Annotated in this window: 59 protein-coding genes, 2 pseudogenes and 1 riboswitch (2 of these 62 running past the window's edge); of the genes and pseudogenes, 7 read left to right on the forward strand and 54 right to left on the reverse strand. The window is 41.4% G+C overall.

All coding sequences use genetic code 11. The features are described 5' to 3' along the window. A protein-coding gene (gene rplK, locus O3602_RS01940; protein WP_003005369.1) for a 50S ribosomal protein L11 crosses the window boundary here: on the reverse strand, positions 1-79 show its 5' end (the start). The gene continues 347 nt to the left of window position 1, outside the view; only the first 79 of its 426 coding nucleotides appear in the window; it begins with the start codon at positions 77-79; its stop codon lies beyond the left edge, outside the window. A 160-nt stretch (positions 80-239) separates the two neighbouring features. Between rplK and O3602_RS01945 the strand changes: the two genes are divergently transcribed. Then, positions 240-584 carry a DUF3397 family protein gene (locus O3602_RS01945; protein ID WP_003013304.1) on the forward strand — a complete coding sequence of 115 codons (345 nt, stop codon included), beginning with the start codon at positions 240-242 and terminating at the stop codon, positions 582-584. A 41-nt stretch (positions 585-625) separates the two neighbouring features. Here the strand turns inward: O3602_RS01945 and O3602_RS01950 are convergent, their stop codons facing one another. From O3602_RS01950 to O3602_RS01975, 6 genes and pseudogenes are all read right to left on the reverse strand, one after another. Beyond that, positions 626-2,944, reverse strand: a complete 2,319-nt coding sequence (locus O3602_RS01950) for an HAD-IC family P-type ATPase (protein WP_155172291.1) — start codon at positions 2,942-2,944, stop codon at positions 626-628. A gap of 8 nt (positions 2,945-2,952) precedes the next feature. Then, on the reverse strand, positions 2,953-3,339 hold the full coding sequence (locus tag O3602_RS01955) for a VOC family protein (protein WP_371611042.1): 387 nt from the start codon (positions 3,337-3,339) through the stop codon (positions 2,953-2,955). A 67-nt stretch (positions 3,340-3,406) separates the two neighbouring features. Then, positions 3,407-4,858: pseudogene (locus tag O3602_RS01960) on the reverse strand (DNA translocase FtsK); the annotation flags it as partial. Between the two features lie 153 nt (positions 4,859-5,011). Next, positions 5,012-5,764 (reverse strand): annotated as a pseudogene (locus tag O3602_RS01965) (DNA translocase FtsK); the annotation flags it as partial. 794 nt (positions 5,765-6,558) lie between these two features. Continuing rightward, on the reverse strand, positions 6,559-7,104 hold the full coding sequence (locus O3602_RS01970) for a hypothetical protein (RefSeq protein ID WP_155172301.1): 546 nt from the start codon (positions 7,102-7,104) through the stop codon (positions 6,559-6,561). Positions 7,105-7,337: 233 nt separating this feature from the next. Further along, complete coding sequence (locus O3602_RS01975; protein ID WP_151378651.1) at positions 7,338-8,258, reverse strand: multidrug resistance efflux transporter family protein; 921 nt, start codon at positions 8,256-8,258, stop codon at positions 7,338-7,340. Positions 8,259-8,432: 174 nt separating this feature from the next. On the opposite strand from O3602_RS01975, the gene O3602_RS01980 reads away from it, so the two are divergent. Then, positions 8,433-9,278 carry a peptidylprolyl isomerase gene (locus O3602_RS01980; RefSeq protein ID WP_151378652.1) on the forward strand — a complete coding sequence of 282 codons (846 nt, stop codon included), beginning with the start codon at positions 8,433-8,435 and terminating at the stop codon, positions 9,276-9,278. Between the two features lie 475 nt (positions 9,279-9,753). Here the strand turns inward: O3602_RS01980 and O3602_RS01985 are convergent, their stop codons facing one another. From O3602_RS01985 to tmk, 8 genes are all read right to left on the reverse strand, one after another. Continuing rightward, on the reverse strand, positions 9,754-11,295 hold the full coding sequence (locus O3602_RS01985) for an ABC-F family ATP-binding cassette domain-containing protein (protein ID WP_371611043.1): 1,542 nt from the start codon (positions 11,293-11,295) through the stop codon (positions 9,754-9,756). Between the two features lie 363 nt (positions 11,296-11,658). Beyond that, positions 11,659-12,012, reverse strand: a complete 354-nt coding sequence (locus tag O3602_RS01990) for an arsenate reductase family protein (RefSeq protein ID WP_003013024.1) — start codon at positions 12,010-12,012, stop codon at positions 11,659-11,661. 5 nt (positions 12,013-12,017) lie between these two features. Continuing rightward, positions 12,018-12,509, reverse strand: coding sequence for a methylated-DNA--[protein]-cysteine S-methyltransferase (locus tag O3602_RS01995; protein WP_371611044.1), 492 nt, complete (start codon positions 12,507-12,509; stop codon positions 12,018-12,020). Continuing rightward, entirely contained in the window at positions 12,493-13,074 is a 582-nt protein-coding gene (locus O3602_RS02000) for a GNAT family N-acetyltransferase (protein ID WP_003008260.1), read from the reverse strand. Before O3602_RS02000 ends, O3602_RS01995 begins: the two co-directional genes overlap by 17 nt. A 17-nt stretch (positions 13,075-13,091) precedes the next feature. Continuing rightward, entirely contained in the window at positions 13,092-13,949 is an 858-nt protein-coding gene (rsmI, locus tag O3602_RS02005) for a 16S rRNA (cytidine(1402)-2'-O)-methyltransferase (RefSeq protein WP_371611045.1), read from the reverse strand. A 2-nt stretch (positions 13,950-13,951) separates the two neighbouring features. Next, the gene (yabA, locus tag O3602_RS02010; protein WP_003005416.1) at positions 13,952-14,272 is read right to left on the reverse strand and encodes a DNA replication initiation control protein YabA; all 321 of its coding nucleotides are present in this window, start codon (positions 14,270-14,272) and stop codon (positions 13,952-13,954) included. 9 nt (positions 14,273-14,281) lie between these two features. Next, the gene (locus tag O3602_RS02015; protein WP_371611046.1) at positions 14,282-15,175 is read right to left on the reverse strand and encodes a DNA polymerase III subunit delta'; all 894 of its coding nucleotides are present in this window, start codon (positions 15,173-15,175) and stop codon (positions 14,282-14,284) included. Then, a complete protein-coding gene (gene tmk / locus O3602_RS02020; protein ID WP_003004942.1) occupies positions 15,172-15,810 on the reverse strand; it encodes a dTMP kinase in 639 nt (212 codons plus the stop codon). Before tmk ends, O3602_RS02015 begins: the two co-directional genes overlap by 4 nt. 149 nt (positions 15,811-15,959) lie before the next feature. On the opposite strand from tmk, the gene O3602_RS02025 reads away from it, so the two are divergent. After that, on the forward strand, positions 15,960-16,847 hold the full coding sequence (locus O3602_RS02025; protein WP_371611047.1) for a YitT family protein: 888 nt from the start codon (positions 15,960-15,962) through the stop codon (positions 16,845-16,847). A 287-nt stretch (positions 16,848-17,134) separates the two neighbouring features. Here the strand turns inward: O3602_RS02025 and O3602_RS02030 are convergent, their stop codons facing one another. The 13 genes from O3602_RS02030 to O3602_RS02090 form a co-directional block, all read right to left on the reverse strand. Next, the gene (locus O3602_RS02030; protein ID WP_371611048.1) at positions 17,135-17,791 is read right to left on the reverse strand and encodes a CBS domain-containing protein; all 657 of its coding nucleotides are present in this window, start codon (positions 17,789-17,791) and stop codon (positions 17,135-17,137) included. 167 nt (positions 17,792-17,958) lie between these two features. Beyond that, positions 17,959-18,669, reverse strand: coding sequence for an ABC transporter ATP-binding protein (locus tag O3602_RS02035; RefSeq protein WP_003013180.1), 711 nt, complete (start codon positions 18,667-18,669; stop codon positions 17,959-17,961). Continuing rightward, on the reverse strand, positions 18,669-19,433 hold the full coding sequence (locus tag O3602_RS02040) for an ABC transporter ATP-binding protein (RefSeq protein ID WP_003013488.1): 765 nt from the start codon (positions 19,431-19,433) through the stop codon (positions 18,669-18,671). Before O3602_RS02040 ends, O3602_RS02035 begins: the two co-directional genes overlap by 1 nt. Further along, positions 19,433-20,380: a branched-chain amino acid ABC transporter permease gene (locus O3602_RS02045; protein ID WP_371611049.1), complete on the reverse strand. Its 948-nt coding sequence runs from the start codon at positions 20,378-20,380 to the stop codon at positions 19,433-19,435. The genes O3602_RS02040 and O3602_RS02045 overlap by 1 nt, the downstream gene beginning before the upstream one ends. A gap of 3 nt (positions 20,381-20,383) precedes the next feature. Then, a complete protein-coding gene (locus O3602_RS02050) occupies positions 20,384-21,253 on the reverse strand; it encodes a branched-chain amino acid ABC transporter permease (protein ID WP_021153669.1) in 870 nt (289 codons plus the stop codon). Between the two features lie 81 nt (positions 21,254-21,334). Then, a complete protein-coding gene (locus O3602_RS02055) occupies positions 21,335-22,492 on the reverse strand; it encodes an ABC transporter substrate-binding protein (protein ID WP_003013214.1) in 1,158 nt (385 codons plus the stop codon). A 108-nt stretch (positions 22,493-22,600) separates the two neighbouring features. Then, complete coding sequence (locus O3602_RS02060) at positions 22,601-22,879, reverse strand: DUF2129 domain-containing protein (protein WP_003013098.1); 279 nt, start codon at positions 22,877-22,879, stop codon at positions 22,601-22,603. 277 nt (positions 22,880-23,156) lie between these two features. Further along, positions 23,157-23,747, reverse strand: a complete 591-nt coding sequence (gene clpP / locus O3602_RS02065) for an ATP-dependent Clp protease proteolytic subunit ClpP (protein ID WP_003013000.1) — start codon at positions 23,745-23,747, stop codon at positions 23,157-23,159. A 129-nt stretch (positions 23,748-23,876) separates the two neighbouring features. Continuing rightward, the gene (upp, locus tag O3602_RS02070) at positions 23,877-24,506 is read right to left on the reverse strand and encodes a uracil phosphoribosyltransferase (RefSeq protein ID WP_003005574.1); all 630 of its coding nucleotides are present in this window, start codon (positions 24,504-24,506) and stop codon (positions 23,877-23,879) included. Positions 24,507-24,726: 220 nt separating this feature from the next. Further along, complete coding sequence (gene mgtA / locus O3602_RS02075) at positions 24,727-27,387, reverse strand: magnesium-translocating P-type ATPase (RefSeq protein ID WP_003013109.1); 2,661 nt, start codon at positions 27,385-27,387, stop codon at positions 24,727-24,729. 207 nt (positions 27,388-27,594) lie between these two features. After that, positions 27,595-27,752: riboswitch (M-box (ykoK) riboswitch) on the reverse strand. A 35-nt stretch (positions 27,753-27,787) separates the two neighbouring features. Further along, positions 27,788-28,951, reverse strand: coding sequence for a MalY/PatB family protein (locus tag O3602_RS02080; protein WP_371611050.1), 1,164 nt, complete (start codon positions 28,949-28,951; stop codon positions 27,788-27,790). Position 28,952: 1 nt separating this feature from the next. Continuing rightward, the gene (locus O3602_RS02085) at positions 28,953-30,050 is read right to left on the reverse strand and encodes a cystathionine gamma-synthase (RefSeq protein WP_371611051.1); all 1,098 of its coding nucleotides are present in this window, start codon (positions 30,048-30,050) and stop codon (positions 28,953-28,955) included. A 139-nt stretch (positions 30,051-30,189) separates the two neighbouring features. Further along, positions 30,190-31,818 carry an oligosaccharide flippase family protein gene (locus O3602_RS02090; RefSeq protein ID WP_371611052.1) on the reverse strand — a complete coding sequence of 543 codons (1,629 nt, stop codon included), beginning with the start codon at positions 31,816-31,818 and terminating at the stop codon, positions 30,190-30,192. 87 nt (positions 31,819-31,905) lie between these two features. On the opposite strand from O3602_RS02090, the gene O3602_RS02095 reads away from it, so the two are divergent. Then, the gene (locus tag O3602_RS02095) at positions 31,906-33,351 is read left to right on the forward strand and encodes a UDP-N-acetylmuramoyl-L-alanyl-D-glutamate--L-lysine ligase (protein ID WP_371611053.1); all 1,446 of its coding nucleotides are present in this window, start codon (positions 31,906-31,908) and stop codon (positions 33,349-33,351) included. 314 nt (positions 33,352-33,665) lie between these two features. Here O3602_RS02095 and O3602_RS02100 read toward each other — a convergent pair whose 3' ends face one another. The 22 genes from O3602_RS02100 to O3602_RS02205 all read right to left on the reverse strand — a co-directional run bounded on the left by O3602_RS02100 (position 33,666) and on the right by O3602_RS02205 (position 51,009). Continuing rightward, positions 33,666-34,316: a DUF1803 domain-containing protein gene (locus O3602_RS02100; RefSeq protein ID WP_371611054.1), complete on the reverse strand. Its 651-nt coding sequence runs from the start codon at positions 34,314-34,316 to the stop codon at positions 33,666-33,668. Beyond that, positions 34,300-34,812 (reverse strand): YiiX/YebB-like N1pC/P60 family cysteine hydrolase, encoded by a 513-nt coding sequence (locus O3602_RS02105; protein WP_371611055.1) that lies wholly within the window; start codon positions 34,810-34,812, stop codon positions 34,300-34,302. Before O3602_RS02105 ends, O3602_RS02100 begins: the two co-directional genes overlap by 17 nt. Positions 34,813-34,874: 62 nt before the next feature. Then, complete coding sequence (locus O3602_RS02110) at positions 34,875-35,810, reverse strand: manganese-dependent inorganic pyrophosphatase (RefSeq protein WP_048689738.1); 936 nt, start codon at positions 35,808-35,810, stop codon at positions 34,875-34,877. Between the two features lie 124 nt (positions 35,811-35,934). After that, positions 35,935-36,729 carry a pyruvate formate-lyase-activating protein gene (gene pflA / locus O3602_RS02115; protein WP_003005017.1) on the reverse strand — a complete coding sequence of 265 codons (795 nt, stop codon included), beginning with the start codon at positions 36,727-36,729 and terminating at the stop codon, positions 35,935-35,937. 744 nt (positions 36,730-37,473) lie between these two features. Further along, positions 37,474-38,277, reverse strand: a complete 804-nt coding sequence (locus O3602_RS02120; protein ID WP_003005034.1) for an ABC transporter ATP-binding protein — start codon at positions 38,275-38,277, stop codon at positions 37,474-37,476. 9 nt (positions 38,278-38,286) lie between these two features. Next, positions 38,287-39,180 (reverse strand): ABC transporter permease, encoded by an 894-nt coding sequence (locus tag O3602_RS02125; RefSeq protein ID WP_003005682.1) that lies wholly within the window; start codon positions 39,178-39,180, stop codon positions 38,287-38,289. Between the two features lie 10 nt (positions 39,181-39,190). After that, positions 39,191-40,168 carry an ABC transporter substrate-binding protein gene (locus O3602_RS02130; RefSeq protein WP_151190831.1) on the reverse strand — a complete coding sequence of 326 codons (978 nt, stop codon included), beginning with the start codon at positions 40,166-40,168 and terminating at the stop codon, positions 39,191-39,193. Positions 40,169-40,574: 406 nt separating this feature from the next. Then, on the reverse strand, positions 40,575-41,924 hold the full coding sequence (locus O3602_RS02135) for a hemolysin family protein (RefSeq protein WP_371611056.1): 1,350 nt from the start codon (positions 41,922-41,924) through the stop codon (positions 40,575-40,577). 115 nt (positions 41,925-42,039) lie between these two features. Further along, positions 42,040-43,521 carry a M protein trans-acting positive regulator PRD domain-containing protein gene (locus O3602_RS02140; RefSeq protein WP_003005647.1) on the reverse strand — a complete coding sequence of 494 codons (1,482 nt, stop codon included), beginning with the start codon at positions 43,519-43,521 and terminating at the stop codon, positions 42,040-42,042. A 126-nt stretch (positions 43,522-43,647) separates the two neighbouring features. Beyond that, on the reverse strand, positions 43,648-44,775 hold the full coding sequence (locus O3602_RS02145; RefSeq protein ID WP_371611057.1) for an AI-2E family transporter: 1,128 nt from the start codon (positions 44,773-44,775) through the stop codon (positions 43,648-43,650). Positions 44,776-45,127: 352 nt separating this feature from the next. Further along, positions 45,128-45,484, reverse strand: coding sequence for a hypothetical protein (locus tag O3602_RS02150; protein WP_371611058.1), 357 nt, complete (start codon positions 45,482-45,484; stop codon positions 45,128-45,130). 37 nt (positions 45,485-45,521) lie between these two features. Continuing rightward, the gene (locus tag O3602_RS02155; RefSeq protein ID WP_371611059.1) at positions 45,522-45,914 is read right to left on the reverse strand and encodes a hypothetical protein; all 393 of its coding nucleotides are present in this window, start codon (positions 45,912-45,914) and stop codon (positions 45,522-45,524) included. A 2-nt stretch (positions 45,915-45,916) separates the two neighbouring features. Then, the gene (locus tag O3602_RS02160) at positions 45,917-46,297 is read right to left on the reverse strand and encodes a replication protein (RefSeq protein ID WP_371611060.1); all 381 of its coding nucleotides are present in this window, start codon (positions 46,295-46,297) and stop codon (positions 45,917-45,919) included. Between the two features lie 47 nt (positions 46,298-46,344). Further along, positions 46,345-46,953 carry a hypothetical protein gene (locus O3602_RS02165; RefSeq protein WP_371611061.1) on the reverse strand — a complete coding sequence of 203 codons (609 nt, stop codon included), beginning with the start codon at positions 46,951-46,953 and terminating at the stop codon, positions 46,345-46,347. 103 nt (positions 46,954-47,056) lie between these two features. Next, entirely contained in the window at positions 47,057-47,218 is a 162-nt protein-coding gene (locus tag O3602_RS02170; protein ID WP_003013161.1) for a DUF2292 domain-containing protein, read from the reverse strand. A 354-nt stretch (positions 47,219-47,572) separates the two neighbouring features. Further along, positions 47,573-49,036 carry a VapE domain-containing protein gene (locus tag O3602_RS02175; RefSeq protein WP_371611062.1) on the reverse strand — a complete coding sequence of 488 codons (1,464 nt, stop codon included), beginning with the start codon at positions 49,034-49,036 and terminating at the stop codon, positions 47,573-47,575. Then, positions 49,033-49,545 carry a hypothetical protein gene (locus O3602_RS02180; protein ID WP_340279940.1) on the reverse strand — a complete coding sequence of 171 codons (513 nt, stop codon included), beginning with the start codon at positions 49,543-49,545 and terminating at the stop codon, positions 49,033-49,035. The genes O3602_RS02175 and O3602_RS02180 overlap by 4 nt, the downstream gene beginning before the upstream one ends. Further along, positions 49,542-49,814: a hypothetical protein gene (locus O3602_RS02185; protein WP_003013252.1), complete on the reverse strand. Its 273-nt coding sequence runs from the start codon at positions 49,812-49,814 to the stop codon at positions 49,542-49,544. The genes O3602_RS02180 and O3602_RS02185 overlap by 4 nt, the downstream gene beginning before the upstream one ends. 112 nt (positions 49,815-49,926) lie before the next feature. Next, positions 49,927-50,199 carry a hypothetical protein gene (locus tag O3602_RS02190; RefSeq protein WP_371611063.1) on the reverse strand — a complete coding sequence of 91 codons (273 nt, stop codon included), beginning with the start codon at positions 50,197-50,199 and terminating at the stop codon, positions 49,927-49,929. Then, positions 50,199-50,369 carry a hypothetical protein gene (locus O3602_RS02195; RefSeq protein ID WP_247926491.1) on the reverse strand — a complete coding sequence of 57 codons (171 nt, stop codon included), beginning with the start codon at positions 50,367-50,369 and terminating at the stop codon, positions 50,199-50,201. The genes O3602_RS02190 and O3602_RS02195 overlap by 1 nt, the downstream gene beginning before the upstream one ends. Before the next feature lie 11 nt (positions 50,370-50,380). Next, entirely contained in the window at positions 50,381-50,632 is a 252-nt protein-coding gene (locus O3602_RS02200) for a hypothetical protein (protein WP_371611064.1), read from the reverse strand. A 176-nt stretch (positions 50,633-50,808) separates the two neighbouring features. Then, positions 50,809-51,009 carry a helix-turn-helix domain-containing protein gene (locus tag O3602_RS02205; protein WP_340279948.1) on the reverse strand — a complete coding sequence of 67 codons (201 nt, stop codon included), beginning with the start codon at positions 51,007-51,009 and terminating at the stop codon, positions 50,809-50,811. A gap of 194 nt (positions 51,010-51,203) precedes the next feature. Between O3602_RS02205 and O3602_RS02210 the strand changes: the two genes are divergently transcribed. From O3602_RS02210 to O3602_RS02220, 3 genes are all read left to right on the forward strand, one after another. Continuing rightward, entirely contained in the window at positions 51,204-51,710 is a 507-nt protein-coding gene (locus O3602_RS02210) for a helix-turn-helix domain-containing protein (protein WP_340279950.1), read from the forward strand. Positions 51,711-51,800: 90 nt separating this feature from the next. Continuing rightward, entirely contained in the window at positions 51,801-52,967 is a 1,167-nt protein-coding gene (locus O3602_RS02215) for a tyrosine-type recombinase/integrase (protein WP_371611065.1), read from the forward strand. 145 nt (positions 52,968-53,112) lie between these two features. Continuing rightward, positions 53,113-53,904 carry an ABC transporter ATP-binding protein gene (locus tag O3602_RS02220; protein WP_270299292.1) on the forward strand — a complete coding sequence of 264 codons (792 nt, stop codon included), beginning with the start codon at positions 53,113-53,115 and terminating at the stop codon, positions 53,902-53,904. Positions 53,905-54,243: 339 nt separating this feature from the next. Here the strand turns inward: O3602_RS02220 and O3602_RS02225 are convergent, their stop codons facing one another. The 4 genes in view from O3602_RS02225 to O3602_RS02240 are tightly spaced (at most 12 nt apart) and all read right to left on the reverse strand, a layout consistent with a single transcriptional unit that may run on beyond the window. Beyond that, complete coding sequence (locus tag O3602_RS02225) at positions 54,244-56,298, reverse strand: sodium:proton antiporter (protein WP_003013027.1); 2,055 nt, start codon at positions 56,296-56,298, stop codon at positions 54,244-54,246. A gap of 12 nt (positions 56,299-56,310) precedes the next feature. Further along, positions 56,311-56,565 (reverse strand): hypothetical protein, encoded by a 255-nt coding sequence (locus tag O3602_RS02230; RefSeq protein ID WP_023918874.1) that lies wholly within the window; start codon positions 56,563-56,565, stop codon positions 56,311-56,313. Further along, entirely contained in the window at positions 56,558-57,115 is a 558-nt protein-coding gene (locus O3602_RS02235; RefSeq protein ID WP_003013293.1) for a class I SAM-dependent methyltransferase, read from the reverse strand. The genes O3602_RS02230 and O3602_RS02235 overlap by 8 nt, the downstream gene beginning before the upstream one ends. After that, positions 57,099-57,447, reverse strand: the 3' end of a protein-coding gene (locus O3602_RS02240) for a TIGR01212 family radical SAM protein (RefSeq protein WP_141561991.1). The gene runs 611 nt beyond the window's last position; the window shows 349 of its 960 coding nt (coding positions 612-960); its start codon lies beyond the right edge, outside the window; it ends in the stop codon at positions 57,099-57,101. The genes O3602_RS02235 and O3602_RS02240 overlap by 17 nt, the downstream gene beginning before the upstream one ends.

A 57,447-nucleotide genomic window follows, 5' to 3' on the forward strand; every position in this document is an offset into this window, starting at 1 on the left:
CTGGACCAACCGGTGGAGCTGGAGTAGCTTTACCAGCAGGGATTTGCAATTTTACAAGTTTTTCGACTTTTTTAGCCATTTCTTAAATCCTCCTTTGTGGTTTTGGCGGTAATTACAGATTTTTACCTCCCACAAGTATGCTTTGTGCATACCTTTCTATTATACACGATTTCTCTTTTTTTGCAAGAAAAAATTAAAATATAGTAAACTTTTTTTTCGTTTTATGATAGAATGAAGCTATGTTAATCAAAGTTGCTTCTGTATTATTTATTTTTTTAACGCTGATTCTGAGCGGCATCATTGTTCACCTCTTTAAACTCCAAAAAAGAGGATGGCGATCCACCGATATTGCCTTTCCTTTATTTGCATTGGAGTACTACCTGATCTCAGACAGTGCCTTTTACCACAGCCTCTTACCACTGCTAGCCTTGAGCCTTTCGCTTTTGGCCTTGGGGCTAACGATTTATTTCTTAAAAAAGAAAAAGAGTTTTTATTATCCTAAATTTATCAAATACTTCTGGCGCGCTGGATTTCTGGTCACCTTCTTGCTCTATCTGATCTTAACCGTTAGTTTGTTTATCTAATACTGAAAAAGACAACTCTATCTTTGGAGTTGCCTTTTCTTTTATTTCTTCCGATGAAAGAACCAGCCCACTAGTTTCTTGAATACTTGAATCAAGAAGAGAGCAAGAACTGCCATGATAGCGCAGATAACCAGCGTTTGAAGCCTCAAGGGGCTCATGTTAAAGAATTTCCCTAGGATACTACTTGATACCAGAAAAGCTAGGATATTTCCTAGAAGAACCAGTCTCTTGTAGTGATTGAGAGGCTGGGATTCTTGGTAGATGATGGTAAAGCCAACGAAGGCCATCAAGCAGATAGCTGCACTTGAGAGCTCTTCCGACCTCATGCCAAATGTAGAAGACAGCAAGACCAGACTAAAAATCAGTATAAAATCCGTCAAGGCAGCAGGTAGTGCATTTTTAAAGACCGTTTCGATAAAACGCCCTTTGATGCGCTCGCTATTGGGCTCAAGCGCTAGAAAGAATCCTGGAATCCCAATCGTAAAACCACTGATCAAAGACATCTGCGACGGCATGATGGGATAGGTAAAGGCTAAGAGCGTCACTGAGATAGCCAACAAAATAGAAAAGATATTCTTGATCAAAAAGAGACTGGCTGATCGTTGAATATTATTGACCACCCGCCGACCTTCTGCCACGATGGACGGCATCTTCCCAAAGTCAGAATCTAGCAAGACCACTTGCGCCATCTTTTTGGTTGCATCATTTCCAGATTCCATTGCAATACTACAATCCGCTGTTTTGAGAGCCAGAATATCGTTTACTCCATCTCCAGTCATGGCGACTTTATGCCCCTTTGCCTGCAAGCCTTCTATAAGGCTTTTCTTTTGCTCTGGTGTCACCCGACCAAAGACCGTATATTGGCTCGCCGCTTGGTGCAAGTCTTCTTCCGTCAGTAAGGTTCTGGCATCGATTAACCCCTCTGCTCCTTCAATGCCTGCTTTTTGTGCTATAGCTGAGACCGTAGCTGGGTTGTCCCCCGAAATGACCTTAATAGTCACTCCTTGTTCTTTAAAGTAGGCGAAGGTTTCCTTGGCATTTTTTCTCAAAGGATTGGAGAGAATGATCCAGGCCACCAAGTCTACAGGAGCCTCTAAAGTCTCTCCCAGGTGATCTCCCCGATATTTCCCAAAGGCCAAGACCCGATTCCCTGCCTGAGTAGCAGGAATTATCTCCTCTTCAACCTCAGAGAAGCCCTCTCGTAAAACAAATTCTGGTGCCCCCAATACATAGATCCCAGATTCAAAGGCAATCGCCCCATACTTTTTCTTAGACGTAAAGGGCTGAATGTCGAGAGCCTTCCAAGGCTGGCTGACTGGTGTCTTATGAAATTTTTGGATGGCATCCATGGTATCGTTTTGATCCATACTAGCCTCTACATACTGAGCTAGAGCTTCCAAGTCTTGAGTGTCTTTAACTGGACGAATCTCTGTTACTTCCATACCCGGCTCTGTAATAGTCCCTGTCTTATCGACACAAAGGACATCCACGCGCGATAAGGTCTCAATCCCCTTCATGCTATTGAGCAGGACCTTTTCCTTGGCTAATCTGACAGCGCCTAGAGCCAGTGCCAAGGTCATCAAGAGATACAAGCCTTCTGGGATCATCCCGATCAAGGCTCCGACTGTTGAAGTCACACTAAGCTTGAGACTATCGCCTAGGCTGATATAGCTGCGAAGAAAAAGGAGGGAACCTAGCGGAATGATAAGGAGACCAATGATCCCCACGATTTGGTTGACCGCATGGACCATGTCAGACTCCTCATGAGACTTGACCTGCTTGGCTTCCAGGCTCAATTGGTTGATGTAGGAGTCGTTCCCAACTTTTTCCAATCGCGCTAGTCCTTGACCAGCGATCACAAAACTACCTGACATGAGCGCGTCTTGTGCTCCTTTTTTGACCTCATCAGCTTCACCTGTCAATTGCGACTCATCGACTTTTAGATCGCCCTCCAGCAAGACCCCATCCGCATAGATCTGGTCTCCAGCTTGAAAGCGAACTAGATCGCCCTCCACCAGCTGATCGATAGGTAGAGCGACTTCTTTTCCTTCACGAAGAACGATCGCCTCACTCATATGCAGAAATTGCATCTGACGCAAGATCCGTCGAGAGCGGACTTCCTGCACAATTCCTACCAAGGAGTTGACTACGACGACCGGGACAAACAAGAGATTGTTCCAAGACTTCACTGCTACAAGCAGGACCGCTAAGACCAAGAAAATCAGATTAAAGTAGGTAAAGACATTGTCTCGAATGATCTGCCCTACACTTTTTTCTGTCTTGATCGTGACCTTATTTTGCTTGCCCTCGTGGATCTTTTTCGCTACTTCTTCCTGACTGAGTCCTTCTAATCTATTCATTTCTTTCCTCACTCATGTATTTCCAAGGGCAATCCTTCTGGATCAAAGAAAAATGCCATCTTCTTACCATCAAAGTCATCATGGCGAAGGCCTGTATTCTCAATACCTAGCTGATCAAATTTAGCTAGATACTTCTCTACATCGTCCACTTTAAAGGCCAGATGACGCAGTCCCGCATGCTCAGGCAAGGGGAACTTCGGACGTTCTGGGGCCGTCGATTTGATAAAGAGTTCTAAAGTCAGCTGGCCCTGACGGAGATTGATCAAGATATCTCCGCGTTCGGGACGGTCATACTCACTGACAATCGCAAAGCCCAACTGGTCCACATAAAAATGCAACATAGCATCGCGATCCCGTCCAATGATGGCAATATGATGAATCGTGTCTAACTTCATCTGGTCCTACTTTCTATTTTCTATAAAAAGAAAAGGGAGTGGGGCAAGTGCCCTCTTCCCCCTAAACTTATTGTTGCAATACTTTTCGAGGCTTGGTCCCTTCAGCTGGTCCAATCACACCCGCTGCTTCCAACTCTTCCATGAGGCGAGTCGCCCGGTTAAAACCAACCGATAAGCGACGCTGGATCATCGAAGCACTGGCTTTTTGGGTCTCGATGACGAGCGCTTTGGCCTCTTCAAAGAGAGGATCGCCTTCATCTGAGCCACCCATACCTCCATCAAAGTCTGACTCCGATACATCTCCTGGATCAAAGGCATCATCATAATCGGCTTCTGCCTGCTCTTTGACAAAGTTGACAATCCGCTCCACATCGTCATCTGAGATAAAGGATCCTTGTAGACGGATTGGATGATTTTCATCAATCGGTTTAAAGAGCATGTCTCCGCGACCGAGTAATTTCTCAGCTCCATTTTCATCCAAGATGGTCCGTGAGTCGGTCCCAGATGATACCGCAAAAGCGACACGGGAAGGCACATTGGCCTTGATCAAACCTGAGATAACGTCAACCGATGGCCGTTGGGTCGCCAAGATCATGTGGATCCCCGCCGCACGCGCCTTCTGTCCAAGGCGAATAATGGCATCTTCCACTTCTTTACTTGCGACCATCATCAAGTCTGCTAACTCATCGACAATGACCACGATCAAAGGGAGGGGCACTTGCTTCATCTCAGACTGGGCATTGTACTCAGCCACCTTGGCATTAAAGCCAGCAATATTGCGAGCGCCTACTTTCGAGAAGAGCTCGTAGCGATTTTCCATCTCATCGACAACCTTTTGCAGGGCCCGACTGGCCTTACGTGGGTTGGTCACCACTGGAATCAAGAGGTGAGGAATATCATTGTAGACAGAAAGCTCCACCATCTTTGGATCGACCATCATAAACTTGACTTCGTCCGGACGGGCCTTCATCAAGATACTCGAAATAATGCCATTGACCGCTACTGACTTACCAGATCCGGTAGACCCCGCTACCAAGAGGTGGGGCATCCGAGCCAAATCAAAGGTTCGAGCTGAACCATCTACGGCCTTTCCAAGAGGAATTTCAAGGAGTTTAGCCGGATCTGTTTTAGACTGCTCCCACAATTCACGGAAGGAAACCGTTGCAATCTCTGAGTTGGGCACTTCAATCCCTACCAGAGATTTCCCTGGAATCGGCGCTTCAATCCGCACATCCTTTGCTGCTAGGGCCAAGGCCAAATCATCTGCTAGATTGGAGATGCGATTGACCCGCACACCGACAGCTGGCTTGACTTCATATTTGGTAACAGAAGGACCGATTTCCGCCCGCTCCACTGTCGCCTTGATATTGAAGCTTGCAAAGGTTTCTTCCAAAATGCGGATGTTCTGGCGAACGATGTTTTTCTCTTTGGATTGATTTTTCGGCTTGTCAGGCGCGAAGAGATCAATGGTTGGAAGCTTGTACTGGAGGAGTTCCTTCGGTGTGAAATCCACTTGAACCTCTTCCCCATCGTCCTCGAATTCTTCGGCTACTGGAAGCTCTTCGTATGCTTCAGGCTCTTCAGGCCACTCTTCATCTGGCAGGTAGATCTCTGGTGGTGTTGGTGCGACAATTTCGGCTTCTGGGAAGTGCTCTGTGAACGGCTCCTCCGCCAACACTTCTCCTGTTTCAGGATCTACAGGATGCCCTTCCATTGAAAGCGGAGTTGGAAGAACCGCACTTGCTTCTTCTTGCTCTCTTTCAGCTGCCGCAGCTTCCTCAGCAACTCTCGCTTCCTTTTCAAGGAACTTCTGCTCGCGACGTTCTTTGCGTTTTTCCATAGAAGCGTGGAAGGCTTCCGATCCCTTTTCAAACAAATCATAGATGGAGTAAGGACTCATCAAGAGGATCCCCAATCCGATAAAGAGAAGGCCAATAAAATAAGAGCCAATATTTGAAAACAGGAAGGAAATCGGAGCATAAAGAAGGGCACCGATCATACCACCACCGGCAAAACTCTCCACTCGCAGATGAATCAAGTCTGCCATGATTCTTGAAAAGGTGACCTTGATTCCATTATTGTCTAAATGAAGGGAGGATACAAAGAAGGCCTGAAACATCAAGAGCACCCCAGCAAAGAAGCTTAGGAATCCTGAAATAACCCCTTCGTGTTTGTCCAGCCATTTAAAGGCATAGAGGTAGAAAAAGGTCGCTAAAATAGCCAAATAGGCCAAACTCCCAACAAACAGTCGGATTAAGTTGTAGGCCAAGACCCCTACTGCTCCCAATTTCAAGGCCGCAAAGACTAAAACCAGACTAATCAGAATGGTCACAATCATGCGGTGAATTGCTTTTTTTCTTTCTAATTCTGCTTTGGACAGTCGTCTCGTCGACCGTGTTTTTTTTGATTGATTATTGTTTGCCATAACCTTTATTATATCACATTTCTAAGCCAGTTCTCTAGTAAAATCATTTCCAAACATGTACAGAATAAAACTGAAAAAAATAAAGCTAGAAACCAGTCCTAGCCCCATTTTGATCGGTAGGTATTGTAAGCGAAGATCGGGAAAATTTTTATGAAGCAAATAGACCCAGAATGATTTCCAAAAGATAAACATCCCTAGCTGTTTGAAAAACGCTTATGGTAAGTCTACGAACGTCTTTAAAACCGAATGACGAGCAAGAAAATAAAGACTATCGTGAGGAAGCTCTGCCCATTCCCCAGTATCTGATTGATCTATAAAAAATTGACTTTGTTTAGCTGATGATTCATTCTTCCGATGGAACTTTATCCACGCTACAAACTCATCATAAGAATAAATTTGTGTTTTATCCCCTCTTGTTTCGTCTGTAACATAAAGTTCCATATTTTCTTGACCTTTCAGCGCAAACTAATGAGTGATTTTATCACACCATTTGCGTTCATTGTATTGTTTGGACGGAAACAAATTTGATTTAAATAGTTTATATCTTTTCTACTTCAGGATATAATTTAGCAACCTTAGAATCAGAAATATTTATTTGAAACGGCTTCTAATTCATTAGAACAATTAAATTTTCGCTTCTTGAAAGATTATGCTTTTATTCATATCTGGTTCATCATCCTTGATTCTTGCTGATTGATAAAGTGTCAACCTTCTCCCCTTTAACAAGTAAAACTAAATCTTTCCCACTCTTTAATTCATATGAAGTCAGCACATCTTAAGTACAAATCTGGTCCTTATCTACGCAATTGTTTTGTTAGCTCTTTAAAGATCTTCATCTGAGATAGAATATGGGATTGACCTAAGCAGAGATAGACTCCATAGAACATCATCAGACTCATACCATAGCTTCCTGGAAGATTGGCCATGATGTAATGAACTGCATGAAAGATGCTGGCATACAGAAAGGCCAGTCCAATCCACAGTTTACGATATAGCTTTGATTTCATTCTTAAAAGAAACTCCGCTCGCTTGTCCAGCGTCTCAATATGAAACTCTTCAAAATTTGGATCTTGCTCCATGGTCATCATACGTCTGATCAGTGTAGCAACCAACAACCAGCCCAATCCAAGCAAGATAGTTTTGTAAACTACAGAAATGGAATGGACCCAATGGGGAACTAGAATGAAAAAGCCAATGATAGCTCCTAGACCAAAAGTCCATCGATCAAATCGGACAGACTTTTTTTGATGGTTCACATAAAGTCTCATTCTTATCTTATCTAGGTAATACTCTTTACCAGCAAAACGCATCATATAAATCAAACTCTTATTTCTTTCCATTTTATACCTCTCTTAATGTTCATCTGTGGCTCCCCATTCATGATACGATTTTTGAGGGAATTCGTTCATATCCCACCAAATCAACTTATCTCCCATCATACCGAATTTTCCATCTCTACGCAACTTTCTTCTTAATTAGTGATTAAATCCAAAAAGAAAACACCCTTGTGGGCGTTAGCATTGATAGACTGAACCGCAATATCATCTTTTAAGTTCTACTCTTCTAGCACTATCTAGTCTGAAGAAGTCATCAGACTATTTCCCACTATACCGATGATCACAATGAAGACCCCTAAAAATCCTAGTGGGGTTGGGATCTGATCTCCTAGAAAAAGACAGCCTCCAAATAGGGTGAAGAGGACCTCGCCGGCCTGGGTAGCTTCAACAACAGCTAACTGCTGATGGTTGTGTTTCACCAAGTTGGTTGCTTCAAAGAAGAGCATGGTCGCGATAACTCCTGAAAATACAGCTACGATCAAGGATTGGAGCATTTGCCCACCTGATGGTAAGCCTGCATCTACTCCTGCAAAGACGGCTAAGAGCAACCAAAAGGGAACACTCATTAAGGTCATCCCAAAGGCCCGTTGGGTCGTTGATAATTGTTCTTCTTTACAATGAACTAGCATCTTGCGATTTCCCAATGGATAGGAAAAAGCAGCGATCAAAATTAAGATACTAGCTCTCACCACACCTTCTCCGAGACCTCGTCCAAAATATGGAATTTGAATCAATACGATTCCTAACAAAATCAGCAAAGTCATTCCAAACTGTTTTCCTGGAATCTTTTGCCCAAAAAGTGGGGTCAGAAAGAGACCAGCTAAAATCGTAATCTGCCAGGTCGCAGCCACAAACCATGATTCTCCATAGATAGAAGCCATCGATAAAGGCGCATAAAAGAGACCAAAGCCGACCGTACTCCAGAGCAACCAAGTCCACGGAGCTCGTGCAATTGCTGATAGGACACCCTTCAACTCACCTTTCTGCCAGACTAAAACAGCCATCATAGGCAAACTAAAAAGGTAACGCAAACTAGCACTCCACATCCAGGAACCACCTGCCAGGTTCATGCTTCGATTAAAAATAAAAGTAAATGCAAAAAAGAGAGCACCTAGGATACCAAACCAAAGGGCTCTCGCAAAATGTGATGATTTCATTTTTTGATGATCGTTCTCCTGTAGTCATCCTATTATACAGGAATTCAGAAATACTTTCATCTGTTTTCTGCAAATTTTCAAAACAGTGTTTTGGCCTTAAATTTTATCAAGATTTGAAAGTATCGTAAAATTAAGGTACAATAGAGAGAGACAACTATGTTGGAAAGGAAGAATATGAAAAAACTAATCGCACTACTATTATTTTCCGGCTTGGCTTTAACAGCTTGTTCGACCAATCAAACAGACGCTAACTCTTCAAGCTCAAGCAAAGAAAAGACAGAGCAGACAGCAACTTCTAGCTCTAGTGAAAAAGATCAAAAGAAAATTGAAGAAGAACAAAAGAAATTAGAACAACTGCGCAAAGATTTTAACGATGCCATGACCAATGAAAATGCCGTCTTCCCACAACTCTCAAATGAAGTGGCTGAAGACGAAGCAGAAGTTAAAATTACAACAACTGAAGGCGACATCACTGTCAAGCTCTTCCCTAAATATGCCCCACTTGCAGTTGAAAACTTCTTGACCCACGCAAAAGAAGGCTACTACAATGGCTTACTTTTCCACCGTGTCATTAACAACTTTATGATCCAAACTGGGGATCCTAAGGGAGATGGTACTGGTGGTGAATCCATCTGGAAGGGCAAAGACAAATCCAAAGATTCAGGTACTGGTTTTGAGAATGAGTATTCTCCATACCTTTACAACCTTCGTGGAGCCCTTGCCATGGCCAATTCTGGTCCAAATACCAATGGTAGTCAATTCTATATTAACCAAAATAAGGAAGATATTTCTAGCAAGCTCCCAACTGACCGCTTCCCAGCTAAGATCATCGATGCTTATAAAAATGGTGGAAATCCAACCCTCGATGGTGGTAACTACACTGTCTTTGGCCAAGTGATCGATGGCATGGATGTGGTCGATAAAATCGCCTCTGCCGAAACCAATGATAAGGACAAACCAAAAACAGATATCAAGATTGAAAAAATCGAGATCTTAAAAGACTACAATTTCAAGAAATAATGAAAAGAGAACCAAACGGTTCTCTTTTTCTATCAAATGTAAATTTTTCTTAGAAACTTTCCTTAGGTGAGTACGGACGTCAGCGAACTTCTGCGAAGTTCCATGACTAAATCAAGATACAAAGGGCGTCTGCGGATAAAATCAAAATAGGAAGTTTGACGCAGAATCTTTCGATTCTAGGAGAACTTATCTTTTTGACACAATCCGCAGCCCGTGTTCAATTTGTATTGAGCCCTTCGCTCCTTAATTTCAGAGCTCAGGCTAAAACAGTTCCCCAAACTGTTTTACTCTCAATAATTCCGTGTGCCTGAAACAAATCTGTTTCAGGCACTTTTCTCACTGCGGAATGTTTCGGTCATTACTTGACTAAATTTAAAAATAGAATCATTTAGATTTTTTTAATTAGTTGTGCCGCCTTATGTAAACAACAAAATTTCTTCATTCTAAAAAGCGAGACAAGTTTCTCTTTTTGTCTTTACGTCAATTCATTAAAGTCCCAGATTTGGTCCATCCAGCCTTCATAGAAATCTGGCTCGTGGCAAACCATGAGAATCGATCCCTTGTACTCTTTCAGAGCCCGTTTCAATTCTTCTTTGGCATCCACATCCAAGTGGTTGGTCGGCTCGTCTAGTACCAAGACATTGTTTTCACGGTTCATCAAGAGACAGAAGCGTACCTTGGCTTGCTCTCCACCGGATAGCACCTGAATTTGGCTCTCAATATGTTTGGTGGTCAAACCACAACGGGCAAGGGCGGCACGAACTTCTGCTTGGTTGAGAGCCGGAAAGGCATTCCAGACTGCTTCAAGCGGTGTCTGGCGATTGCCCCCTTCGACCTCTTGCTCGAAGTAACCAAGTTCTAGGTAATCCCCCCGCTCTACTTCTCCAGCGATCGGAGGAATGATTCCCAGCAAGCTCTTCAAGAGAGTGGTTTTCCCGATCCCGTTAGCTCCGATGATGGCTACCTTTTGATTGCGTTCAAAGGTTAGGTTCAAAGATTTAGTCAAAGGACGATCATAGCCAATCTGAAGATCCTTGGCCTGGAAGATAAAGCGGCCAGGAGTCCGGGCATTTTTAAATTCAAAGGATGGCTTTGGTTTCTCACTTTGCAACTCAATGAGTTCCATTTTGTCCAGCTTCTTCTGACGAGACATGGCCATATTCCGTGTAGCCACACGCGCCTTATTACGGGCTACGAAATCTTTCAAATCAGCAATCTCTTTTTGCTGGCGCTCATAAGCCGCTTCCAATTGCGATTTCTTCATTTCATAGACTTCAAGGAATTGGTAGTAATCTCCTGAATAGCGGGTTAACTGCTGATTTTCCACATGGTAGACGATGTTGATCACATCATTCAAGAAAGGAATATCGTGAGAAATGAGGACAAAGGCATTTTCATAATTTTGCAAATAGCGCTTAAGCCAATCGATGTGCTCTGCATCCAAGTAGTTGGTTGGCTCGTCCAAGAGAAGGATATCTGGTTTCTCAAGTAAGAGTTTGGCCAAGAGGACCTTGGTCCGTTGCCCACCTGACAAGGAGGTCACATCCGTATCCATGCCAAAGTCCATGACCCCAAGAGCACGCGCCACTTCATCGATCTTGGCATCCAAGGTATAAAAATCACGACTTTCTAAACGCTCTTGGAGTTCTCCAACCTCTTCCATCAAAGCATCGACATCGGCTCCCTCTTCCGCCATGGCCATATAGAGGTCATTGATGCGAGCTTCAGCTGTGAACAACTCATCAAAAGCGGTCCGTAAGACATCGCGAACTGTTTGTCCTTCTTCTAAGACCGAATGCTGATCCAGGTAACCTGCCGTCACATACTTAGACCACTCCACCTTTCCTTCATCAGGTTGCATTTTACCTGTCACGATACTCATGAAGGTCGATTTCCCTTCACCATTGGCCCCGACAAGACCGATATGCTCTCCCTTTAACAAACGGAAAGACACATCCTCAAAAATCGCACGGTCCCCAAAACCGTGGCTTAAATTTTTCACTTCTAAAATACTCATGCTTGACTCTCTTTCATTGAATTCACTCGTATGATTATATCATCTTCACTGAAAAATGAAAAGGGAGCCCAACTCCCTTTAGAATATATATAAATAAATTATAAGTAAGATAGGTTACGCGATTTTGTCAAGAAATCAAAATAAGTTCTAACTTATGAATCTCATAAAGAATATACCGAAACTTTCCGCCGTGAGAAAAGTGCTAGAAACATTATTGTTTCTAGCACTCGGGAGTTTTGAGACCTCAGGCTCAAAACTAAGTCATGGAACTTCTTTGAAGTTCGCTGACGTCCGTACTCACCTAAGGAAAGCTTCTGACATACTTTTATTATAGATCTGAAGAAAACCCAACTCCCTTTTCTTTTACAAACCTAAGTCTGCGTACGGTTTCCGGTAGCCCACTTGAACAACTTTTCCGTCTTTGACAAGCAAAGGCCGCTTGATCAGCATACCGTCTGAAGCAAGGAGATCCGCCGCTTCTTTCACTGTCAGTTGATCCACCTTATCTTTCAAACCGAGTTCACGGTATTTCATTCCGCTAGTATTGAAGAAAGACTTGATCGGTAGGCCAGATGCTGCCATCCAGTCTTGCAATTCTTGGCTAGTCGGTGTTTCTGTGACAATGTTTTGGCTTTGAAACTCACATTGGAGACCGTCCAATTCTGATTTAGCCTTTCGACAAGTCGAACATTTTGGGTATTCAATAAAGGTATACATCGCTTTTATTTCTCCTTCCAGGTAATTCCTTCATGGTGTAAGAGCCAGCGTTTGCGATCAAGTCCAGACGCATAGCCCGTCAGTTGTCCATCTTTTCCCATCACACGGTGACAAGGGACTAAGATCGTCAAGGGATTGCGTCCAACAGCCTGTCCCACGGCTTGGGCTGAACCACAAGAAAGATCCTGGGCAAGCTGGCCATAGGTTTTGGTCTCACCATATGGGATCTCTTGCAATAACTGCCACACCCGCTCTTGGAAGGCTGTCCCTTGCGGTGCTAGTGGAAAACTGATAGTGATTGGATCTCCCGCAAAATAGTGGTCCAACCACTCCTTCACCTTCTCATGGTAGGGATGGACCTGTTCCAGCGCCCCATAGGGATCAGGTGCCTCTTCTTTCGGATCATAAAAATCAAGCTCAACAAGGCCTTCTTCACTGACAACGATCGAAAGAAGCCCCATAGGGCTTTCATAAAATTGTTTAAGATAGAGAGTCATTGTAGGCTGCTTCCGCTCTTTGGTCCCAGCGGTCCTCTTCTGAGACCACTTGGAATAGACTAGTTTCTGCTTTTCGTTTGATCTTTTGATAAGCCAGACGGACTCCATCAATAGGGACCTTTCCACAATAATGGTAGCCCAATTTTTCAAGCAAATGTTGCATGACCAGATTATCCGGGTGCGTATCGCAACGGAAATCCGGCCCTTTTTCTCCTTCGATTAAACCTTGAAGGAAGGTCTGAGCCACCCCTTTACCAGCAGCTTCTTTAGCTACAGCGACGCGGTGAAAAGTGACATACATATAGTTGTCATGCTCCCACTTGCCATCGTAAATCTCATTATATGCCGCTTCATTTCCCTTGTAGACAGCTGCATAGGCGACAACTTCCTGATCTTCAACTGCCACATAGCCACGACTTTCTAGAATATCCTCAAAAATGATCTCTTCATCTGGATAGCCATCCTGCCACTGGTCGACCTGTCTTTGAGCCAGGCTTTCCTTGGCATCTTGGATGATTTCCATAATTCGCTTAATCTCGTTGGGATAAGCCATTCTAATTTCCATCCTGCTTCCAACCTTTCCTACTCTTGATGGTAACGAGCATAGAGCTCACTCTTTTGCAGGCCGTATTGTTTGGCGACCTGTTTAATTGCTTGATTTTTCTTCATGCCCTCTTGGACCAAGGTATCGATCTCTTGGATCAAGTCGACCTCTTCTAGATCTAGCTCTTCTTCCTTGGCTCCTTCGACAATCAAGAGGCATTCCCCTTTGAGGGGATTTTCTTCAAGAAATGCGACTAACTCAGAAATACTGCCACGAGTATATTCCTCGTAGATCTTGGTCAATTCACGAACCAGGACAACCGGACGATCCCCATAGACAGCCAACATATTCTCTAAGGTTGCCTTCACTCGATGGGGAGACTCATAAAAGATCTGGGTCTCAGGATAGGCCACTTTTTCTTGGAAAAAAGCCTTCTGTTGCCCCTCTTTGCGAGGCAGAAATCCATAAAAAATATGAGGTTGAGGGGCTAGGCCACTGGCAATCAAACCCGTAATACCCGCACTAGGACCAGGCACAGCTACGACAGGAATCTCTCGTTCGATCGCTGCCTTGACCAAATCATGACCGGGATCAGAGATACTAGGGAGTCCTGCATCTGAGACTTGCGCCACATCCTTTCCGGATTCTAAATAGGCGATCAGATCTGGAATTTTCTCCATGGCATTGTGCTCATGAAAGCTAGTCTGGGGCGTCGCAATCTCAAAATGCTTGAGCAAGAGGCCTGTATTTCTAGTATCCTCAGCTGCGATCAAGTCCACATCCTTTAAGGTCTGGACCATGCGGTAACTCATATCCTCCCGGTTACCGATCGGTGTTGGGACCAGGTAAAGCACCCCTGTTTTCTTTTCCCCTTTAAAACTTCGTTGGATCTGCATGCTTACTCCCTAAATAACAACTCGTCACAAAACATACACTCTTCATCGTTCTCACGGCGTTGACCATAGGAATAAGTACAGATATGAAAACCGTCGTTGTAAATACGTTGCAAATTTTCACGGCCATGGTGTTGTGACTTTGCGGATGAGGTCTTCTCCACTTCCCCCAAACGCTCTCTCAATTTATCATTTTCTAAGCGAAGAGCTGTATTTTCTTCGATGACTTGTTTCAAATTTTTCTTGATGGCTTCGACTTCAGCCAAGGTGACCAACAAATTCTGAGAAAAGCCGTCTAAAGCATCAAATAATTCTTTTTTATTCATTTTGACTCCTTAACTTTCTAAGCTAAAAACCATATATTCTAGAGCATTTTGAAAAGAAACATTAGCCTTCCACATCCTGCGAGCAAGACTCAATTTCTCAAGCAACTGCTGGGATCGACTCAAGCGCAACTGCTCTTCTAAAGCCAACTCCATCAAACGAAAGGCCTGGCTTTGTTTTTCCTTATCATCTGCTAGACTCACTAAGCGGGTCACTTCCAAATAGGCGCGATTCAAATTGGATTGACAACGTTCGATAAACTGATCACAAACTTTTGCTAGTTCAAAAAACGTAGCATTCTTTTTTTGCTGCTCTGCCTCTTCGAGACTAAAACTAAAACGAGCTACTAAATTTGCCTGTGATTTGATCAAGCCTTCTTTTTCTAACAGTTCGGTTAGGTAGGCTTGCTTTTTAGGAAAATGAACCTGCTGGGCCCGACTCTTGATAGTCGGTAAGATTAAGTTTTCATCGGATGTCAACAAGAAGAGATAGATCTCACTCTGGGGCTCCTCCATAACTTTTAAGAGAGAGTTGGCCGCATTGGTATGCATCTTATCCGCATCTTGGACGATAAAGACCTGCCGACTGCCTTCAAATCCTGATTGAGAAAAGTCTTGAACCAGCGAACGAATGCGGTCAGTCTTAATGATCTGGTTGACTGGACGCACGATCTTTACGTCTGAGAATTCTTCTTCTTCAATCAAGCGGCAGGAACGGCATTTGCCACAAGGCCAGACTCCCTGCAAATCTTCGCAAAATTGACTTTGAGCTAGCAAGAGGGCCATCTCAAAACTGGCAAAAGAACCTGTAAAGAGATAAGCATGACTGAGCTGTTTGTGTTCTAAGATCTGGGTGAAGCGCTCCACCAATTCTGGCTGGAGCTGTTGGATCTCTTCTAGCTTCATTTCAATATCCCCAAGCGATTTTCTAAAACAGCCAAGACATCCGCAAAGACTGCTTCAAAGGATTGACTGGCATCGATTTTCACAATGCGCTCTGGTTCCTTTTCATACAAGGCCAAATAACCCTGTCTGACTTTTTGGTGAAGCTCCAATCCTTCCAAATCCAAACGATTGACTTCCCGCTCTTGGTTTTTGGCAATTCGGGCGAGCCCTTCTTCAACATCCAGATCAAAGTAAAGGGTGAGATCTGGTTTAAGACCATCTGTCGCGAATTGATTGAGCCACTCGATATCTTCCACACTCAGACCGCGACCATACCCTTGATAAGCGACCGAGCTATCAATAAAGCGGTCCATCAAGACAACCTTCCCAGCTGCAAGGGCTGGCAAGACACGTTCCACCAAATGCTGCCGGCGACTAGCAATATAAAGCAACAACTCGGTCTTGGCATCCATACTAGTATGGTCTGGATCTAAAATGACTTGGCGGATCTTTTCTGCAATATCTACACCGCCTGGTTCACGGGTTGTAATAAAAGGAATTCCTTTTTCTTCAAGTAGAGGCAAAACGGCTTCTAGGACCGATGATTTTCCCGCTCCTTCTGGACCTTCAAATGAAATTAATGTACCGTTTACCATAGTATCCTCTTTCTAGTTTTCTACTTTTTATTTTACCAAAAATAAGGGTAAAAATCTTGTATTTTAGGAGAGAAAATTTTTCAAAGTCATTTTCATTTTTTCACTTTTTTGTTACAATGTTCTTATAAAGTTTTAGGAGACAACCTATCATGTTTAAATTTAAAGATATTCTGGCTATCATCTTGGGGGCCGGCATTTTTTCGTTTGGGATCTATTTTTTGGTCATTCCCTTTCACTTCTATGAAGGTGGTGCGACAGGGATTACCTTGATCACCTATTACCTCTTCAAAATCCCCGTATCCCTGATGAATTTGCTGATCAATATCCCTCTCTTCGTTCTGGCTTGGAAACTGCTGGGCAAGAAATCTCTTTATCTGAGCTTACTTGGGACTTTCTCGGTTTCGGCATGGATGGCAATTTTTGAAGCTATGCCCCTCAGCCACCACTACCATCACTTTATCTTTACAGCCTTTAAAGGAGATATTCTGCTTGCCTGTATCGCCTCAGGGGTTGTCCTTGGTTTAGGTCTAGGGATCATCTTCAATGCCGGTGGAACTACGGGAGGAACTGATATCCTCGCTCGCATCTTTAACAAATACACTTCCCTCACCATGGGGAAACTCATGTTGATCGTCGATGCTATCGTCCTGATTACCGTTGTTGTTGTCTTTCAAGATGTTCGTACAGCTATGTACACCCTCTTCTTCATCCTGATTGACACTCTAGTGATCGATTTGATTGGGGAAGGTGGTTTTGCTGGAAAAGGCTTCCTTATCGTTACCTCCAAACCAGAAGAAATTGCCAAAAAAGTATCCGATGATTTGGGTCGCGGGATTACCTTTCTCCGTGGAATGGGCTATTACAGCCGTAAAGATCTGGATATCGTCTACTGTGTCGTTTCACGGAATGAGATGAAACAAATGAAAGACATCATCAATCAGATCGATCCATTCGCCTTCATCACCATTTCTGAAGCCCATGAAATTCTCGGCGAAGGCTTTACTTTAGATAAAGAAAAACAACCCATTAACCGTTAATAGAAAAAATAAGGCTAGATTTTCATCTAGCTTTGTTTTTCTATTTACGATTTTCCTTAGGTGAGTACGGACGTCAGCGAACTTTTACAAAGTTCCATGACTAATTTTTGAGCCTAATGTCTCAAAAATTCCGAGAGCATGAAACAAGTATGTTTCATGCTCTTTTCTCACGGCGGAAAGTCTTAGAATACACGTCATGATTAATAAAATCATAATTATTTTTATAGAATTTATTAGGTTACCTTATACAAAAATCAGACTGGATTGTCATCCAGCCTGATTTTTTATTAAATTGCTTTTGCGGTTGTTCGAGTGATCTCATCGACTTTCAAACCGTTGGCTTCAAATTTACTACGGATTCCTTCTAGATCTGTCACCCCATCAATTTGGACTTCGATAACCACACGGTCGTCTTTGGTTGGAATATTGACTGTATTGGCGATGTTATACCCTTCTTCTACAATCAAGTGAATGATTTGTTCTAGAACACCAACCTTATCTTCTGTCACAAAGCGAACACGAACTCCTTCTTCTCCATAACCGGATACTTCAAGGAAGGCACGGAAAATATCACGGTCTGTGATGACACCAGATACTTGCTCATTGTCCACGACTGGAAGAATTCCCACCTTGTTCTTATACATGAGGTAGGTCGCATCTTCTAAGCTAGCAAATTTAGAGACGGTAATGACATCGCGAAGCATGACATCTTTGACCTTGGTCTTGTTCAACAGATAGTTCATCTCGAAAATAGACAAGCTTGTTGCTTTAGATGGACTTGCTTCTGCAATCGTACCTTCTGTCACCAAACCAACCAATTGATCATTTTCAATGACTGGCAAACGGTGCAAACCTTGTTCGCGCATCAAATCTGCCGCATGGGCAATTGTAGTATCTGGACTAATGTAAACCACTTTACGTGTCATAAAATCTTTAACAGCCATAACAAGTTCTCCTATGCTTTTATTAGTTTTATTATACTTGATTTTAAGAATGATTTCAAACGCTTTCAGCAGTTTTCTCTTGTTTTCAAAATTTAGAAAAATCAAACAAGAGAGATGAAAAAAGAAAGGTCCAATTGACCTTTCCTTTCAAACAAACTTTAGAAATCTTATCCACCAAGGTAGGCCTTGCGGACTTCTTCTGAGGTTAAGAGTTCTTTTCCTGTTCCGGTAAGAACGACTTTCCCTGTTTCCAAAACATAACCGCGGTCTGCGATAGCAAGGGCCTTATTGGCATTTTGCTCGATCAAGAGAACAGTTGTTCCTTGTTTTTGGATATCTTGGATGATATCAAAGATTTCTTGGATAAAGATTGGAGCCAATCCCATAGAAGGTTCATCCAGAAGCAAGAGTTTTGGCGTTGACATAAGTGCACGACCCATTGCTAGCATTTGTTGTTCCCCACCAGATAGGGTTGCTGCATCTTGGTTCTTCCGTTCTTCCAAACGTGGGAAACGGGAGAAGACTTTCTTCAAGTTAGCTTGATTTTCTTCTCGATCTTTCTTCAAGAAAGCTCCCATCTCCAAGTTTTCCATAACAGTTAAGCCTGGAAAGACGTGGCGGCCTTCTGGAACTTGAGAGAGTCCGGCTGCTACAATCTTTTGAGCAGGAACCTTTTGAATCTCCTGACCTAAAAACTCGATTTTCCCAGCACTTGGACGCACTAAGCCTGAAATGGTACGAAGAATAGATGTTTTCCCAGCACCGTTAGCACCGATAAGAGAAACAACTTCCCCTTCGTTTACCTCGAAACTGACATCACGGACAGCCTGGATCATGCCATAGTGTACAGAAAGATTTTCAACTTTTAACATAGACATTAGGCTTCACCTCCTAGATATGCTTCGATTACACGTTTGTTGGTCTTGATTTCATCTGGCGTCCCATGGGCAATCAAGCGACCATATTCCAATACATAAATCCGTTCTGTTACTTCCATGACCAAGCTCATATCGTGCTCAATCAGCATGATCGTAATATTAAATTCTTTTTGAATGCGACGGATCAATTGGGTCAATTCTGCTGTTTCTTGAGGGTTCATCCCTGCAGCAGGTTCATCCAAGAAGAGGATTTTTGGCTCTGTAGCAAGGGCACGAACGATCTCCAAGTGACGTTGTTGTCCGTAAGCTAAGTTTTTGGCCAAGGTATCTGCTTCTTTTTCCAAATCAAAAATCGCTAACAATTCAAGGGCTTTCGCTTTCAAAGCTTCTTCATTCTTGTAATAGCTTGGCAAGCGGAAAAGACTCGCAAAGACATGTGGTTTATGGTGATTAGCAAAGGCAATCAAGACATTGTCCAAAACGCTCAAATCTTTAAAGAGACGAATATTTTGGAAAGTACGTCCCAGACCACCTGCAGCGATTTTATAAGGTGCTTTACCATTTAGGAGCTGACCATCTAAGGTAATAGTCCCTTCACTTGGTTCATATACCCCTGTTAGGAGGTTGAAGAGGGTTGTTTTACCGGCACCGTTGGGTCCGATCAAACCAACCAATTCCCCTTCATTGAGTTCCATGGTCACATCCCCAACGGCTGTCAAACCACCAAAGTTTTTTGTTAAATTTTTTACTTCAAGAAGTGCCATTAGTTAGCCTCCTTTTTTGAGAGTAGTTTTTTCAAGCTAAATTCCCATGTTCCAAGAAGACCACCTGGACGGAAGATCATTACGAGAATCAAAGCCAATGAGTAAATGATCATACGGATGCTTGAGAAGTCTTGAAGCACCATGTTCAAGATCCCCAAGACGATGGCTGCCACAACTGTTCCTGACATCGATCCCAAACCACCGAAAACGACAATGATCAAGACATTAATAGTATTGGTGAAAGAGTAATCTTTAGGAACAACAGAACCGATAAAGCCAGCTTGAAGAGATCCAGCAATCGCCGCTGTGACCGCACCAAATACAAAGGCAATGACTTTAACCTTAGTCGTATTAATCCCAACAGATTCTGCTGCGATTTCATCTTCACGAACAGAAAGGGTAGAACGCCCAATTGGACTGCGTAAGAAGTTAATCGTAAAGATCGTTGTAATCACGACAAAGAGGTAAACCAATTGCCAAGTTGTAAAGGCTGGTAAACCAAGGATCCCAGCGGCCCCATTGGTGAGAGTACCCCCATTGACGATCAAGATCCGGATGATTTCAGAAACTCCAAGAGTCGCAATCGCGAGGTAGTCCCCTTTCAAACGAAGGGTTGGAACCCCAACGATCAAGGCAACGACACCAGCAATCAAAGCACCTAAAACCATCGCGCCAAAGAAAGCCCCGTAGGTTGGTGATTTGGAACCGAGAATGGCTGCAGAGTAGGCACCAATCGCCATAAATCCGGCATGCCCGAGTGAGAATTGACCTGAGAAACCAACGATGAGGTTCAAGCCAACTGCAAGGATAATATTAATTCCGATTTGTTCCAAAATTTGGATATAGAAGAGGTTGAGCACACCTGCTGCAACCAAGACTTGGATCAAGGCAAAACCTGCGACCAAAAGACCAAGCCAGACTAAATTCACTCTTAAATTTTGTTTCATGGCTTACACCTTCTCTTTCACATTTTTACCGAGGATACCTGCTGGACGGATGAGCAAGATCACAATCAAGATAGCATACACAATGGCATCACGGAAGTCTGAAAGACCGATCGCTGTAGCGAAGGTTTCCAACAAACCGATAACAAATCCACCTAGAGCAGCACCTGGAATGATTCCGATTCCTCCAAGAACGGCTGCGACAAAGGCTTTGATCCCTGGTGTCATCCCCATCAAAGGCTCGATCGAGTTGTAATACAAACCAATCAAGACACCACCAGCACCTGCCAAGGCTGATCCCAAAGCAAAGGTAAAGCTGATCGTACGGTTTACGTTAATCCCCATCAATTGAGCGGCATCACTATCAACAGATACAGCCCGCATGGCTTTCCCCATCTTCGTCTTTTGAATAATAAATTGAAGAGCGACCATCAAGAAAACAGACACTCCCAAGATCATCAACTGAATATTAGAGATTGAGATAGGACCGAAGTTGTAACGAACCGTTTTAATCACTTGCGGGAAGGAACGGGTATTGGCACCTACGAAGAAGACCATCCCATATTCGAGCAAGAAGGAAACCCCGATGGCTGTGATCAAGGCTGCAATCCGAGTCGAATGACGAAGCGGACGATAAGCCAGGTATTCAATTACAACCCCTAAAATAGCTGTCCCAACCATGGCTAGGAGCAAGGCGACAAAGAAGTTCACTTTCCACGAGTTCAATAAGAAATACCCCATAAAGGCACCTACCATGTAGATATCCCCATGGGCAAAGTTGATCAATTTGATAATTCCATACACCATGGTATAACCGAGGGCCAAGAGTGCATAGACGCTTCCCAAGATTAGACCGTTCACTAATTGCTGGAGCATTTGAACCATCCTTTCTAACAATAAAGAGCGAGGCCAGGAATTTTCATTCTCCCAGCCTCTTGTACAAACAACAAATGATAATTATGGTTTAACAGACTCAACTGATTTGACTTTACCATCTTTCAAGCCAATCATAAGAGCTGATTTAACCGGGTTGTGGTTCTTGTCAACTGACATTGTACCAGTCACACCTTCCAAGTCTTTCAACTTCGCAAGGTTATCTTTCAATTCGACAGAGTTCTTAGCACCTTTAGATGCTTCAGCAACCATGTAAACTGAATCATACGCCAAAGCTGCGAACATTGAAGGTTCTTCGTTGTATTTCGCTTTGTATGCTTCTACGAATTTCTTAGCTTTATCAGTCATTTCACCTTCAGTAGAGAATCCAGCTACGTAGTAGATATCAGTAGCTGCAGCAGGTGTTGCTTGTTCAACGAATTTAGCATCGCTAAATCCATCCCCACCAATGATTGGTTGTTTGATTCCCATACCACGCGCTTGGTTTACGATCTTACCAGTTTCAGTGTAGTAACCTGGAAGAACAATCGCATCGAAGTCTTTATCTTTGATTTTTGTAAGAGCAGCTTGGAAGTCTGTATCCTTAGATTGGAAGGTTTCTGTTGCTACGATTTCACCTTTGTAAGATTTCTTGAAGGCTTCAGCAATCCCTTTCGCATAGTCAGATGAGTTATCGTAGTAAAGAACGACTTTCTTAGCTTTCAAGTTATCAGTTGTGTATTTAGCAATGATTTGTCCTTGGAAGCTATCGATGAAGGTTGCACGGAAGAGGTAATCTTGACCTTTTGTCAAATCATCTTGAGTTGCAGATGGTGTAACCAATGGAACACCTGCTTTACCAGCATTGGCAACCGCTGCTGCAGTAGCACCTGAAGTTGCAGGCCCTACAAGAGCGTTCACTTTTGATTGAGTGACAAGGTTTGTAGTGACTGTAGCTGCTTCAGCTGTTTCAGATTTGTTATCTTTATCTGTGACAACAATCTTCTTACCGTCAGCTCCACCCTTAGCGTTGATTTCATCAACGGCCAATTGAGCACCTTTTTGTTCAGCGCTACCGTAGGCTGCTACTTCACCAGTTTTTTCAAAGTTAAAACCGACTTTTAATTCTTTGCCGATTTCGTTACCAGTTGTGTTTGAACCTGAAGTAGAAACTTCACCACAAGCAGCAAGAAGAGCGACACTTGCAATGGTTAAAAATGAAAGAGCAAATTTTTTCTTCATTTGTAATGATCTCCTTAAATGAATCTTAAATTAAATACATTAAGAATATACCGAATTATCTGACAATTGTCAATAAAAAAAGCGCAATCCATCAAATGATTGCGTTTTCTAACCTTCTGTGACCACAGATGGGGTCTCCAATCGTTGTAAACTTCCCACAAAATCTGTATCTAAATCTTTGAGATGGCAAGGCAAGACCTTTTTGACATAACGTTCTTTCTTTAAGTCTTCCATGACTTGATCGGCCTTGTCACTGTCCACATACAATTGGACATAACGGCATTTCTTAGAATGGTACAAGACATCTCCAACAGATTGTAATTTTTTCCCATCTCGATTGTAATACAATTTAACAATCAAGCCTGTTCTTTCTTGTTTCTCAAACATGGTTAATCCCTTTCTCGTTCTGTTACTAGTATATCAAATTTCAAGAAAAAGAACTACTCTTTTATGGGAGCAAAAAAGAGAGTGGAACAGAAATCGGTAATTCGTTAGAATTCGATTTCGTCGTCCCACCTCCGCACAGTTGAGTAGGGCTGTAAAAGCTGATGAAATCAGCGTAGTAGAGCCCACTCAACCACTGCGTTTTGCTCGACAATCCAAAAATAATTGAGAGGCTAGGACTTTTGTCCCAGCCTCTTGACGAGCCTTCCCACAGGATGGTTTAGCCCAAATTATTGTTGGCCATGATTTCATCAATAAAGCCATATTCAAGAGTTTCTTGCGCGCTCATCCAATTGTCTCGTTCAGCATCTGCATGCACTTTTTTAATGGATTGACCTGAATTTTCCGCAAGGATTTTTTCCAAGTTATTCCGTGTTTTGAGCAAATGTTCTGCTGCAATCGCCATGTCGGTTTGTTGGGTACCGCCACCAGTACCACCCATTGGTTGGTGAATCATGTACTCTGCATTTGGCAACATGAAGCGTTTGCCCTTCGCACCGCTTGAAGCAATGACAGTTCCCATAGAAGCTGCCATCCCCATGACAATAGTTTGGACATCTGACTTGATAAAGTTCATGGTATCCACGATAGCGAGACCTGCAGAGACAGATCCCCCTGGTGTATTGATATACATATAGATATCTTTTGTATTATCTTGGGCATCCAAGAAGAGCAATTGAGCGATAATGGAGTTAGCCATTTGGTCCTCAACTGGTCCTGTTACCATGATAATTCGATCTTTCAACAGACGGGAATAAATATCGTAAGAACGTTCTCCACGACTGGTTTGTTCAATAACTACTGGAATCATCTATTCTTCTCCTTTAGTATCCATTCATTCTCACGATTCGTGAGGTTCAAAATATATGTGCTATTATAAACCAATGGTCAAAAAAGGTCAAATCTTAAGCACCTTTCGGACGAATCATGAATGGTTTCTTTATTTGGTACCGAATAAACGGTCACCCGCATCCCCAAGACCAGGGACAATGTAGCCATGTTCATTCAAATGATCATCGAGGGCTGCTGTAAAGATATCAACATCTGGGTGAGCTTCTTGAAGAGCTTTCACCCCTTCTGGCGCTGATACCAAGCAGACAAATTTGATATGGCTAGCACCACGTTTTTTCAAGGAATCAATCGCCAGAATAGCGGATCCACCCGTAGCAAGCATAGGGTCTACTACAAAGATACGACGTTGATCAATATCTTCTGGCAATTTCACCAAGTATTCAACTGGTTTCAAGGTTTCTTCATCACGGTACATCCCGATATGGCCAACCTTAGCAGCTGGTACCAAACTCAAGAGACCATCAACCATCCCAATCCCTGCACGAAGAATTGGGACAATAGCCAATTTCTTACCCGCGATTTGTTTTTGAACGGTTTTGGTAATAGGAGTTTCAATTTCAACATCCTCAAGAGGCAATTCACGCAACACTTCGTAGCCCATCAACATAGCAATCTCATCTACCAATTCACGAAAGGCCTTCGTAGAGGTATCTGTACGACGAAGAATAGATAATTTGTGTTGAATCAGTGGATGTGTAATAACTTCTAGTTTTCCCATTTTTGAGATCCTTCTTTCTAAGCTGTTATTATTCAAAAAAGAGCTATGATAAAAGTGGAGTCAAGCTCTACTCTTTCTTTCAGTCCCTCTTTAATACTCACAGCACATGGAAATCTTCATTTCCAACTTAACATTCGTCTTATTATACCAAATTTTACAAAAAAAAGAGAGCCCTTACACTTAATTTTTTAAGTTCGGACTCACTCTTTCTATCAATCAATTATAACCATTCTTTGTATTTCTTAATATAGATACGTTTGACAACCGTCACACTCAGCATATAGAGGACGATAATCGCAAACAATAGAACAAAGTACAATCCATTTAGTTGGCTCAACTTCAAGATAGAAGCCAAAGGACTATATGGAAGGGAGGTTACAAAGAAGGCCGCTGCTAGAGTCGTCACCACGACTGAGAAGGCTGGACGACTTTGGATAAATGGCAGTTTTGGTGAACGCAACATATGGATAACCATGGTTTGAGACCACATAGATTCGATAAACCATCCAGTTTGGAACACCATGATAAAGGCTGCTGCATCTGCTGCTCCATGGTTGTAGCCTTGACCTAAAATCATAGGAACAACAAGGAAGTAAAGAAGCATGTAGGTAATAATATCAAATACTGATGAAATTGGACCGATCCAGGCCATAAAACGCATGATAGAGTTTGCTTCCCAGATACGAGGTTTCTTGAGGAATTCCTTGTCGACATTGTCAAAAGGAAGGGCGATACAAGAAAGATCATAGATAAGATTGAGCACAATTAAATGAACAGGAGCCATCGGAAGGAAAGGCAAAAAGATGCTGGCAAAGAGAAGAGAAAAGATGTTCCCGAAGTTAGAAGAGACCGTCATCTTGATGTACTTGGTCATATTGGCATAGACCTTGCGGCCTTCAACCAAACCTTTTTCAAGGACCATCAAGTCCTTATCTAGAAGGATGACATCTGCCGTTTCTTTGGCAATATCAACAGCTGTATCCACGGAGATCCCAACGTCTGAGACCTTCATAGATGGAGCATCGTTAATCCCATCTCCCATGTAACCAACCTTGTGGCCATTGTTCTTGAGGCTGAGGATGATCCGCGCTTTTTGATCTGGTGATAATTTGGCAAAGACCGTTGTTGTTTCCACAACTTGTGCTAACTCTTGGTTAGTCATCGTATCGATTTCGCTTCCCAAAAGAATCCGCTCGACATCTAGTCCAACTTTTTCACAGACAGCTTGGGTGACCTTTTCATTGTCCCCAGTTAAGATCTTGGTGGTTACCCCATATTCTGCAAGAGCTTTGATAGCGGGAGCTGCAGAAGGTTTTGGTGGATCAAGAAAGGCAAGGTAACCGGTTAGGATCATGTCTCCTTCATCTTCAACACTAAAGATGTCATTTTCGTCCAAGTCGGTTTTGTAGCTGACGCCCAAAACACGAAGACCTTGTTCATTTAATTGAGCAACTTCAGCGAGGACCTCTTGACGGACTTCATCTGTCAGGCGTTTAATCTCCCCTTTGTACTCAACATAAGTCGATACAGAAAGCATTTCTTCCAAGGCACCCTTGGTCACCATGCTGACCACACCGTCTTCATCTTTGACAATGACACTCATGCGGCGACGTTCAAAATCAAAGGGTAATTCATCAATCTTATGGAAGGTTTGATCCAGATCGCGAACAATCTCATGTTTCTTGGCTTCTTTCTGGGTTCGATTGATAATCGCCCGGTCCATCAAATTTTTTAGCCCGGTTTGGAAATAGGAATTCAAGTAAGCCCGGCGAAGGACTGATAGATCCAAATCGCCATGGATATCAAGCGGATACTCCAAAACGATTTCATCTTGGGTCAAGGTTCCTGTCTTATCAGTACACAAAATATCGATAGCGCCGAGGTCTTGGATGGCATTGAGTTTTTTGATAACGACTTTTTCTTTTGCCATGATGATGGAGCCCTTAGCAAGACTCGCTGTAATAATCATCGGCAGCATTTCTGGAGTCAAACCAACCCCAACGCTGAGGGCAAAGACACCCGCTTCTAACCAGTCACCATCTGTGAGACCATTGATCACAAAGACAACGGGCACCATCACTAACATGAGCCGAATCAAGAGCCAAGAGATGGTATTCATTTCTCTCTCAAATGAGGTTGGTTCGTCATAGGTGTTGATGGTTTGCTCAATGGCGCCCATCATGGTTTCATCCCCCACGACCAAGACCAAAGCTGTCGCCCGTCCGGAGATGACATTGGTCCCCATGAAGGCCAAGCTTTCACTCTCCAAAAGACTGTCTAGATTTTGACTGTCGGCTTTTCTGAGACAAACCTTTTCAACAGCATCACTTTCCCCAGTGAGACCAGATTGTTGGACAAAGAAGTCACGGGAATCAATCAAGACCACATCTGCTGGAATCATATCGCCGGCACTTAGTTTGATCACATCTCCTACGACGATTTCATCGATCGGAATTTCTTGTTCTGATCCATCACGCAGAACGGTCGCTGTATTGACAATCATACGTGATAAGTTGCTAGCTGCTTTGTCGCTCCGCAATTCTTGAATGAAGCGGATACCACCAGAGATCAAGACCAAGGTCACAATGATGATGGAGGTCGTTGGATCCTGTTCACCTGGTTTTGCTAGCCAGACATTGGTGATGAAGGAAACCAGCGCAATGACCAACAAAATCACTGTAAAAGGATTGATGATCGATTCGTAGATCTTTTTGATCATGGAATCTTCTTGACCCTTTGTGATGACATTTTCGCCATAAATATCGCGGTTTTCTTCTACTTGATCGTCAACTAAACCAAGGGCACTGGTTTTGTAGGTGGCAAAGGTACTTTCAAGTGGTTCTTGAAGAGCAGCAATCAGTCTTTCTTTATTTGTTTGCATTGGTATCTCCTTTTTCAATCAGGAGCCAATCACTTTTGGAGTCCCTACGACACAAATCAGCGATTGGCTGGTTCGGTGCGGTTCGGGATGATCGTCAATTTGTATCATAGCTCTCTCCTTTCTCTTTTCTTGGTAAGGCATAAAAAAGAGTCCTACCTTCGATCGGTAGGACTCATGAAACTCGTCATTTATTTTTCAAGCAAAACTCTCAAAAAACTGACCGTCCAAGCTTTAGCTCCGCAAGGCAATGAAATGAGCTTAGTCTTGACCTTTGCGATCAGGACTGTTGACCAACGAGTAGTGTCTCCACTGCTTTGCGGTAGTCATCCGTATCCTTGTGGTAGCCTCACCTACCGTATTTCGAGTTTATTGTACTCCTTCACTTACAGAAAGTCAACACTTATTTGTGAAAAGTATCAACTAAACGTTTGGTAATTTCTTCAATGAGGGTGAAGGGAGCTGCCACATTGAGGCGGGCATGCAAGTTTCCTTCTTTTCCAAAATCTGTTCCACGGTTCAAAATCAATTTGGCTTGGTCATGAATTTTAGCATGCAGCTCATCATCGGTATAAGGATAGGCTGAAAAGTCCAACCAAAGAAGATAGGTTCCTTGGGGCTTCATGACACGGATTTGTGTCTTTTCATGCAATTCATCTACCACATAGTCGATGTGTTTTTCAAAGACTTGCTTGAGCTCTGTCAACCAAGGTTTACCATGGCGATATGCTGCTTCTGTTGCAATATAGCCCAAGCCTGAGATTTCATGTTGGTTATTGGCCAATTGCCGTTGTTTAAAAGCCGTACGAAGCTTTGGATTTTCAATGACCACATAGGAATTTTTTGTTCCTGCAATATTGAAAGTCTTGGTTGCACTGGTTAAGATCAAGCTGAAATCTTTAAAGCTTGGATCAACCGTGTTAAAGCTGGTATGATGGTGGCCAAACAAGGCCAAATCTTGGTGGATCTCATCTGAAACGAGAAGGACACCATGTTTTTGACAGAGGTGGCCGATTTTTTCCAAGACTTCACGATCCCATACACGGCCTCCAGGATTGTGCGGGTTACACAAAACATAGAGTTTAACCTCTTGCTCCACAATGTCTTTTTCGAGCTGATCAAAATCAATTTGGAAAAGACCGTCCTTTTCAACTAATGAATTTTCGATCAATTTTCGACGATTGAGCTTGACACTTCTGGCAAATGGAGGATAGACCGGCGTATTGATTAAGACAGCATCCCCTTCCTTAGTAAAGGCTTGAATAGCTGTTGAAATAGCCGGAACAACGCCTTCGATATAGACGACAGCTTCCTTGTCAAAGGAATAGCCATGTTCTTCTTTTTCCCAATCAAGGATAGACTGGTAGAGGCTATCCGATGCATAGGTGTAGCCATAGACCATTTGGTCTGCATACCCGATAACAGCTTCTCGTACTTCTGGAATGACATTAAAATCCATGTCCGCGATCCAAGCCGGGATGATTTCTGGATCTGTCTCAGTTTCTTTCCACTTGTAGGTATGGTGGGTCAAGCGATTCGGTAAAGTCGTGAAATCATATTTGGTCATCTTAAGCCTCCAATGCTTGTTTCAAATCTTCAATCAAATCATCTGCATCTTCGATTCCGATGGACAAACGAAGAAGATCATCTGTCAAACCGTATGAATGGCGAACTTCTGCAGGAATGTCCGCATGGGTCTGAGTGGTAGGATAAGTGATCAAGCTTTCAACTCCGCCAAGACTTTCTGCAAAGGTAAATACTTGAAGGGAATTCAACAAGTTAGGAATTTTTTTCTCATCTTGAATTTTAAAGGAGACCATTCCACCTTTTCCAGTGTAAAGGACTTCTTTGACCTGAGGGGAGATTTTCAAAAACTCAACTACCTTGCGGGCATTCTCAGTGGAGCGCTCCATCCGGATAGAGAGTGTCTTGAGACCACGGATCAAGAGATAGCTGTCAAATGGGGAAAGAACAGCACCTGTCGTGTTCAAATTGTAAAAGAGTTTGTCATACAAGTCTGCATCATTTGTCACGACAACACCAGCCAAGACATCGTTGTGACCAGCTAAGTACTTGGTTGCTGAATGAAGAACAATATCAGCACCCTCTTCAATTGGGAGTTGATAGATAGGGCTATAGAAGGTATTGTCCACCACGACTTTGGCACCTTTTGCATGGGCCAATTTGGCTAAATGAGCAATATCAAATTCCAACATCAATGGATTGGTTGGTGTTTCAATATAGAGGACATCCACCAGATCATTATCTAGATGGTGGATCAATTCTTCTTCTGTATTGGCATAGGTGAAAGAGAAACGACCCTCTTGCTCTTGTTGGTTAAACCAGCGGAAAGAACCTCCATAAAGGTCACGAACGGCCAAGACTTTTGAACCAACTGGGAAAATGCTAAAAGCAAGCACAATGGCTGACATTCCAGAGCTTGTCGCCAAAGCATAGTCTGCACTTTCGATAGCTGCCAAAGTCTTCTCAGCTGTTGCGCGTGTTGGATTTTTCGTACGGGTATAGTCAAAACCTGTAGACTGACCAAATTCTGGGTGTTGGTAAGTCGTAGAGAAATGCAAAGGAGTCGTCAAAGCTCCCGTTGTTTTATCCGACTTGATTCCTGCCTGTGCCAAAATAGTATTGATATTGCGTTTTTTACTCATATTGCCCTCCGATAAACATTCAATCTAACTGATTACTATTTTATCACTATTATGAGGAGAGCGGTTTTCCCATTTTCAAGACCTAGCTATAGTTTCAAACTATAAGAAAAGGCTGGGCACTTTTTACCCAACCTCTGATTTATTTAATCCGAAATTTATGTCTGAGACGTGCAGCTTGACCTCCGATAAAGCGGTCAAAATACCGTAGCCATAATCCTAAGGCTCCATAGATAACAACTCCTAATCCGCCAATGACGATGATATAAATCATGCTCGATACACGGCCATTTGGTGGGAAAATCCAGCCCAAAATCAAGCCGGCGATCAAGACTCCAAGTAGCATCACCACAGTCAGGATAGAACCAAGTAAGGTCCGCTTGAAGATGATGGTTCGATTAAACTGAGTAATGGTTTGGATCTCCCGATACATGAGAACGATTGGGACCATTAAGGCAATAGTCGTTGACAAAAGCGGCCCATAAGAACGAAAGACCAAAATAAATGGAATTTGTAGGACCAATTTCACCACTACACCATAAAGGAAGTAGCGAATGGCCTTGCGATTTTGAAAGAGGGCTTGAATCATTGGCGATAAGACCGTGTAAAGACCGAGAATTACGGTCTGCAACATCGCTACGATGAAGAGTCCTAAGGCCAAGCCATCTGGTTGCCCATAGAAAACCGTATAAAGTGGTTTTGCGACTGCTACTGCACCAAAGGTGGCTGGAAGCAAGAAAGCTAGCAACATGGTCAAGTTATCCTGTACGAGCTTCCCAGCTGCTTTTAGGTCCCCCTTCACATAATTCTCTGTCAACAGAGGAATCCCAACTCCCCCAATCGAAGTCGCTACCGCAATCAAGATCATGGTGATTTTGTTTGGATTAGCAGAGAAATAACTAAACATGACCAAGAGCTGCTTTTGACTATAATCTGTGAACCAAGACATGACATTGATAAAGGTCATCTGGTCAACAATTTGGAAGAGCTGAATGGCGGAACCAGTGATAATAAAAGGAATGGCCTCACGAATCGTATCGATCAAGAGAGCCCGAGTGTCAATCCCTTCACTTCCCTCTTGCTTTCTAAAAATAGAAGAGAGCAAGCCTGTCTTTGCAAGGTAATAAAAGAGCACCAGAAGGCTCGCTCCCATACCGATAAAGGCCGCAAAGGTCGACTGCGTCACAGCCTGCACATAGTCTCCTGAGCCAATCTTCATAATGAAGAAGGTCGTGAGCAACATCCAGATGACCCGGATCACTTGTTCAGCGATCTGGCTAATGGCGTAAGGCTTCATGTTGTTAAAACCTTGGAAAAATCCCCGAATGACACTCATCGAAGGAAAGATCAAGACAGCCCAAGAAAGGCTCTGCATGATCGGAATCAACTCTTTTCCCCCACCTGAAAGACTCGCAAAGACAGGAGACAAAAGATACATGAGAATGGCAAATCCAAGGCCTAGAATTCCCATAAATTTCAAGAAGCCCCGAATCAAAGCAAAACTATGATCGGCTTGGTCTCGGGTATTGTATTTGGCTACTTGCTTGGCAACGGCTACGGGTACTCCGGCTGTCGAAATCAAGAGAAACCAAGCATAGATATTGTAGCCCATTGTAAAAAGACCATTGGCTTGTGGCCCATATTTTCCCATCCAAATATACCAAGGAATAATATAAGCGGCTCCTAGCAAACGGCTGATAAAGTTGCTGGCTGTCATCCAGGCAGTCCCGCGAAGCATCTGGGCTTGCTGGTCATTTTGTTCGTGACTCATTGGTGTCCTCTTTCGTTTCTTCTTCTCTTCATTATAAACTTTTCCATGACACTTGTAAAATAGGGACTTTAGGTTTACAATAGTTTTATGATTACAATTGAACAAACCCTCAACATTTTAAAACATGACCAAAATTTCCGAGAAGTTCTAGTAAATGGTGAATACTACTACCATCTAGAAGGAACAAGTTTTGATGCTATTAGCTATGATAGCCGTAAGGTTTCTGCTAGTACCCTCTTTTTTGTCAAAGGGGCCAACTTCAAAAAAGAATACCTGGAACAGGCTATTTCTAATGGACTCGGCTTTTATGTCTCTGAAAAAGATTATGAAGTTGGTATTCCTGCCATTCTCGTCAATGATATCAAACAGGCCATGAGCTTAATTGCCATGGAGTTTTATGGGCACCCTGAGAAACAATTAAAACTATTGGCCTTCACAGGGACTAAGGGGAAGACAACAGCGGCCTACTTTGCTTACCATATTTTGGAACAAAGTCACCGACCAGCTATGCTGTCTACCATGAATACAACACTGGATGGTAAAAACTTCTTTAAATCGACCCTGACAACGCCAGAGAGCTTGGATCTTTTTGCCATGATGGCTGAGGCAGTAGCCAATGATCGGACCCACCTCATTATGGAAGTTTCCAGTCAAGCTTATCTAGTGAAACGGGTTTACGGTCTGACCTTTGACGTTGGTGTTTTTCTCAACATCAGTCCTGACCATATTGGACCGATTGAACACCCAACTTTTGAGGATTATTTCTACCACAAACGTCTCCTCATGAAGAACAGCCAAGCCGTTGTCATCAATAGTGATATGGATCATTTCCAAGTTTTAGCGGACCAAGTCGCGAACCAAGACCACGATTTTTATGGAAGCCAGTCTGAGAATCAAATTGAAAACTCTAAGGCCTTCAGCTTCTCAGCCACTGGTAAATTAGCTGGAAACTATGATATCCAACTGATTGGTCACTTCAACCAAGAAAACGCTGTAGCAGCAGGTCTTGCCTGTCTTCGTCTAGGTGCGAGCCTCGAGGATATCCAAAAAGGGATTGCTAAGACGCGCGTTCCTGGCCGAATGGAAGTCTTGACTCAGAAAAATGGAGCCAAGGTTTTCATCGACTACGCCCATAATGGAGATAGCTTGAAAAAACTGCTCTCAGTTGTCGAAACCCATCAAACGGGGACCATTTCACTGGTCCTTGGATCAACTGGGAATAAAGGAGAGAGCCGTCGCAAAGACTTTGGCTTACTCTTAGAAGACCATCCTGAAATCCAAGTCTTCCTCACAGCGGATGATCCCAACTATGAAGATCCCTTGGCTATCGCTGAAGAGATTAGCAGCTTCATCACGCGCCCTGTTGAGAAAATCGCAGATCGCGAAGAAGCTATTCAGCTGGCTATGGCAACAACCAGCAAGCCTGAAGATGCCGTCATTATCGCCGGAAAAGGAGCTGACTGCTACCAAATCGTCAATGGCGTAAAAGAAGAATATCCAGGTGATGCCGCCATCGCTGAACGTTACCTATAATCAAACGAAAGAAGGCTAGGAAAATTCCTAGCCTTAAAATGTAGATAACTTATTTTAAAGTAAAAAAGTTAAACAATACTACAAAAAAATGAGTTCTATTTTTTAAATCGATTTAAGAAAATACCGAAACTTTCCGCTGTGAGAAAAGTGTCTGAAACAATAACGTTTCAGGCACTCGGAATTATTGAGACCTTAGGCTCAATAATTAGTCATGGAACTTCAAAGAAGTTCGCTGACGTCCGTACTCACTTAAGGAAAGTTTTTAAGATGACTTTGTCTTCAATCCGAGGCTAGGAAGTTTTCCTAGCCTCTTTCTATTGTTTGATAAACATCAGTCTTTCCTTGTCCAAGTCCACTGCTAATTCATATTTGCCTTCATCATTTTTGCGGATATAGCCTAAGACTTCTAAGCTATCAACAAAGATGTCTCTGCGCTTTTGCTGGACTTCTTCTTTTTTGAGGAACTTGAGCAAAAAGCTGGTCATATACTTGAGAGCATACTCGGGATTGACATCGCCCAAAATAGCATAGAGCTTCTCTTGCTCCCCTGTCAAAGGGTATTGGTGAGCCACCTTGTAAAAGTAATTGGAAAGAGTCTGAGCATTTCGTTCGAAGTCCGTCTCCTCTATCAAAATCGCTGCATTAGTCGTGTTGCGGAGTTCCGTTTGGAAAACTTTGTTTTTTAGTTTCTGATAAAATTCACTATCCTCTCGGACAAAGACCTCCTGATCCAAGTCAACAAGATCAGCTGACTCCAAGAAAGGCAGGTTGAGGGTGTAGCGTTTATTTTCTCGAAGGATGAAGCCCGCTTTGATATACTCCTCCATCAGCTTGTCTACTGGCTGATCTGAAAATTTGGCCTTGATTTGCCGCAGGATCACATCATCCTGCTGGTCCAGATAGTTGATCAAGTCCTTGAAAAATGGCTGACGTGTCAAACGTGTGGGATTAATGATCTGAATCATCCATATACCTTTCTTTAAACTGTAGATGGGGAGACTGAGCTAACTGACTCGGGTTGGTTCCGGGCTGATCTAGAGGAACGGCTAAGCCAAGCTCCTTGTAGTAATCCAGCCAGAACGGACTAATCTCCTCTTCCTCATCTCCAAACTTCATGGGAATGGTCTCAAAAACAGGGAGTAGTTCAGCGATGAACTGGGAACAATAGAAACCTTTTCCATCTGGATAAAAGGACGCATTGTAGGGAGCTCCTAAAAGGCTCTCTGCTCGCTTTTTGACTTCTTCGTGATCAATCGCCGTATAGCGATAAAGGTCATAGACTTTTCCAGCTTCAAAGAAGTCCTCAGAGGCCTGGGCAAGGACGCCACCTTCCACTGTAGCATGATAGACCTGTCCGTCCAAAAAGACAGCCACGTGACTGTAGTTACCTGTCGAAGCCTGGATGGCCTGGCCCATTTCCGTATTTTCTCTCACAAAAATCAAATCGCCAGATTCTAACATGGTCTCCTCCTAGCAAAAAAGGAGTCGAAACTCCTTTTTAACGATGGGTTCCCCACCTATCATTATGCATTAAAGCTTTCAGTCAATTGAGGAACCACTTGTTTCTTACGTGAAACGGCACCTGGAAGGAAAGCATGATTGTTTTCAAGTTTGAAGTTAAAAGCTGCTTCTACCTTATCCATATTAGCACCAAGAGCCAAAATTTCTGAGTTTGAGTTGACGATGTCAGTAATCATCAAAACGAAGTCAGAGTAGCCGTTAGCTGCATTGGCAGCTTGGATGGCTGCTTCGATTTCAGCTTGGCGTTCCAAAACTTCAGCGATATCAACTGTGTTCACTTGAGCCACACGAACGTTGTTTCCGTTCAATTCAAAAGTCTTAGCATCAATGTCAATCAACTCTTCTGCTGATTTGCTTGCTAAGTTGGTACCAGCCTTGAGCATGGCAAGACCGTATTCTTCCAAGTTCACACCAGCCAATTCAGCCAATTCAGGGGCAATCACCTTATCAGATGGGTGAGTTGTTGGAGATTTCAAAAGAAGAGTATCTGAAATCAAACCTGAAAGCATCAAACCTGCGATTTCTTTTGGAACAGCTACACCGTGTTCTTTGAACATGCGGTAAACGATAGAAGATGCTGATCCAACTGGCTCCAAACGCATGTAAAGTGGGCTAGCAGTTTCAAAGTTAGCTACACGGTGGTGATCCACCACACCATAAACTTCTACTTCAGCGATATCTGAAACAGATTGTTGGAATTCATTGTGGTCCGTCAAGATGACTTGCTCTGCACCTTCTGCTTTAGCTGATGTGATGACGCGTGGTGCTTCCACACCAAAATAGTCCAATACGAAAGCAGTTTCTTCATTTGGAGTTCCAAGAGCCACTGCTTCTGTATCCAAACCATAAGCTTCTTTTGCAAGATAAGCAAAGGCTACAGATGAACCGATAGCATCTGAGTCCGGATTTTGGTGACCAAAAACGAGAATTTTTGACATGTTTCTACCTCTTTATTTCATTTATAGATTCACTCTATTTTAGCACGTTTTGCCATTTAAAGAAAGGGAATAGTTGTGCATTTCAATAGAAAAGACAGCTGGAAGGCCCAACTGTCTATACTTTTTATCCTTTGACCCGTTTCAGGTAATCTTGGTAACTTTCTGTTTCCATCAAATCTTTTGCATTTTGGACCCGTTCTTTTGTCGGTGGTTTCACACCCTCCAATTTGTACGGAATTCCCAATTCACGCCATTTGAATTCCCCCATAGTATGGTATGGAAGGATCTCAAATTTATCAACATTTTTAAGGGTTTTAACAAATTTTCCAAGCTCGATCAAGTCGTCATCTCGGTCTGTAAGCCCAGGTACCAAAACGTGACGAATCCAGACTGGTTTTCCAATATCAGATAGGTATTTGGCACAAGCTAGAATCGTTTTATTGGTATGGCTGGTCACAATTTTGTGTCGTTCATCATTGATTTCCTTGATATCAAGAAGCACCAAGTCTGTCACCGCCATCAAGCGGTCGAATTTTTCCAAATAACGAGGTGTATTCCGGAAAGGAAGGGCACAGGTATCCAAGGTACAATGAATGCCCAACTCTTGAGCCTTGGTGAAGAGGGCAATCAAGAAGTCAATCTGCAAGAGGGCTTCTCCACCACTGACAGTGATTCCCCCTTTTTCGCCCCAAAATCCACGATAACGGAGGGCTTCTTCTAGGACATCATCCACTGTCCGTTCACGGGACTTGTTGGTTTCCATTGCCCAAGTATCTGGATTGTGGCAGTATTGGCACCGCATTTGACAGCCTTGAAGGAAGACAATAAAGCGGATCCCAGGCCCGTCTACTGCCCCAAAACTTTCTGTTGAGTGTACCATTCCTGTTACTTTTCCATAGTCAACTGTTTCATTTTCCATTGAGGAACCTCTTCTCTTGAAAACGTTTTATGATTTTATTATAACACGATTCCATCTATTTTAAAGAGTTTAAGCTTCTTTTTGAAAAGAATCTGTTTTTTTCAGTAGTTTTCATTGTCCTAGTACAGTTTCCAATATGGGACTATCTGTCCTGTATTATGGAAAAAAATTTACGGCCTTGATGTCATTAAGGGGCTTATCCAGATAAGATTTCTTGCTCCATGAGAACACTCTATCGTTTAGCTGATATTAGTGTTTTCGACAAGATGGACCTTCCTTGGAGAAGAAAACGAAGGCCAAATAGGCAGAAAGAAACGCGTGTAAAACAAGCTTTTCATAGAGAGTTACGTGAGAAAGCAGATATTTATCCCGATTTTTAGAAAGAATTCGGTCATCTAGAAGGGGTTACAATTGCAGGAGAAAAAGACAAAAGTCTAGTCATTTCTTACTAGAATGCTTTTCAAATGCCATCATCACACTGAAAACCAATGGACGGAAAGCAAATGATTTTGAGGCCTCCACTGATCAATGGTTGTCTAAAGTTCCTAGACACCTCTTTAAGTCGATCACTTTTAATTATGGGAAAAAATTTTCTAATTGGAAGTCTATTTCGAATGCACATGACATTGATATTTCTTTGTGGGTCCAGGATGTCTTGGTCAATTAGGTCTCCCTGAACATTTTAATAGCTTATGGAGACGGAATTACCGAAACAAAGGGAGTTTAGTGAAAACTCCTTTTATTTTATCCTAATACCAATTCATCACTAACCAGGGTTTCACCACTGTTTTGTTGGAAGAGGCGCATTAAATCTTCAACCGTTAGGTTTTTCTTTTCTTCTCCTTTGACGTCGACAACGATCTTGCCTTGGTAGAGCATGATCAAGCGGTTGCCGTATTCAATCGCATGGTTCATATCATGCGTAATCATCAAGGTTGTCAAATCATGGCTTTCCACGATCTTTTGTGTCAATTCCATGACCATTTCACTAGTCTTAGGATCGAGCGCTGCGGTATGTTCATCCAGAAGCAAGAGTTTCGGTTTGACCAAGGCTGCCATGACCAAGGTCAAGGCTTGACGTTGCCCACCAGACAAATATTGGGTATCCACCTTGAGACGGTTTTCTAAACCGATATTCAGTTCCTTCAAGGCTTCACGGAATAATTCGCGATCTTTCTCTCGAACTCCCCAGCTCAAACCACGAGATTTCCCCCGACGTTGGGCAATGGCCATATTTTCTTCAATGGTCAAACGAGAAGCTGTCCCCATCTTGGGATCTTGGAAGACACGCGCAATATCTTTCGCACGCTTACGAACACTCGTATTTTTGATGGAGTTACCTTCTAGCAAGATATCTCCTTCATCTACGACCAGATTTCCTGCCAAGATGTTCATCAAGGTTGATTTCCCAGCTCCATTTCCACCGATGACCGAAATGAAGTCCCCTTCTTCTACTTGGAGATCCAAGCCTTTTAAGACATGGTTTTCATTGACTGTTCCTGCTTCAAATGTCTTATGAATACCTTCAATTGATAATAATGTTGCCATACTTTTCTCCTACTTATTTCCTAACTTCAATCCACGAACACGAAGACGTTTTTGCGCCTCAGGAGCGAACAAGACAATCGCGAGCAAGATCGCATTGAAGAGACGAACCATATTTTGATCGAGATTTGGGATCTCGTAAATATTTAAGATAATCAAACGGTAAACAATGGCTCCAACCCCGATGGAAAGCAAGCGCCAACCAATGGTCAATTCGTGGATCAAAACTTCAGCGATAATCACAGCACTCAAACCAACTACGATCGTCCCTGTACCAGAAGTCACATCTGAGAAACCATCATTTTGTGCAAACATGGCTCCACAAAGGGCAATCAAACCATTGGAAATCATGTAGCCCAACATCTTCATGTTATCTACATTGACCCCATTGGCCTCACTCATTGGAATGTTATCACCAGTCGAGCGCAAAACCAAGCCAAGTTGCGTCTTCATTAAGAGGGTCAATAAGATACAGACGATGATCAAGCAAGAAATACTAATCAAAAAGACAGCTTCTTCATTGGACAAGCCCAATTTCATGACACTTTTGAAAATGGTACTGGCATCGCCAATAGAGAGGTTGGGTACTCCCCCCATGATTTTAATATTGATAGAGTAGAGACCGGTCAAAGTGACAATCCCTGTCAAAAGGGCTGGAATTTTCATTTTTGTATGGAGAATCCCAGAAACCAATCCTGCTATCATCCCTGCCAGGAAGCCCAACAAGGTTGCAAGCCAAGGGTTTCTTCCTGCTTGAATTTGGGAGGCTACAACTGCTGCACCAAGTGGAAAGGCTCCTTCTGCCGTCATGTCGGCAATATCTAAAATTCGAAATGTTAAGTAAACACCGATCGCCATGATCGACCACAATAAACCTTCTGATAAACTTGATAAAACGAAATTCATCTCAAACCTCCTATTTTTCTACCTTCAACGAGCTAATATCAATTCCAAGCTCTTTAGCCATCTCTTTATTGGTATGCAATTCTAATTTTTCAGGTGTTTCAACTGCGACTTTGCCGGGTTTCTCACCCTTCATGATGCGAATGGCCATCCGAGCAGCTTGTCTTCCCAATTCCTCATAATCAGTACCAAAGTTGTACAAGCCACCAGTAGCTACCATTTCAGCAGATCCACCAAAAACGGGCACCTTATGACTGATGGAGACCTGTTTTACAGTGTCCATTGTAGAAGAGATAATATTGTCTGTCGGAACAAAGACGATATCTGCTTCTGACATGATACTGTCTGCTGCAGCTTTCACATTGTTACTATCGAGGATGGTTTTTTCAACCACTTGATAGCCTTTAGCTTCAAGGATCTTCTTCGCATTGTCTTTTTGGACAACTGAGTTAGGCTCACTTTGCGTATAGAGGATCCCAACTGTTTTCGCCGTTGGAAGTACTTGCTTAATCATATCCACCTGTGTAGAGATCGCATCGTCTGACTGGTCACTTGTCCCTGTGATATTGCCACCAGGCTCTTTCAAGTTTTTCACCAATTTCGCTGCCAATGGGTCGGTCACAGCTGAGAAGACAACCGGCGTTGTTTTCGTCGTATTGGCCAAACTTTGAGCTGAAGGTGTTGCAATCGCAAAGACTAGATCACTTTCTTCCGCCAATTGTTTGGAAATGTTTTTCAGATTTCGTTGCTCCCCTTGAGCATTTTGGAAATCAATCTGGATATTTTTCCCATCCACATAGCCCTCTTTCTTCAACTCATCGATAAAGCCTTTTCGTGTCGCGTCGAGTGACTTATGGGTGATGTACTGGGAAATCCCAATTCGAAAGACATTGTCTTTTTTAGCATCCTTCAGATGGTGTAAGGTCACCAATGATGTTAACAGAAGTCCTACAACTAGGACAGGTGCTAGTAATTTCTTCACTACTTTCATTTTTTGACTCCTTTTCTGCAAATAAACAAAAAATCCGCTTAGATCATTCTCTAAACGGATGCTTGAAATTATCCAACAAGTTACAAAACCTCGGTCCATTTAGATACTAGCTCTATGGACCATCATCAAAAATCTTAGCCACATAGATACAAACAAATTGCTTGGGTTGTTTGCATCCATGAGATCATGTCTACAAACACTATCTAAAGTAGCTAAAGTAAAATTTTTGACTAGAAATGGCTTGTTGCTTCATGTTTATTTTCTGCTTTCTTTATTTATGGGTATTATCTTACCTTAATTTTTTTTGGCTGTCAAGACTATTTCAGAAATTTTTAAAATTTTTTGAAAATTCAACTAGCCCTGACAAGAAAAAACAGAGGCTGGAACACGTCCAGGCCTCTGTTTTCTAATCTTCTTTTGATTTGGTTTCTTCATCTTCTTCGACGATTTCAGAAATTTCAACTTTCACCTTGGTCACACGACCATTTTTTACTTTGTCATTTGTCAAAATGAGGTGTTTCTTTTGACTATCGACTTCACAGCTGAGTCGCTCTTTCAAGGTCGGAATTCGCCCAACCTCTGTCAGGTAATACCCTGCAATGGTATCCACATCATCACTTTCCAACTCAACATCAAAATATTCGTTAAAGTCATTTAGAGACATGGCTCCTTGTACAAAATAAGTATTGTCTGCAATTTCAAAGACATCAATTTCCGCTTTGTCAGTCTCATCGTCAATTTCACCGACGATTTCTTCCAAGAGGTCTTCAAGAGTGACCAGTCCAGACATTCCACCATATTCATCAAGCAGAATGGCCATTTGATTTTGTGTATTGCGCAATTCCTTCAAAAGATCATCCACAAAAATGGTTTCTGGAACAAACAAAGGTTCTTGTAAAATCTTTCTTAAGACAATATTATCAAAGCCATTGATAAATCCTTCATTCAAGAGACGTTTGGTATGGATGAGGCCGATGACATTGTCCTTGTCATCATCATAGACAGGAATCCGTGAAAAGTTTTGCTTAAGGATACTTTCAATAATTTCTTTGGTATCATCATTGATATCAACCATGAAGGCATCTGTCCGTGGCACCATGACTTCACGCGCTACCATTTCATCTAATGAAAAGATCCCTTGAAGCATCTCAATCTCGTCCGCATCTAGTGTTGCTTCACTATTGGTCAGCATATACTCGATTTCATCCCGCGTCATCTTTTCATCCGGATCATCGAATTCCATTGGCGTGATACGGCTCAAAAGATTGGTCGACGCTGAAAGCAACCAAACAAAGGGACTGACAATTTTTCCTAATAGAATGACAATCGGAGCTGTTCGAACCGCTAATTCATCTTTTAAGTTCATAGCAATTCGTTTCGGATAGAGTTCGCCAAACACGATCGAAATATAAGTCAAAAATGCTAGAGATAAAAAGCTTCCAGCTGCAAGAGCTGTTTTAGTGTTGCCCATCCATCTAGCAATGACATGACCAAGGCTATCTGCAAGACTCGCCCCAGATAAAATAGTAATCAAGGTGATCCCCACCTGAATGGTAGATAAGAAATGGTTGGGTTGTTCCAATACGCTAAGAAGACGAATGTATTTTTTATCTCCTTCTTCAGCTTTTTGCTCAACACGAGAGCGATTCAACGATACCATTGACATTTCAGTTGCCGAGAAAAAGGCATTCAACAATGTCAAAACAATCAATAAAATAAATTCCAGTAAAATTTCCTGACTGCCAGGGTCTTCCATGGATAATTTCCTCCAGTATATAATATTGTATATTATACCACAAAATATGAGAGCCTGCATTCTTATATATCAATTTCTTTTTTTCCCATCAAAAAATCAGGAACAGGTCCTGATTTTAGTGTTCTGCACTAGTAAAATCATAAAAGAAGGCGTTGAGTTTTTCGACTAGCCCAAGTAATGAGAGACTACTTGTACAGATAAAGGTTTTTCTCTTTAATTTCGGTATCATAAAGTTAGCTACCACAACATCTGCGTCCGAATTCTCGATATCATCCACTGTTAGATTATACTTGATCATCTGCGTAAATTCAAAGTTATCCGTACAGTAAAAATTAAGAAAATCGATCATGGATTTGGCATGGTGATCATCAAAACGACTAATAATTAAGACCTTAATGGATTTCCGACGTCGCAATAACTGCGGTAAGAGACGCTCCCAGTGAGTGTAAACCGTATATATCATGTGCTTGAGGATCTCCTCATTCAAATCATGCTTCATGGTCTTCATATAGATGATTAAATAGTTTCTCAAATCATCATAAAAGGCTGGGAAGATGCTCTTGAAATCTTCGTTGGTATTGGTCTTGATATCAAATAAGAGGAACTCGGAGAATAATTCTTTCCGACCGAGATGTGACGTATTATGGACATGCATCAACATCTCATCTAGATTTTCAATATCTAAATCATAGGTATAACATAGCTCCCTGAACATGTCTTTAATGAGAGTTGTCGATTTTTTTGCATAAGAGTCTGTTGCTGCAGCTTCAATCAGGCTTTCAGGGCTGAAATAGAAATTCTCTTGAATAAAGATAATGAAGAACTGCTCCAGCACTTTTCCATTCAACTCGACACCCAGCTGCAAGCTAAAGTAGCGCAACATCTCCTCGACATTGGTCACCCCTTGATACTGGTCCTTATACACATCATAGTTCGTTGGCATGTCAATAAAATAGCCCTGCTTAATACGTGATAAGTAGACTGTCAAAAGAACTTTATAAGACCTGAGGACAGAGAAAGTCAATGGATAGCCATAGAGTTTGAAGAAGAAGGTGATCAAGTCGGTCACAGCCTCTTCCTTAAATTCTGGGAAAGGCCATTCCATATAGTAATAACGCTCTGCAAAATATTGGGCATAAAAGAAACGAACGTCAATCTCATCTCCGACAAGGTTCAAGGGTTTCAAATCAATCTTTATATTGTATTTGGTTTGAAGCTTCTGATTAATCGTCCGAATCAAGCGGTAGAAAGATTGGTGACTCAGATCAAACTTCCTGCAAATATATTCATTGGAAACATCCTTGTGGAAAAAGAGATATTCAATCAATGCGAATGCTTGTGATTCTTTAAAAAAGTGATGGTAAATTACCTCAAGCCCAACCGAATCCTCATAACTAAGTTTGATTCCATTGGTAGATGATTCAATTATAAAGTCATCAAAAGTGCTACGAAGATTAGACAAATCTTCTTTTAACGAACGTTCCGTACAATCCAAACGCTTGGCCAACTCTTTCAAGTGGAACCATCTTTTTTCCTTAATCAAGATTTCTAATAATTGCAATTGGCGTCTCTGTTTTTTGGATAAGAGCAGTCTCATCTTTTCCTACCTAATTTCATATTTTAATTCAAAATCTCTTATATTTTAACATATTTTATTGAGCTTGTTGACTATTTTTCAAAAAATATACAAAAAAGACTCCAAGGCCCTTATAGGCACTAGAGTCTAGGATTTATTAATGATTCCAAATTCTTCTTTTTTCTTCTGTTCCTTAGCAACACTGTGGTTATCATAAAGATTCACCAAGAATTTTACAATTTCTTTTCCAATCGAATAGACTGGAATCGCGACAACCATCCCGATAATTCCATAGATATTACTTGAGAGCAATAAGAGAACCATAATGGTAATCGGGTGAACCTTCATCACGCCTCCAACGATACGCGGATAAAGAATATTCCCATCGATCTGCTGGATAATCAACATGTAAATGACTGCTTTGATCATCATATCCACATCTGTGAAGGCATAGGTGATGATCATCGGAATCAAACCAATGGTTGGTCCTACATATGGAATGAGATTGGCCAATCCAGAAAAAATGGCAAAGACCAAAGCGTACTTCAATCCAATAAAACTATAGCCAATGTAGGCTAGGGTCCCAATGATCAAGGCATCGATCGAAATCCCACTAATATAGCGCGAGACGGTTTCATTCAAACTAACCAAGAGGCTTGAGATGTGGAGTTTGTCATTGCGTAAAATGGTCCGCTCCAACATCGGCAATAACTTCTTCCCATCAATCAAGAAATAAACCAAGAAGATCGGTGTCATGATCAAGATAAAGACCGTATTGACAATGGTGTTAACCACACTGCCTAAACTGTTAGTCACACTATTCAAGAGATTTTGAAGGATATCCATATAAGAAAGATTCAACTGCTGAATCGTCGATTGGATATTCACATTCTGGAACAAAGGATTGGTTGAGAGTTTTCGAACCAAACTCTGAACTTCCCAGTAAAGTCCTTGAGTCGAATTGATCAAGCTGGTTAACTGATTGATTAAGATAGGAAGCAGATAAAAGATCCCTAAGCCAATGAGCCCAAATAACAGTACTAAGGTGATCAAAATCCCAAACACACGCTTGATTTTTAAGTGTTTTTCCAACAATTCAACAATCGGATTGGTAATGTAATATAAAAAACCTGCAATTAAAAATGGTAAGAGGATGGTATTCAGAACAGATACAAATGGAGAAATTAAAGTCCCCATTGATTTCCAAATATAGAAAATCACCGTCAATAATAAGATCTCACATGTCCAGAATAACAATTTACTATTTCGAAACATTCCTTACCTCCTGTTTTCTATTCTACCATATTTTATGATAGAATTTCAAACAGCATTTATTAGAGTATATTAACAGTCTGTAGCCTTGATTTAATAACATTTTTCAGCTTTTAATGGTTCATTTAACATCATTATATCACTCCCCAAATTCCACAAATTACTGAACAAAAAAATACCCCTTGGGGTATCTATCAATTTACGAGTTCAGCAGGCAAGATCTAGCACCCTCACACGGTGCTTTTTTATCTTCAAAAATGGTAGGCGTCCGAGTACCAATGGGTACACGAAAACCTACCACCTAATTAGATTATAACATATCTTGACCGCTTTTTCATGTAAAACAGGGTTTATATTATTGCCATTGCTCTATAAACTCAAGTAAAGCTCTTGCCTTGCGCCTGTGATAGTTACTGCTTGAAATAGAAAGTATATCCATTTGTTCATAAGCAGACACCTTTTTTTGCTCAATAAAGCTCATTTCTAGGATACGTTTACCAGTTGCTGATGAAATACCCTCAATAGCTTTTCTAATTCGATTTACCTCGGTTAAAGCCATGTTTTGGCGCTGATTTTGTCGATCTGTGCAACTATCAAGTAAATCGCCTGTTAGATAATCAACCCCAGCTATTCTACATAAAGAGCGATATTGACACAGTACATTTCTAGCAAGCTCTTTCTTGCTCCTTTTTTCTTCCTGCCCTATATCCATGTTTTGCCTCCTTTTCAAATACATTTACAAATAGGGTTCAGGGGCTTGTATTTTTGTAAGAGTCAAGCCATTCTTTTCTTGATATTGTATGGTATGGATCAGATTCATCATGATAAAGGGGGTTGATCCCCTTATTTACACGAATATAATCCATTCTATCTTCCACAGTTGGAAAGAATATCATTTCTTTAAAATCATCTGAAATAGTTCTACGTTCCCAGCTATCATCTATATTATCGAATATGATAATACTATCATCTGAAAATGTTCTTAATACCGCCAATGCTTCATGGTCTAGATAGTCCTTGCCGTTTACATTGATATACTCAATCCCTTTATCTGATTCAGTTATCAAGACAAATCCACCCGTTTTCATCTTGTGTATCTGTTTTAGCTCATCAATTTTCTTTAAAAGCTCTCTTTTATTCAACTCTAAATATCCTTATTGTCTATACTGATAACTGTTTCCAATTCTTCCAGCTTTTCTATAATTGCTTCATTTTCGTATGCTTTATAGGCAAACTCAAGAATAGTCCTCGCTGATTGTTGCCGTGCGTATGGGCTGATTTTAGTATCATTCATGATAGCTGTTAAGACTTCCACAGCCTCCACAGCTACACTATTCAGCCTGCTTGTTGCCTGCTCCATTGCTTGGTTTCTCATCTTGCGGTATGCACTTCTTACCGTGGTTTTTGCCATGTAACGCTGTGCCGTGCGTCTAGAGATCCCCACTTTTTCGCAAGCCTTGCCCATATTTGGGGCAAGCATTAAAGCCGTCAGGAACTTTTCTTCTTTTAACGTTAATTCTTCCATGCCTACCCCCCTCTCTATCGGACATTCTGAGGCAATTTCAGACAATTTTAAAGCCCATTCTCTTCAAAGAAACGTCCTATAGCCGTTTCATTAAGTTCTAAACTCAATTCCGCTGTGACAAGTAACATATTATCACCATTGATTAAAAATTCGCTGTGATAGGTTTTAGCTTGGTTTTTTAAGTACTCCGCTAATTTTTCGGTACGATCTTTAATATTGTATTTCTCATAGTCAAAGAATGATAAATCTGTATGAGATTGGGCGATCTCTCCCAGCTTTTTAATTGCTAGTGGTTTGTTCTTGTATTTCTCTAGGTATTCTTCAAACTCTTCCCAGGAAATATCCTTTGTGCTTTCAAGTAGCATTAATTCAGCCACATCATCAGCAGTCACACTATTCTTTTCTGATTTGAGTTCTTCAAGTTGTTTGGTGCGCTCTTGCTCGATATCAGACATGATCTTATCATAGGTTTTCTGTGAGTACGTTTCTCCCTCGCTCTTGAGGTCAGCTAGTTCGATTTGTGCTTGTTTGCTCCCTTTCATGCCCTCAGCAACCTCTTTTTTTAGTTTCTCTTGTAACTCAATGTAGGAGCGCATATAGTCTACTTTCTTGTTTGCAAATGCTTTGAGTTCGCTCTTAATAGTTGTGTAAGTCATTTTTTTACCTCTTTCTGTACCTAATCAAAAAACCGAGAATGAACCCTCATGAAGCCTATGCAATCTTCACGAAATGTTACACCCTCGGTTGTTCCGATAGATACTATTTTATTGTTTCAGTCTTTTCGACATAGCACACTTTACCATGTTGATAGACTAGTGTCAGTTTCCCATATACGGGAACCTTTACATTTTCTATTATACCATTTTTTAAATAAAATAGGTAGCCATCTTCCATTTTTTCGATCAAAATTTTTTCATGCATTTTTGTTTTCTCCATTGGTAGGATCTATTTGAGTGGTAGGATTACGGTAGGAACAGTGTCCTACCAATTCCAGCCCATTATATCAACGTTTTTGGCACTTGGTAGGAAAGTAGGAAGAATTTCAGCAATAAAAATATTATATAAACAATAATACCTATTTAATTCATTAATAAATATTATTATTAAAAATATTATTATTTTCCTACCGATTACCTTTTATCCCTAGAGCCTCAAGGGTTTAAAGTGGTAGGAACTTTTTAAAATGATTCCTACCATATATTTCAGAAACCTTGTAAAGCCTTACTCTCTCAATGGGTTAGGGGGGTAGGAATATTTTAATGAGTTTTCCTACTCTCATTCCGATTCTCCTACTTTTTGAAAACCAGATGTCGGAGTTCTTCCAATCTTGATATTTCTCTTGTACTCCCATGTACGTTTACCACGCATTGCAAGCCGTATCTTTGCATTTTGTTGAGGTGTGGGCTTATCGATTAGAAAAACCTCTTTAAAAAATAATGAGACTGTCATTTTTTCACGGGGTACTAACTCGCCATATTTTGCTGTATCTATTTTGACTTCTTCCCCGTTACCATTTAAGTAAGCTCCATTGTTGATCATCTCATAGATATAAGTTCTTCTCAGACCGTCATTGATTGGAGCAAAGTACATTCTTTCAGGGTAAGGAGTTGATAGATACCTTTCAAGTGCCTCTAGTTCATCATCTATAACCTTATAGCGCTCTCTTACGGTGTTTATAAGGTGTTCTTGACTGTCTGACAAGGTTAATGTTTTGTTTGCTCTCCATGCTGTCACCATAGCCCCCCAGAATGCCCTGCGATCCTTTTCAGACCACATTCTACCTCGGTAAGAGTTATCTTTGAATACCTCAGCAACTAAAAACCTACGTTCCCCTGTCAAATCATTCAGATAATCAGGTTGATTAGTAGCCCGTACAAATACAAAGTTTTTCATCAATCGTCTATCTGAACTTGCGTAAGGTGGGCGAAATTCAATTTTTCTATCAGTCACAAACCTTTTTAAAACTTGGAAACTCGCTTTTCTAGTTGCGATCATCTCATCATCAAAAACGCACCAATTCCGCACCATTCGGGCTTTATCGTCTTTTTCTGTGAGTGTATCCACGGTTGTAAAGTATTGATCTGTAAATAACTGCTCAAAAAACTGTGTCTTTCCTACTCCCTGCTCGCCTGTTAAATCTAATACAAAGTCAAACTTTATACTTGGATCAAATACTTTGGCAACTGCTCCACGAAAGAACAGATCAAAGATAATTCGATTGTATTGATTATCTTTCACGTTTAAATAATATCGTAGGATATCAAATGGATCTTTCTGATCTGCTAAATGGGAGTACTCTTGTTCACATTCAAGTAAGAATGATCTCAATGGGTTGTATTGGTTCGATCTAGCTACAACCTCCATTACATCAGCGATATCGGACTTTTTAAAATCGATCTTATACTTTTGGGCAATATACAAGCGAATTTCTTTTATTAGAGAGTCATCAGCAACCCCGTCTAAACGAGTAGCACCGTTCAAATTAATAGAATTTGAAATATCGATTTCATTTGTAAACTCATTGTATTTTAGCTTACCAGCTAACCGAGTATCACGCTCAAGAATTTTTCTGAGATTGTTTAGAGTAGGAGCGTAGCCGTCACCCTTTGCTTTTTGGTCAAGGTTTAAACTATTCTGTTCTGTTTCTCTAATCGCTGTAAGATCAGTGAACTCTTGAGTTAGTGCTTGACTGTATCCAGCATTTGTATATTGTTGTGCTTTATTGTTGCCATTGTTCAAATACTCACCCCCTTATAAATTATTTTCATTTCATCTAGAAAGCACTTTGCAAGTGCCACACGCTTCACAATTGAAGAGAATAGCTGTGTAACCTGCTCGAAGCTATAACCATGCAGGAATAGTAACCGAATAAAAAGCGCTGTATCCTCTTTGGTATAGATTCCATTCGTGATAATATCGAATAACCAGCCATTTAATTCTATTGCTTGATTCTCTCTTGCTTCACTCAACTTACCAGCCTCTAACTTCTGCAATACTGCCAATGGTTCAGGCTTCATAAATTTTGGATAGATCTTTCTCGCAACTTTCCAATGAGAATTTTTCTGTTGATTATCACAAAGTCTTATCGTTATCCCTTTAGTGCGAAAGTCTGTCAATCCTGCTCCAATTGGTTCAAAATAAACAAATTTAAAATAGTTTCCATTTTGCAGTACCAAAGTTGGATTGTCCTTGAGAAAATCCAATGCCGTCAACTTGTCAGAGTGAACAGTAACTTCTATTATTCTCATTTATCAGCTCCCAAAAAGATCAAGATATCACTTACTTTATAATAGGCTTTCCGTGTATCTTCTAGGGGTGGTTGATAGCGTTTCAAGCCGTTTTCTTCCCACCGTTTTAGTGTATTATCCTTTATATCTAACTCATCTTTCAATTGTTTTGCTGTCATAAGCCCCAAAGATTTTTGAAAAACTTTATCTTGTGACTTTAAAAACGTATCAATCAAAGTCAAAACTCCTTGACTTAGTTCTTGTTCACTTTCTTTACTTAAACTAAACATTCATTTTCCTTTCTAAAATCGTTTTTCCTGCGGTTGCACGTTTGGGAGGTATAATCATACCCCTGTTATATTTCAAGTTGAATTTCACCGATTAAAGGGCTAGTTTCAAGCCTTAAAATCGATTCTGTGATTGAATTAAATTATTGGTTTGTCCTTTGCGTTTGTTTCTGACAAATGGACTTACTGAAAAGTTGTCAAGATCTGAAAGTTTGGCACGAATAGAGACAACTCGCCCAGCCTCCTTTTCCTCATTCAATTCTTCAAACGCCTTTGCCATTTTCAAAAACTTTGAAATATGCCGTCTTACGTTTGTTTCAATGTACCAGGCATTATCCTGTTCATCATATCTTACAACTGTTTCCCGTTCCTCTTGCTGGTATGCCATTATCTAGCCTCCATGATCTCAAGCCATTTCTTCATACGTTTTAGCTGTCTTTTGCTGATATATCCTCTTTTCTTGTAAGCTACAGCCCACTCATGGAAACACTCAGCAAGGAAGAATATACTCACGAATGATAGAAAGAAAATACCAACGCCTAATAAATCACTAATCATTTTAGATCCCCTCATCTAGCTTGGTAGCTGTCTATATATGCCCGCCGTGCTTCACCCTCCAATGAAAGAAATTCGTTCAATTCATCAAGAGAGAATTTCTTATGTAGAAAATCAAATAGGATCTGATAAAGATTAGGATCATTCTCTTTCATCTCTTGTACAATTTTGTTAAACCTTAATTGTGCCTGAACCTTTTCCACTTCTTCTAAAAATTCCTCTAATTCTAATTCTGTTAGTTCTAATTCTGTTTTTTCTGTTTCCATTTTATGTACCTCCTGTACAACTTTTTGCGCTCTATACCAAGATATGGTATAATTTAAGTAAATAATATTGCTAAAACCTATAACACGGCTTGCCTGCATTGTGTTGTGTTTTAGTTCATCATTGAAAAAGGCTTGATAGTTTGGCGACTGTGAGCCTTTTTTTTGTTGTCTGTTTTTCAACTATAAAAAAGTTCATCAATTGTAATATCTGGTTTGATTTTGGTAACCATAGATTTAATTAATAAACGTTCTTTATCGTTAAAAGGAGTTTTTCCCAATTCTTTGTTATTGTAAGATTGTAAAGAAATATCTAGCCTATCAGCCATTTTTTTCTGAGTCAAACCTAACATAACTCGGTAACCTTTTAGTTTCTTCATGTCCTATCCTCCTTTCTAAAACCTTCGTCTACAATTTTAAAATCACAGCCTCCAAGGTATCCAATTCGGCTACCTTTCTATGGTATTATATATCCGTTTTGGATAATTGTCAACTATTTATTTCAAAAAAATGTATCATTTATTGATACTTTTTAAATTTTAGGATATAATCAGTTACGAAAGGAATGTAAACTATGAATAGATTGAAAATTTTACGCAAAGAAAAAAAGCTCACTCAAGACGAATTGGCTCATGAAATTGGAGTTTCTAAAATTACTATCTTGAGGTGGGAAAATGGAGAAAGGCAAATAAAACCTGAGAAAGCAAAACAATTAGCCGATTTCTTTGGAGTAAGCGTAGGATATTTGTTGGGATACACAAATGATAGAAAAATATATGATGATGAAAGAATAGAACTTGATTATAAAGGTCAAATTAGGGTATACTCTGAAAAAAGGAATAAAGAAAAAGATCTGCAAACCTTTGTCAATTGTTTAAAAGAATTAGATATTGTTATTAGTGATTATCAAGTAACAGACGTTTTCAATCTTATCCAATCTATGAATTTAAATAATGAAGACAATTATTGGGGAGCTTATATGTCATACGACCTCATGATGTCGCACAGAATAGATGAAATATATAACGATTTGGCTAAAAATGGATACTCATTACTTGTTGAAGACACAAGTACAGATTAAATAATCTTTTCATCATAACAAATACTATCGAAAACTTTCTAAAACCTATAACACGGCTTGCCTGCTGATGAATTAGAAAGGTTTTCGATCATGAAAATTACAGAACACAAAAAGAAAGACGGTACAACCGTGTATCGTGCTAATGTTTACTTGGGAGTTGACCAAGTAACGGGAAAAGATGTAAAAACTAGTATCACAGCTAGAACTAGAAAAGAGGTCAAACAGAAAGCCAAGGAAGCTGAAATAGACTTCATTCAAAATGGTTCTACTAGATTCAAAGAAGCGACAATTAAAACATATAAAGAACTCGCTGAATTATGGTGGGAAAGCTATAAGCATACAGTAAAACCAAATACTCAAGGCAATATGAGTAAGATTTTAAATAAACATATCCTGCCATTATTCGGGGGTTATAAGCTGGATAAACTAACCACTCCACTAATTCAAAAAATAATTAACAAATTAGCTGGAAAGACAAATAACGGGGAGCAAGGGGCTTATTTACACTATGAGAAAATCCATACTGTAAACAAGCGTATCTTACAATATGGTGTAGTTATGAAAGCTATACCATTCAACCCAGCCCGTGAGGTCATTCTCCCAAGAAATACCCAGAAAGAAAAGTGCCAAAAGATTAAACACTTTGATAACATTGAGTTAAAAACATTTTTAGATTATCTGGACAACTTGGATAGTGATAGATACCGCTATTTTTACGAGAAAACACTTTACAACTTCCTACTTGCTACTGGTTGCCGTATTAATGAAGCGTTGGCGCTGGAATGGTCTGATATTGATCTAGATAGAGCTGTAGTTCACGTTACAAAGACACTAAACCGTATGCAAGAGGTGAATAGTCCTAAATCAAAAACTAGTTACCGTGATATCGATATTGACCCCAAAACGGTTACAATATTAAAACAGTACAAACGTAGACAAACCCAAGAGGCTTGGAAGATAGGACGAACTGAAAAAGTAGTCTTTTCAGATTTTATCCATGAATACCCGAATAACAGTACTCTTTTTACAAGATTAAAAACACATTTTAAACGTGCTAAAGTGCCTAATATTGGTTTCCATGGTTTCCGCCACACTCACGCTAGTTTGTTATTAAATGCTGGAATACCATATAAAGAACTCCAACATAGACTAGGACACTCCACTTTATCTATGACAATGGATACATACAGTCACCTCTCAAAAGAGAGTGCAAAAAAAGCCGTTTCATTCTATGAAACAGCTCTAGGGAGTTTGTAACTGAACAAATAACTGAACAAAGTCAGAATACAACGTATTACGACAAGCAAAAAACCCTATAACAATAGGCTTTCTGACAATTCTATCTTTAAATTAAAAGATTTTATGATAGAATAAAGGGGATTTTAATCAAAAGGATGAAGATATGAATAATTTGATTGAACTACAAGACGTCAATTTGATCCGCAATGGAAAAGCCCTTTTAAAAGAGATTAACTGGCAAGTAAAAGAAAATGAATGTTGGGCGATTTTAGGCTTAAATGGAGCAGGAAAATCGACCCTCCTCAAACTGCTCATGTCTGAATACTGGGCTAGTTCTGGCCAGGTAACGGTCCTTGGAACTCGCTTTGGAGAAGGAGGAATTCCTGAGTTGCGGAAGCGTATTGGAATCGTAAGCTCTTTTATTTCAGAAAGACTGCCAGAGCATCTTTTGGCAGAACAAATTGTCCTAACCGGTCACTACAAGAGTAGTATTTTATATGCTGCATACGGAGAGGAAGAACTAAATTGGGCACGGGATATGCTGACTTCAATTGGGGCTAGCTCTTTGATCGGCCGCAAATACCGAGAGCTCTCCCAGGGAGAAAAGCAGACCGTTCTCATTGCACGAAGCCTCATGGACCAGCCAGATCTGATCATTTTTGACGAAGCTTCTAGTGGACTGGATCTCTTTGCCAGAGAAAAACTCCTCCGTCAGATCCATCATATCAAACAACTGGATCACGCGCCTACCATGATTTACGTCACCCACCATGCCGAGGAAATTACAACAGACATGACCCATGTCCTCTTACTCAAACATGGCCAAGTGGTCGAGCAAGGACCAAAGGAAAACATCCTAACTCCCCATGTCCTTAGCCAATTTTATGAAGCACCAGTATCCCTTATTGATCTTGGTGATGAGCGACTCTTTGTCAAACCAGAAATCGCACACTGAAAAGAAAGTGAATAAAGCAAAAAGTGCTAAGATGAGAATCTTAGCACTTCGAGAGTATAGACTAACAGTTCTTCTTTACAAATCTAATAAATTCTATAAAAATAAAAAAATTTATTCGTTAGAATTATTCAATCATCTACTGAAACTTTCCGCCGTGAGAAAAGTACCTGAAACTTAATAGTTTCAGGCGCTCGGAATTATTGAGACCTTAGGCTCAATAATTAGTCATGGAACTTCGTAGAAGTTCGCTGATGTCCGTACTCACTTAAGGAAAGTTTTTAAGATAACTTTGTCCTCAATCTGAAAAGTGTTAAGATATCCATCTTAGCACTTTTACTTTTATCGATTTCGTGCATACTCGATCAAATCGTATGGAAGCGTATTGGCACTTTCTCTTAGGGAATAGCTTTCTAATTCATTGACATTTTGTCGCATACGGCGCGCTTGCTTGGCGGTAATCAGGTGTTGCGCTTCATATTCAAAAATAATCTTACGCTCCAAATAATAACCTCTCAACATTTCATCGATATTATTTGGTTTCACGCGATTAATAACCCGCTCCACAAAGGCCCCACTGGTAATAATAGCTGTCTCTCTCAGACGAGATTCTTGTAGGAAAGAAATCAAACTGCTCCGATAAATCCCCTTGAGGTCTTCCAAACTTTCAATGATGATTTCTGTATTGGCCAAATAGAGGGCCGCAATCTGGTCATAATCAATGGCCTCTAACTTGCTGTCCTCTCGGGTCCACCAGTTTCGCAAGCCAGCCCCAAAGGTTAAGATCTCATGGACTAATAAACGCAAGAGACGGAAAGACACCAAGAGGTAATAGGTTAAACGAGACGAAAGATTGCGATTGACACGTTGCTCCATATTGCGAAGATAGCGTTGGTAGACGCGGTAGCCCCGCTCTCGAATCTTCCCTTCTTCATAGGCTTGTTCCAAGCCGTCACTTTCAATACTCAAAATCAGGAGCTTCAACTGTTCCCAGTCCTTTTGAATGAGCCTGTTTTCTTGGCCTAGAATCAAGTTTTCTATGCGACCATGGTAGTTATCAATTGCCGCATACAAGGGCCCCTTGTGCTTGCTATTCTTTAGGTCTGCTTCTAATTCCATGACGACATCATTTAAAATCGCGATCTGCATCAGGTAGTCATTGGTTTCTTCCTTGTCTTCTGATAATTTTGGAAGTACCACTAAGCCAGCAATAAAGCTGACAAGGGTAACTCCTGCCACTAAAAAGAGTAGGATGGGGTATTCTTTTTCGATCTTGGTTGGAATCAAAAGAATCGTCGCAATCGAAACCGTTCCCTTCACACCCGAAAAAGTCAGCAATAAGGCATCTTTTAGATAATTTCTCAACGATTTTTTTAGTCGAGCCGTTCGGAACCAATAAAAGAGGTAAACCATGACAAAACGAATCAAAAAGAGCAAGGCTGTCAAAAGAAAGACAGAAAGAACTAAAAGAAGATTATTGTAAATGGGACTACTTAAGATGGGCTTGGAAATCATTTCCAATTCCATTCCTAAGATGACAAAGACCGACCCATTTAAGATAAAGTTGACCGTATTCCAGACAGTATGACTCACAGTATCTACCCGCGCTTCAAGGAGGGTAATGTGCTTAAAGCGACTGGCTTTTAGGATCCCTGACACAACTACTGCAATGATACCAGAGACATGGAGTTCTTCTGCTAGGAAGAAGGTCAACAGTGGGAGACTCAGTTCTAATAACAATTCACTGGCAATATCACTAGCGCGAACACTCAAGAGTAAGGTTTGCAGCCACCGGTTCACAAAGGCCGTCAAGATCCCCACCGCAAATCCTCCAATGATGGAGATTCCTAAGGAAACCCCTGCCTCTCCAAGAGAGAAACTTCCGGTCGCAAGGGCTGCCAAGGCCACTCGAAAGGCAACTAGACCTGAGGCATCATTTAGTAACCCTTCGCCTTTTAAGATATTCGAAACCCGCTTTGGAAAGCTAAAGCGCTCAGACAGAGAAGCAAAAGCTACTAAGTCGGTAGGACCAAGGGCTGCCCCCACTGCCATACAGGCTGCTAAAGGAAGGCTCAGCCACAAGGAGTGAGCTGCCCAGCCCAAACTAATGGTTGAGATAAAAATCACTGGGAAAATCAAATAGAGGATGACCCGCCAGTGCTTTAAGACGGAAGTAATATCTGCTTCTTCTGCTTCTCGAAATAAGAGAGGACCAATGACCAAGGCCAGAAAAAGCTCGGTATCCAGATGAAAATTTTCTTCTGGCACAAAGAGGGCCCAACCAATCCCTAGTAAAATTTGAATCAAGGGCAGAGGAAGGCTCGGCACAAGTTTATTCGTGGCATTTGAGATGATCAAAATCATCGAAAAGATCACTGCATAAAGGAGTAGTTCCATATCACTCCCTCCTTACCGTTCTTGGCAACAGGTCTCAAATTGCTGTTTTAACTCCGCAATCTTTTGGTCTGTCTTGGTTACATCCTTGTGCTCAATCTTCTTTTGGCACCGTTCCATCTCAAGCGAAACCAATTTCTTTTTTATTTTGAGCATCTTTTTGGTCATATGGGCTTCATCATAAAAACCTATTGCACGCTCGTGGATGGTTGATTCGACAAAATGATGTCTCAATCCTTCGATTTTATTCTTTAAATATTCTTTATCCATGACGGTAGCTTTCTAATTTTTCGATCATGACCAAAAACGGTGGCTGATTCACTTGATTCAGTGTCCGGTAGATGGTCGCTGTATAGTCTTTTTGAGGGAGCTGACTAACAAAGTCCAGCACTGCATCACGCTCGATATCTCCTCCCTCATGACCATAATAGATCATAATAGCCATTCGCCCACCTTTTTCTAGGCGAGCACAGATTTTCTCCATCGCTTCAATCGTGGTAGCTGGAAGAGTAATGACCGATTTATCCGCAGATGGCAGATAACCCAGATTAAAAATAGCTGCTTTGAGGGTCTCCACATATTGGTCCACATGCTGGTGGCCATCCAAGATCAACCGGACATGCTGAAGTCCCAACTTTTCCAATCTTTCTTGGGTATTTACAAGTGCTTGCTCTTGAATATCAAAGGCATAGACCTGGCCTGCTAGTTGGGCTAAAAAGGCCGTATCATGTCCATTTCCCATGGTCGCATCCACCACCACATCTTCTTTGGTGATGACTTCTGCTAAAAATTGATGGGCCATTTCAAGTGGTCGAAGCATCAGCAGTCTCCTTTTCTTCTAGCTTACATCCTTGGGTACTTCCACGCCGACGCATTTCAGTTTCAATAGCGTTTAGGACTTCCCATTTGTTGAGGCTCCACATAGGGCCAATCAACATATCCCTTGGCGCGTCCCCTGTAATCCGGTGGATGACAATGTGTTTGGGGATGATCTCCAACTGGTCACAGATGACCTTGACATACTCCTCCTGGCTCATGAGTTGAAGTCGTCCTCCATGATAGTCCCGTTGCATCCGTGTATTGGTCATCAAATGCAAGAGGTGTAACTTGATGCCATCAATTTCATTATCGGTCACACAACGGCGAACATTT

This window comes from Streptococcus sp. 27098_8_186 (assembly GCF_041432055.1).
Lineage (GTDB): Bacteria > Bacillota > Bacilli > Lactobacillales > Streptococcaceae > Streptococcus > Streptococcus dentalis.

Excerpts from the sequence above, each read along its gene's own strand:
- O3602_RS01945 (WP_003013304.1), top strand. The coding sequence starts at position 240 with ATGTTAATCAAAGTTGCTTCTGTATTATTTATTTTTTTAACGCTGATT.
- O3602_RS01950 (WP_155172291.1), bottom strand. The coding sequence starts at position 2,944 with ATGAATAGATTAGAAGGACTCAGTCAGGAAGAAGTAGCGAAAAAGATC.
- O3602_RS01955 (WP_371611042.1), bottom strand. The coding sequence starts at position 3,339 with ATGAAGTTAGACACGATTCATCATATTGCCATCATTGGACGGGATCGC.
- O3602_RS01970 (WP_155172301.1), bottom strand. The coding sequence starts at position 7,104 with ATGGAAAGAAATAAGAGTTTGATTTATATGATGCGTTTTGCTGGTAAA.
- O3602_RS01975 (WP_151378651.1), bottom strand. The coding sequence starts at position 8,258 with ATGAAATCATCACATTTTGCGAGAGCCCTTTGGTTTGGTATCCTAGGT.
- O3602_RS01980 (WP_151378652.1), top strand. The coding sequence starts at position 8,433 with ATGAAAAAACTAATCGCACTACTATTATTTTCCGGCTTGGCTTTAACA.
- O3602_RS01985 (WP_371611043.1), bottom strand. The coding sequence starts at position 11,295 with ATGAGTATTTTAGAAGTGAAAAATTTAAGCCACGGTTTTGGGGACCGT.
- O3602_RS01990 (WP_003013024.1), bottom strand. The coding sequence starts at position 12,012 with ATGTATACCTTTATTGAATACCCAAAATGTTCGACTTGTCGAAAGGCT.
- O3602_RS01995 (WP_371611044.1), bottom strand. The coding sequence starts at position 12,509 with ATGACTCTCTATCTTAAACAATTTTATGAAAGCCCTATGGGGCTTCTT.
- O3602_RS02000 (WP_003008260.1), bottom strand. The coding sequence starts at position 13,074 with ATGGAAATTAGAATGGCTTATCCCAACGAGATTAAGCGAATTATGGAA.
- rsmI (WP_371611045.1), bottom strand. The coding sequence starts at position 13,949 with ATGCAGATCCAACGAAGTTTTAAAGGGGAAAAGAAAACAGGGGTGCTT.
- yabA (WP_003005416.1), bottom strand. The coding sequence starts at position 14,272 with ATGAATAAAAAAGAATTATTTGATGCTTTAGACGGCTTTTCTCAGAAT.
- O3602_RS02015 (WP_371611046.1), bottom strand. The coding sequence starts at position 15,175 with ATGAAGCTAGAAGAGATCCAACAGCTCCAGCCAGAATTGGTGGAGCGC.
- tmk (WP_003004942.1), bottom strand. The coding sequence starts at position 15,810 with ATGGTAAACGGTACATTAATTTCATTTGAAGGTCCAGAAGGAGCGGGA.
- O3602_RS02025 (WP_371611047.1), top strand. The coding sequence starts at position 15,960 with ATGTTTAAATTTAAAGATATTCTGGCTATCATCTTGGGGGCCGGCATT.
- O3602_RS02030 (WP_371611048.1), bottom strand. The coding sequence starts at position 17,791 with ATGGCTGTTAAAGATTTTATGACACGTAAAGTGGTTTACATTAGTCCA.
- O3602_RS02035 (WP_003013180.1), bottom strand. The coding sequence starts at position 18,669 with ATGTCTATGTTAAAAGTTGAAAATCTTTCTGTACACTATGGCATGATC.
- O3602_RS02040 (WP_003013488.1), bottom strand. The coding sequence starts at position 19,433 with ATGGCACTTCTTGAAGTAAAAAATTTAACAAAAAACTTTGGTGGTTTG.
- O3602_RS02045 (WP_371611049.1), bottom strand. The coding sequence starts at position 20,380 with ATGAAACAAAATTTAAGAGTGAATTTAGTCTGGCTTGGTCTTTTGGTC.
- O3602_RS02050 (WP_021153669.1), bottom strand. The coding sequence starts at position 21,253 with ATGCTCCAGCAATTAGTGAACGGTCTAATCTTGGGAAGCGTCTATGCA.
- O3602_RS02055 (WP_003013214.1), bottom strand. The coding sequence starts at position 22,492 with ATGAAGAAAAAATTTGCTCTTTCATTTTTAACCATTGCAAGTGTCGCT.
- O3602_RS02060 (WP_003013098.1), bottom strand. The coding sequence starts at position 22,879 with ATGTTTGAGAAACAAGAAAGAACAGGCTTGATTGTTAAATTGTATTAC.
- clpP (WP_003013000.1), bottom strand. The coding sequence starts at position 23,747 with ATGATTCCAGTAGTTATTGAACAAACCAGTCGTGGAGAACGTTCTTAC.
- upp (WP_003005574.1), bottom strand. The coding sequence starts at position 24,506 with ATGGGAAAACTAGAAGTTATTACACATCCACTGATTCAACACAAATTA.
- mgtA (WP_003013109.1), bottom strand. The coding sequence starts at position 27,387 with ATGCAAACAAATAAAGAAAGACTGATTGCTGCTCTTCAAGAACCACTT.
- O3602_RS02080 (WP_371611050.1), bottom strand. The coding sequence starts at position 28,951 with ATGACCAAATATGATTTCACGACTTTACCGAATCGCTTGACCCACCAT.
- O3602_RS02085 (WP_371611051.1), bottom strand. The coding sequence starts at position 30,050 with ATGAGTAAAAAACGCAATATCAATACTATTTTGGCACAGGCAGGAATC.
- O3602_RS02090 (WP_371611052.1), bottom strand. The coding sequence starts at position 31,818 with ATGAGTCACGAACAAAATGACCAGCAAGCCCAGATGCTTCGCGGGACT.
- O3602_RS02095 (WP_371611053.1), top strand. The coding sequence starts at position 31,906 with ATGATTACAATTGAACAAACCCTCAACATTTTAAAACATGACCAAAAT.
- O3602_RS02100 (WP_371611054.1), bottom strand. The coding sequence starts at position 34,316 with ATGATTCAGATCATTAATCCCACACGTTTGACACGTCAGCCATTTTTC.
- O3602_RS02105 (WP_371611055.1), bottom strand. The coding sequence starts at position 34,812 with ATGTTAGAATCTGGCGATTTGATTTTTGTGAGAGAAAATACGGAAATG.
- O3602_RS02110 (WP_048689738.1), bottom strand. The coding sequence starts at position 35,810 with ATGTCAAAAATTCTCGTTTTTGGTCACCAAAATCCGGACTCAGATGCT.
- pflA (WP_003005017.1), bottom strand. The coding sequence starts at position 36,729 with ATGGAAAATGAAACAGTTGACTATGGAAAAGTAACAGGAATGGTACAC.
- O3602_RS02120 (WP_003005034.1), bottom strand. The coding sequence starts at position 38,277 with ATGGCAACATTATTATCAATTGAAGGTATTCATAAGACATTTGAAGCA.
- O3602_RS02125 (WP_003005682.1), bottom strand. The coding sequence starts at position 39,180 with ATGAATTTCGTTTTATCAAGTTTATCAGAAGGTTTATTGTGGTCGATC.
- O3602_RS02130 (WP_151190831.1), bottom strand. The coding sequence starts at position 40,168 with ATGAAAGTAGTGAAGAAATTACTAGCACCTGTCCTAGTTGTAGGACTT.
- O3602_RS02135 (WP_371611056.1), bottom strand. The coding sequence starts at position 41,924 with ATGGAAGACCCTGGCAGTCAGGAAATTTTACTGGAATTTATTTTATTG.
- O3602_RS02140 (WP_003005647.1), bottom strand. The coding sequence starts at position 43,521 with ATGAGACTGCTCTTATCCAAAAAACAGAGACGCCAATTGCAATTATTA.
- O3602_RS02145 (WP_371611057.1), bottom strand. The coding sequence starts at position 44,775 with ATGTTTCGAAATAGTAAATTGTTATTCTGGACATGTGAGATCTTATTA.
- O3602_RS02150 (WP_371611058.1), bottom strand. The coding sequence starts at position 45,484 with ATGGATATAGGGCAGGAAGAAAAAAGGAGCAAGAAAGAGCTTGCTAGA.
- O3602_RS02160 (WP_371611060.1), bottom strand. The coding sequence starts at position 46,297 with ATGGAAGAATTAACGTTAAAAGAAGAAAAGTTCCTGACGGCTTTAATG.
- O3602_RS02165 (WP_371611061.1), bottom strand. The coding sequence starts at position 46,953 with ATGACTTACACAACTATTAAGAGCGAACTCAAAGCATTTGCAAACAAG.
- O3602_RS02170 (WP_003013161.1), bottom strand. The coding sequence starts at position 47,218 with ATGCATGAAAAAATTTTGATCGAAAAAATGGAAGATGGCTACCTATTT.
- O3602_RS02180 (WP_340279940.1), bottom strand. The coding sequence starts at position 49,545 with ATGAGAATAATAGAAGTTACTGTTCACTCTGACAAGTTGACGGCATTG.
- O3602_RS02185 (WP_003013252.1), bottom strand. The coding sequence starts at position 49,814 with ATGTTTAGTTTAAGTAAAGAAAGTGAACAAGAACTAAGTCAAGGAGTT.
- O3602_RS02190 (WP_371611063.1), bottom strand. The coding sequence starts at position 50,199 with ATGGCATACCAGCAAGAGGAACGGGAAACAGTTGTAAGATATGATGAA.
- O3602_RS02195 (WP_247926491.1), bottom strand. The coding sequence starts at position 50,369 with ATGATTAGTGATTTATTAGGCGTTGGTATTTTCTTTCTATCATTCGTG.
- O3602_RS02200 (WP_371611064.1), bottom strand. The coding sequence starts at position 50,632 with ATGGAAACAGAAAAAACAGAATTAGAACTAACAGAATTAGAATTAGAG.
- O3602_RS02205 (WP_340279948.1), bottom strand. The coding sequence starts at position 51,009 with ATGAAGAAACTAAAAGGTTACCGAGTTATGTTAGGTTTGACTCAGAAA.
- O3602_RS02210 (WP_340279950.1), top strand. The coding sequence starts at position 51,204 with ATGAATAGATTGAAAATTTTACGCAAAGAAAAAAAGCTCACTCAAGAC.
- O3602_RS02215 (WP_371611065.1), top strand. The coding sequence starts at position 51,801 with ATGAAAATTACAGAACACAAAAAGAAAGACGGTACAACCGTGTATCGT.
- O3602_RS02220 (WP_270299292.1), top strand. The coding sequence starts at position 53,113 with ATGAATAATTTGATTGAACTACAAGACGTCAATTTGATCCGCAATGGA.
- O3602_RS02225 (WP_003013027.1), bottom strand. The coding sequence starts at position 56,298 with ATGGAACTACTCCTTTATGCAGTGATCTTTTCGATGATTTTGATCATC.
- O3602_RS02230 (WP_023918874.1), bottom strand. The coding sequence starts at position 56,565 with ATGGATAAAGAATATTTAAAGAATAAAATCGAAGGATTGAGACATCAT.
- O3602_RS02235 (WP_003013293.1), bottom strand. The coding sequence starts at position 57,115 with ATGCTTCGACCACTTGAAATGGCCCATCAATTTTTAGCAGAAGTCATC.